At 70.1% G+C, this 41881-nt stretch carries 35 protein-coding genes; 21 read left to right on the forward strand and 14 right to left on the reverse strand.

What is annotated here, in order from left to right; translation table 11 throughout:
• Positions 1-133 precede the first annotated feature (133 nt).
• From ACFWW9_RS29780 to ACFWW9_RS29790, 3 genes are all read right to left on the reverse strand, one after another.
• On the reverse strand, positions 134-1255 hold the full coding sequence (locus ACFWW9_RS29780; RefSeq protein ID WP_390384727.1) for an FAD-dependent oxidoreductase: 1122 nt from the start codon (positions 1253-1255) through the stop codon (positions 134-136).
• 48 nt (positions 1256-1303) lie between these two features.
• Positions 1304-1972: a TetR/AcrR family transcriptional regulator gene (locus ACFWW9_RS29785; protein ID WP_390384729.1), complete on the reverse strand. Its 669-nt coding sequence runs from the start codon at positions 1970-1972 to the stop codon at positions 1304-1306.
• Positions 1973-2035: 63 nt separating this feature from the next.
• Complete coding sequence (locus ACFWW9_RS29790; RefSeq protein WP_390384731.1) at positions 2036-3193, reverse strand: serine hydrolase domain-containing protein; 1158 nt, start codon at positions 3191-3193, stop codon at positions 2036-2038.
• A 133-nt stretch (positions 3194-3326) separates the two neighbouring features.
• Here ACFWW9_RS29790 and ACFWW9_RS29795 point away from each other — a divergent pair, with 133 nt between their 5' ends.
• From ACFWW9_RS29795 to ACFWW9_RS29820, 6 genes are all read left to right on the forward strand, one after another.
• Positions 3327-4430 (forward strand): sensor histidine kinase, encoded by a 1104-nt coding sequence (locus tag ACFWW9_RS29795; protein ID WP_390384733.1) that lies wholly within the window; start codon positions 3327-3329, stop codon positions 4428-4430.
• On the forward strand, positions 4427-5101 hold the full coding sequence (locus ACFWW9_RS29800; protein WP_390384735.1) for a response regulator: 675 nt from the start codon (positions 4427-4429) through the stop codon (positions 5099-5101). Before ACFWW9_RS29795 ends, ACFWW9_RS29800 begins: the two co-directional genes overlap by 4 nt.
• A 9-nt stretch (positions 5102-5110) precedes the next feature.
• Positions 5111-6301 (forward strand): PucR family transcriptional regulator, encoded by a 1191-nt coding sequence (locus tag ACFWW9_RS29805; RefSeq protein ID WP_390384737.1) that lies wholly within the window; start codon positions 5111-5113, stop codon positions 6299-6301.
• Positions 6302-6396: 95 nt separating this feature from the next.
• On the forward strand, positions 6397-7362 hold the full coding sequence (locus ACFWW9_RS29810) for a phosphotriesterase (RefSeq protein ID WP_390384739.1): 966 nt from the start codon (positions 6397-6399) through the stop codon (positions 7360-7362).
• An 80-nt stretch (positions 7363-7442) separates the two neighbouring features.
• The gene (locus ACFWW9_RS29815) at positions 7443-9146 is read left to right on the forward strand and encodes an alpha-glucosidase (protein ID WP_390384741.1); all 1704 of its coding nucleotides are present in this window, start codon (positions 7443-7445) and stop codon (positions 9144-9146) included.
• On the forward strand, positions 9143-10378 hold the full coding sequence (locus ACFWW9_RS29820) for an FAD-binding protein (RefSeq protein WP_390384744.1): 1236 nt from the start codon (positions 9143-9145) through the stop codon (positions 10376-10378). The genes ACFWW9_RS29815 and ACFWW9_RS29820 overlap by 4 nt, the downstream gene beginning before the upstream one ends.
• A 7-nt stretch (positions 10379-10385) precedes the next feature.
• On the opposite strand, the gene ACFWW9_RS29825 is transcribed toward ACFWW9_RS29820, so the two are convergent.
• Complete coding sequence (locus ACFWW9_RS29825; protein ID WP_390384746.1) at positions 10386-11384, reverse strand: aldo/keto reductase; 999 nt, start codon at positions 11382-11384, stop codon at positions 10386-10388.
• A gap of 101 nt (positions 11385-11485) precedes the next feature.
• Here ACFWW9_RS29825 and ACFWW9_RS29830 point away from each other — a divergent pair, with 101 nt between their 5' ends.
• The 3 genes from ACFWW9_RS29830 (at position 11486) to ACFWW9_RS29840 (ending at position 14642) form a co-directional block, all read left to right on the forward strand.
• The gene (locus ACFWW9_RS29830; RefSeq protein ID WP_390384748.1) at positions 11486-12328 is read left to right on the forward strand and encodes a helix-turn-helix transcriptional regulator; all 843 of its coding nucleotides are present in this window, start codon (positions 11486-11488) and stop codon (positions 12326-12328) included.
• A gap of 164 nt (positions 12329-12492) precedes the next feature.
• Positions 12493-14085: a beta-1,3-glucanase family protein gene (locus tag ACFWW9_RS29835; protein WP_390384751.1), complete on the forward strand. Its 1593-nt coding sequence runs from the start codon at positions 12493-12495 to the stop codon at positions 14083-14085.
• 68 nt (positions 14086-14153) lie between these two features.
• The gene (locus ACFWW9_RS29840; protein ID WP_390384753.1) at positions 14154-14642 is read left to right on the forward strand and encodes an aKG-HExxH-type peptide beta-hydroxylase; all 489 of its coding nucleotides are present in this window, start codon (positions 14154-14156) and stop codon (positions 14640-14642) included.
• Positions 14643-14668: 26 nt separating this feature from the next.
• Here the strand turns inward: ACFWW9_RS29840 and fxsT are convergent, their stop codons facing one another.
• The 4 genes from fxsT to ACFWW9_RS29860 all read right to left on the reverse strand — a co-directional run bounded on the left by fxsT (position 14669) and on the right by ACFWW9_RS29860 (position 18819).
• Positions 14669-17155: an FxSxx-COOH system tetratricopeptide repeat protein gene (gene fxsT / locus ACFWW9_RS29845; RefSeq protein ID WP_390384755.1), complete on the reverse strand. Its 2487-nt coding sequence runs from the start codon at positions 17153-17155 to the stop codon at positions 14669-14671.
• 210 nt (positions 17156-17365) lie between these two features.
• Positions 17366-17704, reverse strand: a complete 339-nt coding sequence (locus ACFWW9_RS29850; RefSeq protein ID WP_390384757.1) for a hypothetical protein — start codon at positions 17702-17704, stop codon at positions 17366-17368.
• 417 nt (positions 17705-18121) lie between these two features.
• A complete protein-coding gene (locus ACFWW9_RS29855) occupies positions 18122-18292 on the reverse strand; it encodes a hypothetical protein (RefSeq protein WP_390384759.1) in 171 nt (56 codons plus the stop codon).
• A 155-nt stretch (positions 18293-18447) separates the two neighbouring features.
• Positions 18448-18819, reverse strand: coding sequence for an STAS domain-containing protein (locus ACFWW9_RS29860; RefSeq protein WP_390384762.1), 372 nt, complete (start codon positions 18817-18819; stop codon positions 18448-18450).
• A 175-nt stretch (positions 18820-18994) separates the two neighbouring features.
• Here ACFWW9_RS29860 and ACFWW9_RS29865 point away from each other — a divergent pair, with 175 nt between their 5' ends.
• The 3 genes from ACFWW9_RS29865 to ACFWW9_RS29875 all read left to right on the forward strand — a co-directional run bounded on the left by ACFWW9_RS29865 (position 18995) and on the right by ACFWW9_RS29875 (position 24639).
• On the forward strand, positions 18995-20293 hold the full coding sequence (locus tag ACFWW9_RS29865) for an alpha/beta hydrolase (protein WP_390384764.1): 1299 nt from the start codon (positions 18995-18997) through the stop codon (positions 20291-20293).
• Between the two features lie 104 nt (positions 20294-20397).
• On the forward strand, positions 20398-22740 hold the full coding sequence (locus tag ACFWW9_RS29870; protein ID WP_390384799.1) for a bifunctional lysylphosphatidylglycerol flippase/synthetase MprF: 2343 nt from the start codon (positions 20398-20400) through the stop codon (positions 22738-22740).
• A 72-nt stretch (positions 22741-22812) separates the two neighbouring features.
• Complete coding sequence (locus ACFWW9_RS29875) at positions 22813-24639, forward strand: SpoIIE family protein phosphatase (RefSeq protein ID WP_390384767.1); 1827 nt, start codon at positions 22813-22815, stop codon at positions 24637-24639.
• 3 nt (positions 24640-24642) lie between these two features.
• Here ACFWW9_RS29875 and ACFWW9_RS29880 read toward each other — a convergent pair whose 3' ends face one another.
• Positions 24643-25656: a LacI family DNA-binding transcriptional regulator gene (locus ACFWW9_RS29880; protein WP_390384769.1), complete on the reverse strand. Its 1014-nt coding sequence runs from the start codon at positions 25654-25656 to the stop codon at positions 24643-24645.
• Between the two features lie 301 nt (positions 25657-25957).
• On the opposite strand from ACFWW9_RS29880, the gene ACFWW9_RS29885 reads away from it, so the two are divergent.
• From ACFWW9_RS29885 to ACFWW9_RS29915, 7 genes are all read left to right on the forward strand, one after another.
• Positions 25958-28174, forward strand: coding sequence for a pectinesterase family protein (locus ACFWW9_RS29885; RefSeq protein ID WP_390384771.1), 2217 nt, complete (start codon positions 25958-25960; stop codon positions 28172-28174).
• On the forward strand, positions 28171-29061 hold the full coding sequence (locus ACFWW9_RS29890) for a carbohydrate ABC transporter permease (RefSeq protein ID WP_390384773.1): 891 nt from the start codon (positions 28171-28173) through the stop codon (positions 29059-29061). The genes ACFWW9_RS29885 and ACFWW9_RS29890 overlap by 4 nt, the downstream gene beginning before the upstream one ends.
• Positions 29058-29942: a carbohydrate ABC transporter permease gene (locus tag ACFWW9_RS29895; RefSeq protein ID WP_390384775.1), complete on the forward strand. Its 885-nt coding sequence runs from the start codon at positions 29058-29060 to the stop codon at positions 29940-29942. The genes ACFWW9_RS29890 and ACFWW9_RS29895 overlap by 4 nt, the downstream gene beginning before the upstream one ends.
• Positions 29943-29950: 8 nt before the next feature.
• Positions 29951-31243, forward strand: a complete 1293-nt coding sequence (locus ACFWW9_RS29900) for an ABC transporter substrate-binding protein (protein WP_390384777.1) — start codon at positions 29951-29953, stop codon at positions 31241-31243.
• Positions 31240-32391 carry an enolase C-terminal domain-like protein gene (locus ACFWW9_RS29905; RefSeq protein WP_390384779.1) on the forward strand — a complete coding sequence of 384 codons (1152 nt, stop codon included), beginning with the start codon at positions 31240-31242 and terminating at the stop codon, positions 32389-32391. The genes ACFWW9_RS29900 and ACFWW9_RS29905 overlap by 4 nt, the downstream gene beginning before the upstream one ends.
• A gap of 134 nt (positions 32392-32525) precedes the next feature.
• On the forward strand, positions 32526-33476 hold the full coding sequence (locus ACFWW9_RS29910) for a polysaccharide lyase family 1 protein (RefSeq protein WP_390384781.1): 951 nt from the start codon (positions 32526-32528) through the stop codon (positions 33474-33476).
• Positions 33477-33746: 270 nt separating this feature from the next.
• Positions 33747-34544: a hypothetical protein gene (locus ACFWW9_RS29915; RefSeq protein WP_390384783.1), complete on the forward strand. Its 798-nt coding sequence runs from the start codon at positions 33747-33749 to the stop codon at positions 34542-34544.
• A 73-nt stretch (positions 34545-34617) separates the two neighbouring features.
• Here ACFWW9_RS29915 and yjfF read toward each other — a convergent pair whose 3' ends face one another.
• The 5 genes from yjfF to ACFWW9_RS29940 form a co-directional block, all read right to left on the reverse strand.
• Positions 34618-35595, reverse strand: a complete 978-nt coding sequence (yjfF, locus tag ACFWW9_RS29920) for a galactofuranose ABC transporter, permease protein YjfF (RefSeq protein ID WP_390384785.1) — start codon at positions 35593-35595, stop codon at positions 34618-34620.
• Positions 35592-36593 (reverse strand): ABC transporter permease, encoded by a 1002-nt coding sequence (locus tag ACFWW9_RS29925; RefSeq protein WP_390384787.1) that lies wholly within the window; start codon positions 36591-36593, stop codon positions 35592-35594. The genes yjfF and ACFWW9_RS29925 overlap by 4 nt, the downstream gene beginning before the upstream one ends.
• Positions 36590-38101: a sugar ABC transporter ATP-binding protein gene (locus ACFWW9_RS29930; protein WP_390384789.1), complete on the reverse strand. Its 1512-nt coding sequence runs from the start codon at positions 38099-38101 to the stop codon at positions 36590-36592. The genes ACFWW9_RS29925 and ACFWW9_RS29930 overlap by 4 nt, the downstream gene beginning before the upstream one ends.
• A gap of 21 nt (positions 38102-38122) precedes the next feature.
• Positions 38123-39097: an ABC transporter substrate-binding protein gene (locus ACFWW9_RS29935; protein WP_390384791.1), complete on the reverse strand. Its 975-nt coding sequence runs from the start codon at positions 39095-39097 to the stop codon at positions 38123-38125.
• Positions 39098-39781: 684 nt separating this feature from the next.
• A complete protein-coding gene (locus ACFWW9_RS29940) occupies positions 39782-40198 on the reverse strand; it encodes an ester cyclase (protein ID WP_390384793.1) in 417 nt (138 codons plus the stop codon).
• An 82-nt stretch (positions 40199-40280) separates the two neighbouring features.
• On the opposite strand from ACFWW9_RS29940, the gene ACFWW9_RS29945 reads away from it, so the two are divergent.
• Both ACFWW9_RS29945 and ACFWW9_RS29950 read left to right on the forward strand, forming a co-directional pair.
• The gene (locus ACFWW9_RS29945; RefSeq protein WP_390384795.1) at positions 40281-40835 is read left to right on the forward strand and encodes a TetR/AcrR family transcriptional regulator; all 555 of its coding nucleotides are present in this window, start codon (positions 40281-40283) and stop codon (positions 40833-40835) included.
• Positions 40836-40894: 59 nt separating this feature from the next.
• The gene (locus ACFWW9_RS29950; RefSeq protein ID WP_390384797.1) at positions 40895-41866 is read left to right on the forward strand and encodes a putative zinc-binding metallopeptidase; all 972 of its coding nucleotides are present in this window, start codon (positions 40895-40897) and stop codon (positions 41864-41866) included.
• Positions 41867-41881 lie beyond the last annotated feature (15 nt).

Here is a 41881-nt window from a genome sequence, read left to right on the forward strand (position 1 = left end):
AATTGGAGATCGGGCAGGGCTTTGGGGCACTGCCTTTTGGCCCGATCAAGGGGCAAATCTAGGGGCCCCAAATCAAATCGGACACAGCGGGCTGGGAGCCGAAGCCGCCGACCAGCCAGGCTGGAAGCCGCAGCTACGCACCGAAGGACTTGAACGCCTCGATCAGCCCGTGCGGCGCGTCAGCACGGAAGCACAGGTCGAGGCTCGCCACAGACTGAGCGGCCGAAGCCTCCGCACGCGGGAACATAGCTTCCTCGTGGACGGTCAACGCCTTCTCCACATCACCAGGGTGAGCGAGCAAAGCCGCAGCCAGGTCAGCGGCATCGAGCATCGCCAGGTTTGCCCCCTCCCCCGCGAACGGCGACATCAGGTGCGCCGCGTCGCCCATCAACGTCACACCCGGCACACGATCCCACCGGTGACCGACAGGAAGGCCGTGGATCTGGCGCGGGATCAGGGGGGCGTCGGAGTCGGCCACCAACGCACGCAGGGCGGGGTCCCAGTCGGGGAAGTGGGACAGGAACTCGTCGGCCAAGGTGGCCTGGTCGACCCTGTTCACCCAGTCGACGTCGGTCTTGAGTGCGCCGTACACGTGCAGCCCGCCGTCCGGCTCCCGGTGGGCCAGGAAACCCTTGTCCTCGCCCAAAGCGAAGAAGAAGCCAGGGCCGATCAGGGCCGCACTCTCCGGGTGTCGGGCGTCCGCGTTGTGCAACGCGGACTCCACGAAGGACAGACCCAGGTACTCGGGAACGGCAGGCGACACGAGTGGGCGGATCTTGGACCATGCGCCGTCCGCGCCGATGAGCAGGTCGGTGGTCAAGGTCGTGCCGTCGGCGAGGACTACCTCGTGCCTGCCGTCGGTGAGAGATGCGGCGGAGACGACCTTGGAGCCCCAGCGGATGGTGTTGGTGGGGATGGAGTTCAGCAGGAGGTCGCGGAGGGTTCGGCGGTTGATCTCCGGGCGGTCGCCGGTGCCGTCGTCTTCTCCTTGGACGTGGGTGACGGCGTGCTGGTCCAGGATGCGCATGGCCTGGCCGCCCTCGTGGACGTTGGCGCGGAACTCGTTGTAGAGGCCTGCCGCGCGGAGTGCTGCCTGGCCGGAGTCCTCGTGCAGGTCGAGCATGCCGCCCTGGGAACGGGTGGTGGGTGAGTCGTCGAGGTCGAGGACGGTCGTGTCGATGTCGTGGAGGTGCAGGACGCGGGCCAGCACGAGGCCGCTCAAGCCCGCGCCGACGATGAGGATCGGGTGGTGCATGGTGGTGTGCTCCGTTCGATGGCGTGTGGGTGGTGGCTGCTCGGGGAGCTAGGGCCTGGGGGTGTGGGCGATGCCGTTGATCAGCATTCGCAGGCCCCACGAGAGGCGCGCGGGTGGTGGGCCGGAGAGCAGGTCCTCGCCCAGCGCGGCGATGCGCGGGTAGGTGTCCGGGGTGGCCGCGCGCAAGGCCACGGTGAGGGCGTCCCAGTCCTCTTCGGAGCGGGGGACGACGTGTTCTGCCGCGTTCGCGGTGGCGGTCAGGAGGAGCAGGTCGATTCCCCATGACGCCTGGCCGTCCGGGACGCCGCCTTCGGCGAGCAGTTCCAGGAGGGCCTCGACCAGGGCGAGGTAGTTCGGGCCGGAGGGGCGGGCCACCAGTGCGGACGCGGCCAGTCCTGGATGGGTGAACAGGACTCGCATGTAGGAGCGGAGGACGTCCGCCAGGCGCTCCTGCCACTCCCCTGTGGTGTGGACGGGGGTCAGGTCTACCTCGCCCAGTAGTTCGTCGAGGACGGCCGCGTGGAGTTCGGCGGTGTTGCGGACGTAGACGTAGAGCGAGGCCGGCGCGGTGTCGAGGACGTCGGCCAGGCGTCGCATGGTGACGCGCTTCAAGCCCTCGGAACGCACTAGGTCGACTGACGCGGCGACGATGCCTTGCCGGGTCAGCGCGGGCTTGGCTGGGCGCTCGCGGCGGCTGCGGGTGGGTTCCGAGGTCATGGTGCGACAGTAGCGAACATGTTCGGTCCGAACAAGTACGGACCGAACATGTTCGGGATCTGGCTACCGGGCGCAGAGGGCGTGGTCGATCAGGTCGATCGTCTGGTCCTTGGTCGGGGCGGGGATGCCGGGCTTCGGGACCAGGGAGTCGGTGTTGATCGACACGACGACGCTGCGGGAGCCGTCCGAGGTGACTCCGTCACGGGTCTTGAAGCCGAGGATGTCGCCGCCGTGGGACCACGAACCGCCGCAGGCGTTGGGGGCCCACATCAGGCCGAGGCCGTAGCGGACGCCCGGCCAGGCCAGCTCGAAGCGGGTGGCGGGGACGGTGTCCTGCATGGCCTTGAGCTGCGCCGGGCGCAGCACCTTGCCGGACAGGAGGGCGCGGAGGAACTTGTTCGCGTCGGCCGTGGTGCTGATCATCGCGCCCGCCGCGCCGCCCCACGACGGGTTCAGCTCGGTCACGTCGATGTCCGGGCCGTCGGCGCTGAAGCGCTGGTAGCCGATGGCGTGCGGGCCGGGGATCGTCGGCTCGGTGTCCGGTGCGAAGGTGTCGCGCAGGCCGAGCGGGCGGATGAGGCGCGAGCGCACCTCGTGCTGCCAGGTGTGGCCGGTGACCTTCTCGATGACCATGCCGACGAGGGCGTAGTTGGTGTTGGAGTACTCCCAGTCCGTGCCGGGCTGGAAGGTCGGCGCCTTGCTCACCGCGAGAGCGACGGCCTCCTCGGCCGGGAGCGTGCGGTACCGGTTCTGCTCGAAGCCCTCCTGCGTGAACAGGTAGCCGAGTTCCTCCACGTAGTCGTGCAGGCCGCTGGTGTGCTGCAACAGCTGCCGCACGGTGATGCGGGACCCGTCGTTGCCGTTGCCGGTGACGAGTCCGGGCAGCCAGTGCTCCACGGTGTCGTCCAGCGACAGCCTGCGCTCGCCGACGAGTTGCAGGAGCGTGGCGGCCACGAACGTCTTGGTGTAGCTGGCGACCCGGAAACGCGCGTCCCACGGGACGGGGGTCTTGGCGTCGACGTCGCCGAAGCCGCTGCGCACCTTGGCGTTGCCGCCGGGGGTGACGAGTTCGACGAGGACGCCGGGAGCGCCCTGGTCGAGCAGGGCGTCGGCGTCGCGCTGGAGGGTCGCGGTGTTCGGGCGGTGGGTGGCCGAAGCGGGCACGACGGCCGCGCCGAGCACGGCCGTCGCCACCACGACCGCGGTCAGGGTTCGTTTCATGTCGACGACGGTAGGGACGCCGTGTGCGCTGGTCGTCGCCCTGGAACGGGATCTTGGTCTACCCCGCTGGGGGTAGGCCGCCGTCCGTCCACGGGCTGGCGACACGGCCTCCGCGCGCAGCTACCGTGACCCCGTGCGCGGAATCCTCAAGTCCGAAGTGGTGGACGTGCTGCTGGCGGTGGTGTTCACCGGGCTGACGATCGCGGCGGTGGCGGACGGCCCCGACGCCCGCGCCTGGCCCGCGTACCCGTTGGCCGCGCTCACCGTCGCGCCGATCGCGCTGCGGCAACGCGCGCCGGTGGCGACGATGGCCGTGATCGCGGCCGCACTGGCGACCTACAGCCTGTTCGGCTACTTCGACCACCCGAACTCCGGGATCGGCCTGCTGGTCGCGATGTTCACCGTGGCCACGCTGCGGCCCCGCCGGGTGGCGGCAGTGCTGTTCCTCGGGTCGATGGCCGTGCTGGCGATCGGGTCCGGGACGGGCGAGGTCGCGTCGACCTGGTCCACGATCGTCCAGGCGGTGTTGCAGATCCTCGGCGCGTGGGTGCTCGGCGAGAGCACGCGGCGGTGGGGCGAGCGCACCGAGCGGCTGGCCGAGCGGGCGGCGCGGGCGGTCGCGGACGAGCGGGTGCGGATCGCCAGGGAGCTGCACGACGTCGTCGCCCACCACATGGCGGTCATCTCGCTCCAGGCGGGCGTGGCCCAGTACGTCATCGACTCCGACGTGCCCACCGCCAGGGAGGCGATCACCACCGTCGGCGACACCAGCCGCGAGGCGCTGGCCGAGATGCGCCGCCTGCTGGACGTGCTGCGGCTGGAGGAGGGTGAGGACCTGGCTCCGCAGCCGGGGCTCGCGGCGCTGGACGAACTGGTCGAACGCACTCGCGGCGCGGGCCTGCCGGTCGACGTGGTCGTCACGGGCCGGGCCCGTCCGTTGCCGCCGGGGCCGGACCTGTGCGCGTACCGCGTGGCACAGGAGTCCTTGACCAACGCCCTCAAGCACGCCGGGCGGGCGGCCGTGCGGATCGACCTCGACTACGGCGAGCGGACCCTCACGCTCAAGGTCACCGACGACGGCACGGCGGCGGGTCCGCGGCGGGAATCCCCTACGGCGCACGGGATCCGGGGCATGCGGGAACGCGCCGAGCTGTACGGCGGCGTCCTCACCGCGGGCCCGGCGGACACCGGCGGCTTCGCCGTCGTCGTGCGCCTGCCGGTGAGCGAGGCGCGATGACGGTCCGGGTGCTGGTCGTCGACGACCAGGCGCTGATCCGCGCCGGGCTCGTCGCGCTGTTCACGGCCGCGCCGGGGCTGGAGGTCGTGGGTGAGGCCGCCGACGGCGCGCGGGCCGTGGAACTGGTCGACAGCACGAACCCGGACGTGGTGCTGATGGACGTCCGGATGCCCGTGCTGGACGGGATCGACGCCACCAAGCGGATCCTGGCCACCCCGCGCGAACGGCAGCCGCGCGTGATCGTGCTGACGACGTTCGACGTGGACGAGTACGTGCACACGGCGATGAGCGCGGGTGCGTCGGGCTTCCTGCTCAAGGACGCGCCGCCGGACCGGATCGTCGCGGCCGTCCACACCATCGCGGCGGGTGACGTGCTCCTCGCGCCGGGCATCACGCTGCGGGTCGTCGAGGCCTACACGCAGCACCACCGCACGAGCGCCGCCGCCGGGACGCGGCTGGCGGAGTTGACCGCGCGGGAGACGGAGGTGCTGCGGTTGGTCGGGAGGGGTCTCAGCAACGCCGAGATCGCGGTCCGGCTGGTGCTCAGCGAGGCGACCGTGAAGACGCACGTGAAGCGCGTCATGGGCAAGCTGCGGCTCTCCAGCCGCGCCCAAGCCGTCGTGGTGGCGTACGAGACGGGGCTGGTCGTGCCGACGGGGTCCAGGGGTTAGCCTCGAGCCATGAGCGGCACCCTCCCGGCGGCGACCTCCTCGCTCGACGAGATGGCCGACCTGATCGCGACCTCCATCAGCGAGGAGCTCTTCCCCACGCGGATGTCCGATGTGGACTTCCGGGACGAGGTGACGGAGTACGTGCGCTGCGCGGTGCGGACGATCGCCGCGATCAGCGAGGGCCAGGCCGGGATCGTGCCCGCCGCTCGCGCCCCGCAGTTCGGTCGGTGGCTGGCCGAGCAGGGCAGGCCGGTGAGCGCCGTGCGCGACGCGTACTGGTTGGCGCTGCGGCAGGTGTTGGACCAGTGGGCGGCCCGCCGCTGGACGTGGCCGGACACGACGACCGGGGTGCCGGTCGACGAGGTCACGCAGTTCACCACGGCCGCCTTCGACTTCACCGAACGCGGGATCGCGCTGGCCGTCGCGGCGCACGAGGAGGCCACGGCCGTCCTGCGGCGCAGCGGTGACCTGCGACGCCGTGACCTGGTGGCCGAGATCCTCGCCGACGACGCCTCCGCGTACTCGGCCGACCGCGACACCGCGCTCGGCTACCGGCTGGCGGAGACGCACGTCGCGGTCGTGATCGACACGGCGGACCGCGACCGGGCGGACGAGGTGCTGCGCCGGGCCCAGACCGCGTCCGGCGCGGCGAACCGGCTGCTGGTGCCGCTCGACCCGCCGGGGTGGACGGCGTGGCTGGGCTCCCCCGAGCGGATCGACCTCCGCGCCCTGCGGGACGTGCTCGCCGCGACCGGCCTGCGCACGGCCGTGGGCGGGCCTCGGCGAGGTGTCGACGGGTTCCGCCGCGCTCATGCCGAAGCCCGTCGGGCGGAGGAGTTGCGGCGCCTGCTGGCCGTGTCCGACGACTGCCTGGTGTTCGCCGACTTCGCGCTCGACTCCGTGCTGCTCAAGGACGTCGCCGCGGCGCGCGCGTTCGCCGAGGACCAGTTGGGCGACCTGGCCGCCGACACGGTCCGCGCGGAGCGGATGCGGGAGACGCTGCTCGCGTGGCTGTCCACCGGCTCGCAGACCACCGCCGCGGCCCGGCTCGGCATCCACCTGAACTCGCTGCGGCTCCGGCTGGCGTCGGCGGCCGAGGTGCTGGGCCCGGACTACCCGGAGCACCGGACGGAGCTCCTCGTGGCGCTCCGGATCCGCCGGGCGCTCGGCCGTGGAACTTCCCCAGTGGACGGCTCCTGACCTGTGCGGATCGCACGTTGTTCCACCCCGGCGGTCTTCCTAGCCTGGTGACGCGGGATTCCCCGCGCCACCGGGAAGAGGAGTTGGACCCACAGATGACGCAGGTGCAGACCGTGCGAGGCCCCGTGCCCGTCGAGGACCTCGGGACCGTCCTGATGCACGAGCACGTGTTCGTGCTCGACGAGGAGTACCGCCGCAACCACCCCGAGACGTGGGACGAGGACGCGGCCGTCGCCGACGCCGTCCAGCGGCTGCGGGCGCTCGTCGAACGCGGCGTGACCACCATCGTCGACCCCACGGTGATCGGACTGGGCCGTGATATCGAGCGCGTCGCCCGCGTGAACGCCCTCGTGGACATCAAGATCATCCCCGCGACCGGGCTCTACACCCTGCGCGACATCCCGCTGCACCTGCGCTACCACGGGCCGGGCACCCTGCTGGGCGGCCCGGAGCGCTTGGTCGAGATGTTCGAACAGGACATCACCGTCGGCATCTCCGGCACGGGCATCAAGGCGGCGTTCCTCAAGTGCGCCATCGAGGAGGAGCTGACGCCCGGCGTCGAGCGCGTGCTCGACGCCGTCGCCGAGACGCACGCCAGGACCGGCGCCCCGATCACCGTCCACACCAGCGCGCCGCACCGGACCGGGCTGGTCGCGCAGGAGGTCCTCCGCCGCCGGGGTGTCGACCTCGGCAAGGTCGTGCTCGGCCACAGCGGCGACAGCACGGACCTCGACTACCTGCACGAGCTGATCGACAACGGCTCCTACCTCGGCATGGACCGGTTCGGCCTGGACGTCCTGCTACCGACCGACGAGCGCGTCACCACCGTCGCCAAGCTCGCCGCGGAGGGCCTGGCCGACCGGATGGTGCTCTCGCACGACGCGTCCTGCCACAACGCGTGGTTCCCGCCGGGCGTGCGCGAGGCCGCGCTGCCCAACTGGCACTACACGTACCTGCACGACACGGTGATCCCCGTGCTGCGGGAGGCCGGCGTGACCGAGGACCAGCTGACCACGATGCTGGTGGACAACCCGAGGCGCTACTTCACGCCTTCGGCGTAGTCCTCGCCGCGTGGTCGGCAGTCGGCGAAGATCGGCTCGGCGGGGCATCCTCGGGAGGTGCGCCGAACGAGAGGAACCCGATGACCGACGCCCCGTGGTGGACCTCCGCCGTGGTCTACCAGGTGTACCCGCGCAGCTTCGCCGACTCGACCGGGGACGGGGTCGGCGACCTCGTCGGGATCACCTCCCGCTTGGACCACCTCCAGCGCCTCGGCGTGGACGTCGTGTGGTTGTCGCCGATCTACCGCTCCCCCCAGGCGGACAACGGCTACGACATCTCCGACTACCAGGACGTCGACCCCGTGTTCGGCACCCTGGAGGACTTCGACCGGCTGCTCGCCGAGGTGCACGACCGGGGCATGCGGCTGGTCATGGACCTGGTCGTGAACCACACCTCCGACGAGCACCCGTGGTTCGTGGAGTCGCGGTCGTCGGCGGACAACCCGAAGCGCGACTGGTACTGGTGGCGGCCCGCGCGCGAGCCGTTCACCGCCGGGGAGCCGGGCGCGGAGCCGACGAACTGGGAGTCGTTCTTCTCCGGTCCGGCGTGGACGCTCGACGAGGCCACCGGCGAGTACTACCTGCACCTGTTCGACCGCAAGCAGCCCGACCTGAACTGGGAGAACCCCGAGGTCCGGGCCGCGGTGCACGAGATGATGCGGTGGTGGCTCGACCGCGGGGTCGACGGGTTCCGGATGGACGTCATCAACTTCATCTCCAAGGACCCCGCGCTGCCGGACGGCGCCACGACCGGCACCGGCGGCCTGGGCAACGGGTTCCCGCACTTCGCGACCGGGCCTCGGGTGCACGAGTTCATCCGGGAGATCACCCGCGAGGTGTTCGCCGGCCGTGAGGGGAGCTTCCTCACCGTCGGGGAGATGCCGGGTGTCACGTGGGAGGACGCGCGGCTGTTCACCGACCCGAAGCGCGGCGAGCTGGACATGGTGTTCCAGTTCGAGCACGTGTCGCTCGACCACGGGCCGGGCGGCAAGTTCGACCCGAAGCCGCTGGACCTGCGCGACCTGAAGGCGTCGCTGGGCCGGTGGCAGACGGCGCTGTCCGACGCCGGGTGGAACAGCCTGTACTGGAACAACCACGACCAGCCCCGCGTGGTGTCCCGCTACGGCGACGGCAGCCGCGACTCGGCGACGGCGCTGGCCACGGTGCTGCACCTGCACCGCGGCACGCCGTACGTCTACCAGGGCGAGGAACTGGGCATGACCAACGCGCCGTTCGCGGGCGTGGAGGACCTGCGCGACGTCGAGTCGCTCAACCACTACGACCGCGCCGTCGCGGCGGGCCAGGACCCCGAGGAGGTGCTGCGGGCGCTGCGCGCGATGGGCCGTGACAACGCGCGCACGCCGATGCAGTGGGACGGCGGCGAGCAGGCCGGGTTCACCGACGGCGTCCCGTGGATCGCCGTGAACCCGAACCACACCCGGATCAACGCGGCCGCACAGTACGACGACCCCGACTCGGTGTTCCACCACTACCGCGAGCTGATCGAGCTGCGGCACACGCGGGCGGTCGTGGCGCTCGGCGACTTCACGATGCTGCTCGCCGAGCACCCCCACGTGTACGCCTACGAGCGGTCGTTGGACGGCACGCGGCTCCTGGTCGTGGCGAACCTGCACGGCACGGAGCAGGTCGTCGACGTGGCTCCGGAGTGGACCGGGGCCGATCTCGTACTCTCGAACACCGATGGGCACGAGATCGTCGCGGGCCGCGTGACGCTCCAGCCGTGGGCGGCGCTCGTGCTCGACCTGAGCGAAGGGCCTCGATGAGCGCGAACTGGGCCGGCAACGTCGTCTTCTCCGCCGACCGGCTGGCAGCCCCGACTTCCCTCGACCGGCTGCGGGAGGTCGTGGCGGACTCGGAGAAGGTCCACGTCGTCGGCGCGGGGCACTCGTTCAGCCGGATCGCGGACACCACCGGCACGCTGGTCTCGTTGCGGGACCTGCCCGCGACGGTCGAGATCGGGCCCGACCGGACGTGGGCACGGGTCGGGGCGGGTCTGCGGCTCGCCGAGCTGTCGCTCCTGCTGCACGCCGAGAGCCTGGCGCTGCACAACCTGCCTTCGCTGCCGCACATCACCCTCGTGGGAGCGGTCACGACGGCGACGCACGGCTCCGGCGACGGCAACGGGTCGTTGGCGAGCGCGGTCCGGTCGCTGGACCTGCTCACCGCCGACGGCTCGCTGGTGACGCTGGCGCGGGGCGATGAGCGGTTCGCCGGGGCCGTGGTGTCGTTCGGCGCGCTCGGGGTCGTGACCGCGCTGGAGATCGACGTGGTGCCCGCGTTCGACGTGGAGCAGCGGGTGCACGAGGACCTGCCGTGGGACGTGCTCGCGGCCGAGTCGGACCGGCTGTTCGCGCAGGCGTACAGCGTGAGCGTGTTCACCGACTGGCGGGAGTCGTTCTCCGCGTGGGTCAAGCGCCGCACGACCGACGCGCCCGCGGACCTGTCGTGGACCGGCGCGCGCGAGGCGACCGAGCAGCGGCACCCGATCCCCGGCGTCTCGGCCGAGCACTGCACGCCGCAGCTCGGCGAGCCCGGACCGTGGCACGCCCGGCTGCCGCACTTCCGCGCGGAGTTCACGCCGAGCGCCGGTGCCGAACTCCAGTCGGAGTACCTGGTCGCCCGGCCGTTCGCCGCCCAAGCGCTGCGGGCGCTCAAGGAGCTGGGGCCGGTCATCGCCCCCGTGCTGCTGACGGCGGAGATCCGCACCATGACGGCCGACGACTACTGGCTCAGCCCGTTCCAGGGGCGGGACAGCATGGCGTTCCACTTCACCTGGGTCCCGGACACCGAGGCGGTGCGTCCGGTGCTGGCGCGCATCGAGGAGGCCCTCGCCCCGTGCTCGGTCCGGCCCCACTGGGGAAAGCTGTACGAGCTGGAGCCGAACGACCGGTACGAGCACTGGTCCCGCTTCGCCGGCCTGCTCGCCGACCTCGACCCCGAGGGGAAGTTCCGCAACGAGGTGGTCGACCACCACTTCCCGCGCACGTCGGACTAAGGGCAGCTCACGCGCTGGCCCACGCGTCGACCAGGGCGGCCGGGTAGCGGTCGCCGTAGGAGCCGTGCGGCAGGATCTCGTGGACCAGTGCCAGGTCGGCCGCGGTGAGGACGAGGTCGGCGGCGGCGACGTTCTCGGCGAGCCGGGTCGTGCTGCGGGTGCCGGGGATGGGGACGGTGTGCTCGTCCTGGGCGAGCAGCCACGCGAGGGCGAGCTGCGTCACGGTCGCGCCCCTCGACTCCGCCAACTCGGTCAGCCTGGCGATGGCGGCGACGTTGGCGGTGTAGTTGTCGCCCTGCCACCGGGCGTCCGTGCGGCGCATGTCGCCGTCGGGGTACTCCGCGCCCGGCCGGACCGCCGAGGTCAGGAAGCCGCGGCCCAGCGGCGAGTACGGCACGAAGCCGATGCCCAGGTCGCGCACGAGGGGCAGGATCTCGTCCTCCACCTCGCGTTCGAAGATCGAGTACTCGGTCTGGAGCACCGACACGGGGTGGACGGCGTGGGCGCGGCGGATGGTCTTCGGGCCCGCCTCGGACAGGCCGAAGTAGCGGACCTTGCCCGCGGTCACGAGGTCGCCGACGGCTCCGGCGACGTCCTCGATCGGCACGTCCGGGTCGACGCGGTGCTGGTAGAGGACGTCGATGTGGTCGGTCCGGAGGTGGCGCAGGCTCTGCTCGGCCACCTCGCGGATGTGCTCCGGCCTGCTGTCCAGGGCCGTGCCGATGGCGGCGGGGTCCGACAGGTCGAAGCCGAACTTGGTCGCGAGGACGACCTCGTCGCGGAACGACTCGACCGCTTCGCCGACCAGGGCTTCGTTGGTGCCCGCGCCGAGGCCGTAGAGCTCGGCGGTGTCGAAGAACGTGACGCCCAGCTCGTGGGCGCGGCGGAGGGTGGCGATGCTGTCGGCCGGGTCGCCACCGGGGCCGTACGCCATGGTCATGCCCATCGTGCCCAGGCCCAACGCCGACACGGTCAGGCCCTGCGCACCAAGAGTTCGCTTCTGCATGTCCCCCACCCTGCGCGGCCGTACGACGTCCTGCCAGCTCAGGACGAACCCGGGCACGGCATGACCAGGCAGGGCGGCCGCGGCGTTCGTAGAGTGGAGCCGTGGCACGGGACAGGGCAGAGCTGGGCGCGTTCCTCCGCTCGCGGCGCGACCGGTTGACGCCGGCGCAGGCGGGCATGGAGCCGTTCCCCGGCCCCCGACGCGTTCCGGGGCTGCGCAAGGAGGAGCTCGCGGTGCTCGCGGGCCTGAGCCCGGACTACTACAGCAGGCTCGAACAGGGGCGTCAGTCGACCATCTCGACGGCCGTGCTCGACGGGCTGGCGCGGGCGCTGCGGCTGACCGAGGTCGAGCACGCCCACCTGGTCGACCTGGCCGAGCCGACGGCGCGGCGGCGGGCGACGACCGTGGTGCCGGTGCAGCGGGCCGATCCGGGGCTGCTGCGGCTGATGTCGGCGCTGGACCACCTGCCGGTGCTGCTGCTCGGGCAGCGCACCGACGTGCTGGCGAGCAACGCGCTGTTCAGCGCGGTGCAGAAGGAACTGGAGCCCGGCTCGTCGCTGGCCCGGTTCCTGTTCCTCGACCCAGTGGCGCGCGAGCGGATCGTCAACTGGTCGTACTTCGCCTCGAACACGGTCGCCACGCTGCGCCGCGAGGCCGCTCGCAGGCCGCAGGACGGCAGGCTGACGGCGTTGATCGACGACCTGCGGGCCGCCGATCCGGACGTGGCGCGGTGGTGGGACGACCACCAGGTGCGCGACCACGCGTCGGTGCGGAAGCTGATCAACCACCCCGTCGGCGGCGACCTGGTGTTCGACATCGAGATCGTGTCCGCGCCGCGGGACCCGGACCAGCAGTTGATCGTCTACACGGTCGAGCAGGACTCCCCCACGGCGCGGGTGCTGCCGCTCCTCGCGAGCTGGCATCGAGACGCGCGAGTTTCGTAACCCCTAGTCCACTTGACACCGATCTCGTCGGACCGGACGCTGTGGAAGCGCTCTCACCGATGGCGGTCGGCCCTGGCGCACGTCCTTGTCCGCGCCTCCCGGCGACAGCCCCTCCAGCTCGGTCCGGGAGGCGTCAACCCTGCCCGCGGAACCGAGGAGATCCCTTGCGCACCACAACGAAGTGGTTGAGCGCGCTCTCAGCGCTCGCCGTGGCGACATCCGTCGCCCTGGCCGCCACTCCGGCGGCGGCCATCGGCCCCGACCTGCTCCCGCTCACCGTCACCAACAACACCGGCCGCTCCGACGCGGTGTACCTGTACGTGCTGGGCACCGACATCCGCAACGGCCGTCTCGGCTACGTCAACCAGGGCGGCGGCTTCACGCCGTGGCCCGCCGGCAACATCCCGCCCTCCCCCGCGCCGGACGTGTCCATCGCGGGGCCCGGCAACGGCGGCAACGTCACCGTGCGCGTGCCGCGGTTCATCTCCGGCCGCGTCTACATGTCCTTCGGCGAGAAGCTGAAGCTGTTCCTCACCCCGGACGGCTTCGTCCAGCCCGCGCCGTGGGCCGGTGACGCCAACAAGAACATCCTGTTCGACTGGAGCGAGTTCACCTACAACGACTCCGGCCTCTGGCTCAACAGCTCGCAGGTCGACCAGTTCGCCGTGCCGCACGCGGTCACGGTGACCGGGGCGAACGGCGCCACCAAGCGCACCGGCGACCTGGTGAACAACGGCCGCGACACCGTGATCAACGCCGTCCGCAACCAGCCCGGCTGGGGCAACTCGGTCGTGACCCGCTCCGACGGCACCGTGCTGCGGGTGCTCGCGCCCGGCAAGGCGGCCGGGGCGGGGCTCATGGACGCCAACTACCTGGCGCCCTACATCGACCAGGCGTGGGGCGCGTACGCGAGCAAGACGCTCACCGTCGTGCCGTTCGGCGACCAGCCGAACATCAAGTTCTTCGGCCGCACCTCGGGCAACACGATGAACTTCACCAACACGTCCGGCCAGCAGGTGGCGTCGTTCCAGAAGCCCTCCACGGCCAACGTGTGGGGCTGCGACGGCAACCTCGCCGCACCGAACGACCAGGTGGTCGGCCCCATCGCCCGCACGTTGTGCGCTGCGCTGCACCGCTCCACCCTCGGCCGGATCGACACCCAGCCCGGCGGCGGCCCCGGCGACTTCTACCAGGGTTCGCTGACCGACCACTACTCGCGGATCATCCACCAGAACATGGTGGACGGTAAGGCCTACGGGTTCGCGTTCGACGACGTGCAGGCCCAGGAGTCCCTGGTCCACGACGGCGACCCGCGCGCGGCGGGCATCGTCCTCACCCCGTTCGGCGCGGGCGGCGGCGGCAACCCGCAGCCCACGACGAGCAGCATCGTGAGCGACTGGCACGGCAAGTGCATCGACGTGCCGAACTGGAACTTCAACGACGGCCAACGCCTGATCGTGTGGAACTGCACGGGCGGCACGAACCAGAAGTGGCAGTTCGTCGACGGCACGCTCCGCACGGAGAACAACAAGTGCATGGACGTGGCGTGGGGCTCGACCGCGAACGGCGCGGCCGTCCAGATCGCCACGTGCAGCGGCAACGCCGCCCAGCAGTGGGTGCTGAGCGGCGCGGGCGACCTGGTGAACCCGCAGGCCAACAAGTGCGTCGACATCGCCGACTGGAACCCGAACAACGACGCCGTCCTCCAAACCTGGGAGTGCGGCGGCACAGCCAACCAGAAGTGGCACCGCGCCTGATCCGGTGACCGGTTCGGGGCGGGCAACGCGGCCCGCCCCGAACCCGCCGAATCGCGGATTCCGCAAGAATGCCCACCCGAGGGGCACTGGTGCACGAACTCCAGCACTCGAACCTGAGCGCGTCGATGGACTTCGTGGTCCTGCACCAGGAGCTGGAAGGACCAGTGGTCCTTGCACCTTGGCGCGACGATCCCCGTCCACTGGGCGGGCCACTGCAGGGAACTACGAGTTCAGGAGCGTCGCCGAGTTCTGACACGGCGACACGACATCGCTCCAGCTCCAGTTGGTGGACGGCGACCTCGCCTGCGACCTCCGGGAGATCCAGTTTTCCCGAGCACTCGGTGTCTTGCCGCAGCAGCGAACCGACGGAACTCGGACGCGTGTTCGTGGCCGCCACGTTGGCCCATGTGACCACCTGCTCACCTGCCGGTCGCCGTGGGAGCGGCTCAACAAGCGCTGGTCGCTTGGCGGCAGCGGCGAGGGAACCACGAAATGGATCGGCAGCGACGACGTGGACGGGTCGGGCGCGCGACCCGATCAGCTGGCGGCCTGGTTGAACGGGTCCGCCAGCTGATCGGCGTGGTCAGAGCTGCATCGTGTCCGTGTCGCAGTTGGCCCGCGTGTACTGGCCGGCGGCGATCGTGGCCGGGTGGTCCTCGCCCAGCACCGTCCGCAGACCCGCCACCGCCTTGGTGTGCATGACGGCCGCCGCTGTCTCGTCACCGAGACCCGCAAGGTCGAGCGACAGGTTGAGCGTGACGGCGAGGGTGGACGGGTGGGTGGCGCCCAGAACTCGGGTCGACCGCTCGAGCGTGTCCTCGTCGAGTTCCCTGGCGGCCTGGTGATCACCCAGCGCGGCCAGGTCGCTCGCCAGGTTCGTCGCGCTCACGAGGGCGAACGGGTGGTCGCTGTCGAACACCTGGCGCAGCGCGTCCATGGACATCTCGTTGAGCGCCCGAGCTTCCTCCACCTCCCCGCGCAGGCGGTGCGTGACCGCGAGGTTGGAGGCCGCGATCAAGGTGTACGGATGGCGCTCGCCGCGGATCTCCTGGAACAGCCGGTGGCTGCGAGCCGCGAGCCGCAACGACTCGGCGAGATCACCCGAGTGGCGAAGGTCGGCGGACAGCGTCATCTCCGCGGTGACCGTGTCCAAGTGCTGGGGACCGTGCCTGCGGCGGTAGCGGTCCAGGCAGTCCTCGGCGCGCTTCTTCGCCTCGACGTGGTCACCTGCCTTGCGCAAGGCGACCGCGAGGTTGCGGCTCGCGCCGATGGTGCCGGGGTGGTCCTCGCCGAAGATCTCGATCTGCTGGTTCAACGCGTCGGTCTGCATCCGCGCGGCCTCGATGTACCGGCCGCATTCCCGGAGGTCCATGGAAAGCCCGTTGAGCGAGCTCAGGGTCAGCAGGTGGTCCTCCCCGAGCACCGCCGTCCTCCGCCGGAGGTTGTCCTCGTCGAGGTCGCGAGCGTCGATGAACCGGCCCATCAACCGCAGGCAGCCGGACAGGTTGTGCGCGTATCCCAACGTCGTGGGCTCGTCCGCGCCGAGAACCTGGCGTGCGCGGTCGTACACGACCTGCTGCAACTCCAACTCCTCGGCGAACAGGCCCTGGGAGCGGCGGTCCGCGGCGATGGTGTCCATGATCTTCAGGATGCCCTCGTGGTCTTCTCCGACCACGAGCCTGATCGCCTCGTAGGTCTTCTCGTTGAGCTCGATGGCTTCCTTGATGGACCCCAGCCTGCGCATGGCGGTCGCGTAGAGGCGGGTCATCTCCAGTGTGTCCAGGTCCCGCTCGCCGAGGCTCTTGCGCCACGCGGTCATCGCGTCGAACGCGAAGTCCTTCGCACCTCCGTAGTCGCCGCTGTTGAGCAGGTACGAGACGAGGTTCTGGATGAGGACCCTGACCCACTTCTCGTCGCACTCCACGGCCTGCGACATGGCCGCGTGCGGTAGGAGCTCGGCGTAGCGCGGCCAGTTCGCCGACGCGTCCGGGTCGCCGGGATCGCCCTTCACCAGCAGGATGTGGACGGCATGGCGCATGTTGCGCCACTCGTCCTCGTTCAGGCGGTTCTTCAGGACCGTCTGAACGAGACGGTGCAGCTGGAGGGTGCCGTTGCGGTGGTCGAGCTTGGCCAGGCTGTACCTGCTGATCTCGCGGATGGCGCGGTTGAGCTTGATCGGGTCGCTGAGCGCCTCACTGAGGGCCTCTGGCACGGGTGCCTCGCGGACGCCGCTGAAAAGCCTGCGGGAAATGGGTTCGAGGCCGAAGAACGCGCACACCTGGAGCAGCTGGAGTGCTGCTCGGTGCTCGTTCTTCAGGCGGTTGAGCGGGACGTTCCACGCGGCGGCCACGGGGAGCTGGTAGCCGCTGGCGGTGCCTGTTTCGAGGAGTTCGGTGCGGTTCTGATCCAGCAGCTCCAGGTACTCGGCCACCTCCATGCCCGTCTGGGCGCGCCAAGCCGCGGCCTGCTCGATCGCCAGGGGGAGGTCGCCGAGGGCTTCGGCCAAGCGGTCGGCGTCGGCGTCCTCCAGTGCGCCGCCGCGGCGGTGCAGGAGTTCGACGCTCTCGGCGCGGGTGAAGAGGTCGACCTCGACCGCGCGGGCGAATCCGCCCCATTCGGCGTTGCGGGAGGTCACGATGATGTGGCCGTTGCCCGCCGGGAAGAACGGGCGGACGTCGTTCGGGCGGTCCGCGTTGTCGAAGACCAGTATCCAGCGTGAATAGGGCGTGCCCAATCGCAGCGCTTCGAGCACGGCGGGAACGGCGGTGTCCGCCGACGACGTTCCCTGAATGCCGAGCTTCTTGGCGAGTTCGACGAAACTCGTCTTGATCTGCGACTGGTGTTCGGCCGAAATCCACCACACGACCTGGTACTCGGAAGCGTGCTGGTAGATGTACTCGACGACCGCCTGGGACTTCCCCACACCGCCCATGCCGTGCAGCGCTTCCGGCAGGACGGCTGTGGGTCCTTGCTGCGTCAACCGGACGCGGAGCCGTTCCAGCAGCTCTTGCCGTCCGACGAAGTCGGGATTGCGCAACGGGATGAGCCCCCAGATCTGGGGTTGGCTCATCCCGTTGCATCGCATGTCAGCCGAAAGAGGGATTCCCGATGCGGTCACGTCGTCGACTCCTTCGGGGTGCGACTGAACCTCGGTCGCGTCACTGGATGGCCGAGGATCTGGTTTGGTCAAAACTTTCTCCTGCTCCACACTATGAATCGATACAGAAGCGGGTGCGCTGAACAAACGTGTCAGTGCCCGGCCCAAGTCTTTTAGCACGAGCTAGGCGTGGTCCGCTAAGTGCGGGAACACAGCGGACTGCGCCGCCAAAATGGGAACTTGTCGTCCGTGGGATCGGGATCCGAAGTGTAGTCGGCAGGACGAGCATGGTGTTCGCGTGGTTCCGGTGGTCAAGAGCTCCTCTCGGACGCCGTCGACGAAGTCCTGGGTGGCGACGCAGCGGCCGCCAGAGGCCACCGTGCGACACAGCGGCTCGGCCGGCATCAACTTCGCGAGCACGGACAGGTTCGCGTTGAGCGGCAAGATCCGCTGGACGAGGGAGATGAGCCGCAGGTTGAGCGGCGCCGCCGCCAAGAAGCCCGCCAGCTGGAACACGGACACGGACGCGATCGTGCGGAACTGGCGGACGAGACCCGCGGTGGTGGTCGACGGGCCTGCTCGGCTCGGACCGCCCCTCCATTCGGAGGGCGACGTCCTCCACCTCTGGGCAGATGGGTGTCGCCAGTCACCTCCCGGCCGGGCAGTTCGGCGACGTCCGAGTGGTCTTGGAGCAGCCTTCTTGGGCTTCGATTCCTCACGCGGCGGAATCAGCGGATTCGGTAAGTCACCGGGAACCATCGGCACTCGCAACGTGTTGGAGGGCCGTCGCCATCGCCTAGAGAAGGTTCGCCCATTCGTGATCGAACTGGTAGGCGTCGGGTGACCATTTCGACGGCCAGGTGCACCGCGTCAAGCAACTAGTCGGACGACAGTTCGCCACTTCCACGCCACGCTGCGGGAATTCGGAAATGAGCCAGTTCACGTCGGTCCCATCGAAGTGGGGCGCCACCATGCTGCCAAGCTGCTCGTCGTCGGGCCGCCGAAGTGCGGCCTCAAACAACGCCACAGGAAGGCGGGCGGGAATTCGCGTTCGCCGTTACTGGTCATGTTGGTGATCGGGAATTCCCGGCAGCGGACGACCTCGTCCATCAACAACACCCTCGGCAGGCCGTCGAGCAGCAACGCCGTGCCCCGCGGCTTGGGCACGGCCTGCGGGGACGCCGAGCGGATAGCAAGTGGATCACCGATCCGGGCCCGCACTTTTCGGGGTCATGCCCAGGGTGGTTCGGACGGCGGAAGGTCGGTCAGCCCCCGGCGACGGCCGAGTCGACGTCCGGGTAGAGCTTGATCACCTTGTCGAGCGTGGTGAGGAAGATCGGGGCCGCCACGGCTCGGGTGGGGGCCACTGTGCGGAGTTCGATCTTCTCCGTTTCGCCTCGGCCGTGGAACTCGACCAGCATGGCCAGGCCCACGGAGGCGAAGAAGGTCACGCCGGTCAGGTCCAGCACGACGGCGGGTTGGTCGGCGGTGAACGCCTCCTCCAGCCAGTCGCGTACCTTCGGCGCGGTGTCGACGTCGACCTCGCCCTCCACCGTCACCAGCGCCACCCCGTCGCGCACCTCGTGACGGCCGGTGATGGTCTCGGTCTCGGCCGCTTCGGCCTGCTCAGTCCCCATGGGACGAACCTAGTGCCGGGCAGGGCTGTCCGCACTTCGCGGGGCAGGTTGTCCAACCGGACGATGATCCGGGATCAGACCGGGGAATGACCAGGACCAGCCGATCGACCGATGCGGGAATCACTCGAACGGCGGCAGGCTCGGAGGGACACCACCCGACCGAGACAGGACCGCGATGACCAGCCCGCTCGAGTTGTCCCTGATCAGCGGGCCGGTTCCCGTCGTGGTCGCGGTGTGCGGCGTGGCGGCGGGGGTGTTCCTGCTCGTCGCGCGGCGGCGGACGTGGTGGACGCGGGTGGTCCCGGTCAGCGTCGCTGCCTGCGGGGTGCTCGCCGTCGGGGTCGCGGTGGTCGTCGACCACGTGTGGCGGCCGTTCCCCGAACCCCTGCCGACGATCGTGCCCGCCGCCTTGGGCGTCGGTGTGCTGGGCGTTGTGCTCGCGGTCGCCCGCTGGCGGCACGACCGGTGGCCCTCGCGGGTGCTCGGCGCGGTGTCCGCGCTGGTCCTGGTCGTGAGCGGGCTGTCGGGCGTGAACCAGTACTTCGGCGAGTACTCGACCCTCGGGGCGGCGCTGAAGAGCAACGACACGGTCGCGCTCGACGTGGCCGCGAAGCCCGCGCCGGACGTCCTGCCGGTGCCCGCCGGGAAGAAGCTGGCCGACGTGTGGACGCCTCCGGCCGACCTGCCCACCCGTGGCACGGTCTCCGAGACGCCCATCCCGTCGAGCACCGACTACCGCCCCCGCAAGGCGCTGGTCTACCTGCCACCCGCCTACGTCGCCACGCCCCGGCCGCGCCTGCCCGTGCTCGTGCTGCTGTCCGGCCAGCCCGGTTCGCCGCACGACTGGTTCGACGGCGGTGAGCTGGCCAGGCACCTGGACGCCTACGCCGCGCGCCACCACGGCCTCGCGCCGATCGTGGTCGTGCCGGACCAGCTCGGGGCCACCACGGCCAACCCGATGTGCCTCGACTCGAAGCTGGGCAAGGTCGAGACCTACCTGGCCAAGGACGTGCCCGCGTGGATCAAGACCCGCCTCCAGGTCGACGAGTCGCGGCGTGCGTGGACGATCTCGGGCCTGTCGCAGGGCGGCACGTGTTCGTTCCAGCTCGCCGTGCGCGCGCCGGGGGTCTATGCGCGGTTCATCGACGTCTCCGGCCAGCGGGAACCGACGCTCGGCTCGCGCAAGGACACCGTGAAGGCGGCGTTCGGCGGTGACGAGACGGCCTACCGCGCGGTAAACCCGGTGGACGTCCTGACGAGGACCCGCTTCCCCGACACCGAGGGCATGGTCGTGGCGGGCAAGAACGACTCCCTCTACCGAAAAGACGATCGAGAGGTGTACGAGGCATGTCTTCGGGCGGGGATGGATGTGCGCTGGCGGGAACTGCCCGGCGCGCACGACTGGACGGTCTGGCGACCGGGGCTGGTCGACGCGCTGCCCTGGCTCGGGGAGCGCACGGGCTTGGGCGGCTGATCCGCCGCTACCCGTTCACCTCGGCGGCGCTCGCGGTGCTGTGGGTGGTCGGCGCGGCGACCGGCTCGCTGGTCTCGGGCCCGTCGGACGACCTGCTGGCCGCCGTGGGATTCGGCGCGACCAGCGGCCCGTGGACGCTGCTCACCTCGGCGCTGTGGTGCATGAACCTGCTGGGCTACCTCGGCACGACCTCGCTGCTGGTGCTGTTCGGCCCGATCGCCGAGCGCGAGTTCGGCTCCACCCGTGCCGCGCTGCTGTTCGCGGCCTCGCACGTGCTCGGCTGCCTCGCCGGCGCGCTGGTCGTGCGGGCGGGCGCGGCCACGCAGTGGGAGTGGCTGTCGTACCTGGACGGGGACGTGGCCGTCGTGCCGTCGGTGGGGCTGGTGGGTCTCGCGCTCGCGACGAGCTTCCGGCTGCCCCCGCACTGGCGGCGGCGCGTCCGGTTGCTGCTGATCATCGGTCTGCTCGTGCTGGCGCTGTACTCCGGGTACCTGGAGGACGTCCTGCGGCTCGCGGGCGGGCTCGTGGGGCTGCTGATCGGCGCGGTGGTCGTGCGCCGCACGTCCGCGCCCTCGGCTCCGTCGCACGAGGAGACACGGGTGCTGGTGGCGCTGCTGCTGGCAGCGTCCGCGCTCGGCTCCGTCGTGGCGCTGCTGTCGCCGTACGCGAACGGGCCGCTGGCGTGGTTCGCCGACGTCCTCGCGGTGCCGCAGCCGGACGCGGACACGGTGGCGTCCTACTGCGCCGAACCCGACCTGGTGGAGATGTGCCGCAGCGCCACGGTCCAGGCCTCCTACGGCCGGTTCCCGTCGATGGTCATGTCGGTGCTGCCCGCGCTGGTGCTGCTGGCGCTGGCCGAGGGGCTGCGCCGCGGCAGGCGGTTCGCCTGGTGGGCTGCGCTCGCGGTCAACGTCGCGATGGCCGGGCTGCTGGGCTGGTACGTGGTGGACCTGGTGCGGCTCGCCGACGGGTCGGTCACCGCGGGCATGGTCGTCGAGTACGGCGTGCCGTTCCTGCTGCCGGTGGCGATCGTGGTCGTGCTGCTGCTGACCCGCCGCCAGTTCCCGCTGGTCACGCCGGTGCGCCGGTTCTGGACGCTGACGGTCGGCGGGCTGCTGGCGTTGAGCGCGCTGTACGTCGGCGGCGGCTACCTGGTGCGCGACCAGTTCTCCCCCGCCCCGAGCTTCGCCGACCTGCTCGCGGACCTGCCCGCCCGGTTCCTGCCGCCCGGCTACCTCGGGCTGCTGCCGATGCGGTTCAGCGCCGACGACCTGGTCGCGACCGTGCTGTTCGAGTACACCGGCGTCGTGTTCTGGGTCGTCGTCCTGGCCGCCATCCTGCAAGCCTCGTGGCGGGCCCGGCACACCGACCTGGCGACCGACGCGGCACGGGCCCGCGCGCTGGTGCAGCGGCACGGCGGCTCGTCGCTGTCCTACATGACCACCTGGCGCGGCAACCACTACTGGTTCTCCGAGGACGGCCGCGCGGTGATCGCCTACCGGGTCGTGGCCACGATCGCGCTGACCGTCGGCGACCCGATCGGCGACCCGCAGGCGCGGCGGGACGCGGTGCGCGGCTTCGCCGAGTTCTGCGGCCACCACGGCTGGACCCCGTGCCTCTACAGCATCGGGCAGGAGCTGCGCGACGCCGTGGACGCCCACGGCTGGAGCACCGTCCAGGTCGCCGAGGACACCGTGATCCCGCTGGCGGAGCTGGCCTTCACCGGCAAGAAGTGGCAGGACGTGCGGACCGCCCTGAACAAGGCCGCGAAGGCGGGCGTCACCGCCGAGTGGTGGAGCTACCCCGACGCGCCGCACGCGGTGACGGACCAGGTCAGGGCCATCTCCGAGGAGTGGGTGGCGGACAAGGGGCTGCCGGAGATGGGGTTCACCCTCGGCGGCCTTGAGGAGCTGTCCGGCGACGGGGTGCGGTGCCTGATCGCAGTCGACGCCGACCGCACGGTGCACGGCATCACCAGCTGGCTGCCGGTGTACCGCGACGGCGAGGTCGTGGGGTGGACGCTGGACTTCATGCGGCGGCGGGCGGACGGCTTCCGGGGCTCGATGGAGTTCCTGATCGCGTCGGCCGCGACCACGTTGAAGGAGGAGGGGGCCGGGTTCCTCAGCCTGTCCGGGGCTCCGCTGGCCCGGCTGGACCGCGGTGAACGGCCGCGCGGGCTCCAGAAGCTGCTGGACTTCACCGGCCGGGTGCTGGAGCCGGTGTACGGGTTCCGCTCCCTGTTCGCGTTCAAGGCCAAGTTCCAGCCGGTCTACCACCCGATGTTCATGGCCTACCCGGACTCCGCCGCGCTCCCCCGGATCGCGAACGCGGTGAGCCGGGCGTACCTGCCGGACCTCAGCGCGCGGCAGGGCCTGCGGCTCGCGTCGAAGGTCATCATCGGCTGGGAGGGGAAACGAGACCGACCCGTGGTGGACCAGCCGAGCTGACCGGAGCCGGGCCGAACTATCGTGGGGGTCGTCGCCGGACCCTGCCGGCGCCGGTGGAGCGGGAGACCTCACGTGCTGGATCAGCCCGGCCGTCCCCTGGTGGACGCCGCGTCGGCCGTGCTGTGCGATCCCGCCCGGCTGAAGGCGCTGCGGGACACCGGGTTGTCGACGGCGTCGGACTCGGTGATGGAGCGGTTCGTCGCCATGGTGCGGGTCCAGCTGCGGGTCCCGGTCGCGCTGGTGTCGCTGGTCGAGACGGACCGGCAGGTGTTCCCCGGCATGGCGGGGCTGGCCGAGCCGTGGGCCACCGCCCGGCAGACGCCGATGTCGCACTCGTTCTGCCAGCACGTCGTGACCAGCGGCGAACCGCTGGTGCTCACCGACGCGCGCGAGTCGGAGCGGGTGCGGGGCAACCTCGCCATCCCGGAACTCGGCGTGGTCGCGTACGCGGGGATGCCGTTGACGTCGGTGGACGGGCAGGTGCTCGGCTCGCTGTGCGCGATCGACACCGAGCCGAGGGAGTGGACCGACGAGGAGCTGGCCACGCTGGCCGACCTGGCCGCGATGTGCACGACCGAGCTGCGCCTGCGCCTGGCGACCCGGCACCACCGGCGCGAGTCGGACCGGTCTCGGGAGCTGTCGGCGCGGCTCGACCTGGCCCACGAGCGCACCCAGATCCTGCTCACGGCGGCGCAGGCGCTGGCCAGCGCCCGGACCCTGGAGCAGATCCGGCACCAGGTCAGCGCACTCGTGTCCGGCGACCGCGCCCCGTCCTACGTCGGTCTGGTGGTCACCGACCCGCAGGGCGGCCTGCTCCGCGTCGCCGACCCGGACCTGCCGGCGGACCTCGCCGTGGAGGAGTTCGGCCGGTACTCGCTGGACGCTCCCCTGGTCACGGCGAAGGCCGTGCGGGAACGGCGGCTGGTCTGCTACGCCGATCCCGAGGCGCTGGCGGAGGACTTCCCCGAGGAGACCGTCGCCCTCTACCGGACCATGGGCCTGCACGCGACGGCCTGCGCGCCGCTGGTCGGCCTGCGCGAAGTTCTCGGCGTGCTGGTCTTCGGCTGGGACGCGCCGCACCCGCTGGACGCGGGCGAGCGCGAGGTCATCACCACGTTGGCCGCGTACACGGGTCAGGCGCTCGAACGGGTCCGGCTGCTCGAACGCCGGGTGGACGTGGCGCGGGAGTTGCAGGAGGCGATGCTGTCGCCGCTGCCCGACGTGCCCGGTCTGACGACGGCGGCGGCCTACCTGCCCTCCGACGTCGACGAGGCCGTCGGCGGCGACTGGTACGACGCGTTCCCGCTGCCCGGAAGCCGCACGGTGGCCGTGACGGTCGGCGACATCACCGGCCACGACGTGCACGCCTCGACGATGATGGGGCAGGTCAAGAGCATGTTGCGGCAGGCGGCGTGGTGCCTGCCGACCAGCGGTCCGGCCGCGGCCGTGGAGGCGCTGGAAGCGGCGTTGGCCGGCCTGTCGGTGCGGGCGCACGGCACCCTCGTGCACGTCCACCTCACGCCGCACGAGGACGACTCGGGCCGGTGGACGATGGACTACACCAACGCGGGCCACCCGCAGCCGATCGTGCTGCTGCCCGGCGGGTCGGCACTGCCGCTCGACGGCCACGACATGCTGTTCGGCTTCCCGGACTTCCGCACCCGGCCGCGCGGCGACCACCAGGTCGTGCTGGAACCGGGCAGCACCGTGCTGCTGCACACCGACGGGCTGGTGGAGCGCCGCGACGTGGACTACGACGACGCCGTCACCACCCTGTGCGAGTTCCTCGGCACGGTGGCGGGCCGGACGCCGCAGGAGGTCGTGGACACGGTGATCGCGCGGTTCGTCTCCCCTGGTCAGGCCGACGACGACGTGGCCGTGCTCGCCATCGGGCTCTGAGCCTCAGCGACCGGGCCGTCGCCGGTCGGCGCTGGCCCGGTCGGTCAGCCGGGCGGGCAGCAGGGTCAGCGCCGGGGTCGGCTCGCCGTCGATCTTGCGGCGCAGCAGCGCCACGGCCTCGTGGCCCAGCTCGTCCGCGGGGATGTCGACCGACGTGATCGGCGGGTGCACCCGGTCCGCCAGGTCGTCCGGGCACAGCGCCACGACGGCGATGTCCTCGGGCACGCGGCGGCCGAGCGAGCGCAGCGTGTCGACCACGACGGGCAGCGCGATCTCGTTGTGCACCACCAGTCCCGTGAGCGCCGGGTGGTCGCGGAGCAGGCCAGTGACGAGCCGCCGGACGGACGGCGGGTCGTGCTCGACCGGCGCCGTGGTGACCGCGATCCCGCGGCGCAGCGCCGCCGCGCTGAACCCGGCCGTGGTCCGGTGCGCGAACCCGGTGTCCCTGCGGTAGACCGCCCTCGGCGCGCCCAGCAGCCCGACGTAGCGGTGGCCGAGGTCGGCCAGGTGGTCGACGCCCCGCGCGCCCGCCGCGGCGAAGTCCAGGTCGACGCAGGTCAGCCCGGTGGCGTCGGCCGGAACGCCGATCAGCACCGACGGCTGGTCCAGTTCGAGCAGCACGGGCACGCGCGCGTCGTGCATCTCCACGTCCATCACGATCAGCCCGTCGACCCGGCCGCTGCCCGCGATCCGCCGCACGCCGTCCGCGCCCTCGTCCGCTGTCAGCAGCAGCACGTCCTGGCCGTGCCGCCGGGCCGCGCTCGCCACCGCGATCACGAACTGGGTGACCACGGGCATGGTCATGCCGTCCCGCAGCGGGAGCACCATCGCCAGCACGCCCGCGGCGGCCCCGGTCGGGGTGCGACGGGGGCCGGACGAGCGGTACCCCAGCAGCCGGACGCTGGCCCGCACCCGCTCGCTGGTGGCGGCCGAGATCGACCTGCGGCCCGTGAGGACGTAGGAGACCGTGCTCGGCGCGACACCGGCGTGCCGAGCCACATCGGCGATCGTGACCACGCCCGCCCCTCGACTGCCCGGTGATTGGTCTACCGCAGGCTACGGCCGTCACGGGCGCGACCGTAAGCCCCCATTGGGCAGCGCCGGTGCGTCCGCGAGACGGTTCCGACCCGCTGAACGCGTTCGACGCCATTCGACTCGAATTCCGTCGAATTGTCGTTCGAACCGTCGAACAATGTCGAATCGGGAATCAATTCATTGACGCAAAGCACACACATTCGTAATATCCGATTCACGAGTCTGGACGGCGTTCATATCCATGAATTGCCACCCCGATAACCTCCAGGAAAGGCACACCGCCATGCGGTTGACGAGGTATGCGCTCGTGTTGTCGATGACGAGCGCGCTGGCGGTCGTCGTCCCGACCGCGGCCGCGACCCCGGCCGGTCACGACGTCGGCCGCGAGGTGCTGCGAGCGGGCGACGGCTGGGCGTCGAGCGGCACCGGCACCACGGGCGGGTCGACGGCCACGGCGGAGCACGTGCACACCGTCCGGAACCGGGCGGAACTCGTCGCCGCGCTGGCCGACCCCGCGCCCAAGATCGTCCAGGTCATGGGCGTGATCGACGCCAACACCGACGACGCCGGGAAACCCCTGTCCTGCACCGACTACGCCGTCGACGGATACTCGCTGGACGCGTACCTGGCGGCCTACGACCCGGCCGTGTGGGGCCGTGACCAGGAGCCGTCCGGCCCGCTGGAGGACGCCCGCGCGGCCTCGGCCGCCAAGCAGGGCGCCACGATCGGGCTCGCCGTCACCTCGAACACCACGATCGTCGGCCTCGGTCGAAACGCGGGCATCACCGGCGGCAGCCTGCGGATCCACGGCGTGGACAACGTCATCGTCCGGAACCTGACCTTCCGCGACTCGCACGACTGCTTCCCGCAGTGGGATCCCAACGACAACTCCCCCGGTCAGGCCCCCGGCAACTGGAACTCGCTCTACGACGCCGTGTCCCTGCAACGGGCGACGCACGTGTGGGTCGACGGGAACACGTTCACCGACCAGCCCAACCCCGACAACGCCTCCCCGGTCCACTTCGGACGGCCCTACCAGGCGCACGACGGCCTGCTCGACATCACCACCGCCTCCGACCTGGTCACCGTCTCGCACAACCTCTTCGCCGACCACGACAAGACGATGCTGATCGGTTCGTCGAACAGTTCGACAGTCGACCCCGGCAAACTGCGCGTGTCCGTGCACCACAACGTGTTCCGCAATGTCGAGGAACGCGCGCCCAGGGTCCGGTTCGGTCAGGTGCACGTCTACGACAACCTGTACGAGCCGAAAGCGGGCCACGTCTACAGCTGGGGCGTCGGCGTCAATTCGCAGCTCTACGCGCAGAACAACTACTTCCGCTTCCGCGACTGGGCGAAACCGGAACAGGCCGTCTACAACTGGGGCGGCACCGCGATGACCGAGCGCGGTACGCTCGTCGACGGCAGGCCGACCAGCCTGCTGGCCGCGTTCAACGCCGCCAACCCGGCCACGCCGCTGGGCTCCGACGCCGGGTGGACGCCGACGTTGACCCGTGGTCTGGAGCCCGCGCACCGGGTCGCCCACCTGAGGGCCGGAGTCGATCCCGGCGTCTCCGTCGCCGGGATCGGGACGTTCGCGACGGTGCAGTCGGCGATCGACGCCGCGCCCGTCGGTGGCGTGGTCACGCTCCAGCCGGGCGTGTACCACGAGGTGATCACCGTGCCCGCGAGCAAGCGCGGCCTGACCCTGCGGGGCTCGACCGGGCGGGCGAGCGACGTGGTCATCGACTACGACAACGCCAGCGGCACCAAGAAGCCCGACGGCAGCACGTACGGCACGACCGGCAGCGCCACCGCGACCCTGGCCGCGACCGACTTCACCGCCCGCGACCTGACGTTCCGCAACTCCTTCGACCGCGCGCGGCACCCGGAGATCACCGCGACGCAGGCGGTCGCGGTGAAGGCCATCGGCGACCGGATGCTGTTCGACCGCGTCACGTTCCTGGGCCACCAGGACACCCTCTACGCCGACAGCCCGGCGGCGGGCACCCGTGCCAGGCAGTACTACCGGGACTGCGCGATCAGCGGTGACGTGGACTTCCTGTTCGGCAGGGCCACGGCGGTGTTCGACCGGGCCACCATCACCGCGCTGGACCGGGGCGGCGACCCGAACGGCTACCTCACGGCCGCCAGCACCCGCCGCGACAACCCCTTCGGCTTCCTGATCGTCAACAGCACGGTCTTGAGCACCGCCAAGGCCCGCACCTACTACCTGGGCAGGCCGTGGCACCCCAGCGGCGACCCCGACGCCATCGCCCAGGTCGTCGTCCGCGACACCGTGCTGCCCGCCGCGGTCAAGGCCGCGCCGTGGACCGACATGTCCGGCTTCTCCTGGCGCGACGCGAGGTTCGCCGAGTTCCACAACAGCGGCCCCGGCGCGGGCACCGGCACGGACCGGCCGCAGCTGTCGACCACGGACGCCGCCAAGTACACCGTGCGGGCCTACCTCGCGGGCACCGACGGGTGGAACCCCTCGTGACCGCGGTGCTCCGACGACGGCGCCAGTGGGCGCCCTACGCGCTGATCCTGCCCACGGTGGCCGTGCTGGTGGCGTTCCTGCTCTACCCCATCAGCAGCGTCGTCTACTACAGCCTGCGCAACTACAACGTGACGCAGCCGTGGAAGAACGGCTTCGCCGGGCTGGACAACTTCCGCCGGATGCTCACCGACGACCCGCTGTTCTGGCAGAGCCTCCTGTTCAGCGCCAAGTGGGTGGTCGTGCAGGTCGGGCTGCAACTGCTGCTCGGCCTGGCGCTGGCGCTGATCGTGAACGAGACGTTCATCGGCCGGGGTGTGGCGCGGTCGCTGGTGTTCTCGCCGTGGGCCGTGTCGGGCGTGCTGACGACGGGCATCTGGATCCTGCTCTACAACCCGTCGACCGGGGTGTTCCAGGAGTTGGCGAACCTCGGCGTCGGCGACCACGGGACGTCCGTGCTGGGCGATCCGGCGACGGTGTTCCCGGCGACCGTGGTGGCCGAGCTGTGGCGGGGCGTGCCGTTCTTCGCGATCCTGCTGCTCGCCGACCTCCAGACCATCCCGAAGGACCTGTACGAGGCCGCGGCCGTGGACGGGGCCAACCGGTGGCGGCGGTTCCTCAGCGTCACGCTCCCCCACCTGCGGGACGCGATCGTGCTGTCCACCCTGCTGCGGGCGGTGTGGGAGTTCAACAACGTCGACCTGATCTACACCCTCACCGGCGGCGGGCCGGCCAACCAGACGACCACGCTGCCGCTGTACGTGGCGCGCAAGGCCGTGGACTCGCACGACTTCGGCTACGGCTCGGCGCTCACGGTCGCGGGCTTCGTGGTCCTGCTGTTCTTCTCGATCCTCTACCTGCGGCTGTCCAAGTTCGGGAGTCGGTCATGACCGAGACGCTCATCCGGCCACTCCAGGTCGACCCGCCGCGCCGGGACACCCCGCCACGACGGAGGCGCCGCGACGAACCCGGTCGGAGCTGGCGGCTGCACCTGCCGCTGGCCCTGTACCTGCTGTTCACGCTGGTGCCGTTCTACTGGATGGTCGTCTTCGCCTTCCGGCCCACCGGGTCGACGGCGCTGGTGCCGTGGCCGGTCACGTTCGAGCACTTCGACACGGTGTGGAACGGCCTCGGGTTCGGCGTGTTCTTCACCAACAGCCTGCTGGTGGCCGTCGGCACGCTCGGCGTGGTGAGCGTGCTGGCGCTGATGGGCGGGTACGCGTTGGCGCGCTTCCGGTTCCGCGGCCAGCGGGTGTTCCTGCTGGCGCTGCTGTGCACGCAGTTCATCCCCGGCGCGATGATGCTGATCCCGCTGTTCGTGATCTTCAAGAACGCCGGGCTGCTCAACAGCCTGACCGGGCTGGTCGTCGCCGACACGGCCTTCCAGCTGCCGCTGGCGCTGATCCTGATGAGCGGGTTCGTCCGCAACATCCCGGTGGAGTTGGAAGAGGCCGCGATGGTCGACGGCTGCACGCGGCTGCGGGCGTTCTTCGCGATCACGCTGCCGCTGCTGCGGCCCGCGCTGGTCGCGGTCGGGTCGTTCGCGTTCATCGGCGCGTGGAACAACTTCCTGTTCGCGCTGATGTTCGCGGGCAGGCAGGACAAGTTCACCTTGCCGGTCGGGCTCAGCTACGCCCTCGGCGAGTTCAACACCGACTTCGGCGCGCTCGCCGCCGGTGGCGTGGTCGCCGCCGTGCCGGTCGTGCTCGTGTTCGCGGTCGTCCAGCGGTTCCTGGTGCAGGGCCTGAGTGCGGGGGCGGTCAAGGGATGAGGACAACGATGGGATTCCGACGCGCGGTGGCGGTCGTCCTGGCGCTGGGTATGGCGGTCGCGGGCTGTTCGGACGCGGGCGGCGGTGGTGGCGGCAACGCCACGATCACGTTCTGGGACAACAACGGCGGCCCCGGCCGCACACCGATCTACGAGGAGCTGATCAAGCGGTTCGAGGCCGCCAACCCGACCATCAAGGTCGAGTACGTCGGCGTGCCGAGCGCGTCCGTGCAGCAGAAGTACGACACGGCCATCGCGGGCGGGTCCGTGCCGGACGTCGGCGGCGTGACCACGTCGTACCTGGCGAACCTCGTCGGACAGGACGCGCTCGAACCGCTCGACGACCGGATCGACTCCGGGCCGATGAAGGGGAAGCTGCTGCCGGGCCTGGTCGAGACCGTGCGGCAGACCGCGCCGGACCACAAGCTGTACTCCGCGCCCTCGTCGGGCAACCTCGACGTGATCTGGTACCGCAAGGACTGGTTCGAGGCCGCGAACCTGACGCCGCCGACGACGTGGGACGAACTGGTCGACCGGGCGGTGAAGCTGACCGATCCGGCCCAGAACCGTTACGGCTACACGATCCGCGGCGGCGCGGGCTCGATCTTCCAGCTCCTGACCGAGACCTACGCGTACTCCGGGGTGGAGAAGTTCTTCGAGGGGACGACGAGCACGGTCGCCTCCTCGGGCAACGCGGACCTCGTGCGCAAGGTCGCGGAGCTGTACAAGAAGGCCACGCCCGAGGCCGACGTGAACAACAACTACACGCAGATGGTCGCCCAGTTCACCGGCGGCTCGGTCGCGATGATGCACCACAACCTCGGCTCGTACTCCGACGTCACCAAGGCGCTGGGCACGGACAAGGTCGGCGCGATCTCGCTGCCGGTCGGGCCGTCGGGCAAGAAGACGGTCGTGCCCAACCCCACCGACGGGTTCGCGGTCTTCAAGGGGAGCAAGAACACCGACGCGGCCTGGAAGTTCGTGGAGTTCCTGGTGTCGGCGGAGTCCAACAGCTACTGGAACGAGAAGGTCGGCCAGATCCCGGCGAACACCGACGTGCGGTCGGAGAAGTGGATCGAGGCCAACCAGCCGGTGAGGATGGCGCTCGGCGTGCTGGAGGACCCCGCGACCAAACTGGTCCCCGCGCCCGTCTACCTGCCGCAGTACTCCTCGATCACCAAGACCGACAGCGAACCCGCGTACCAGAAGGTGCTGCTGGGGCAGCTGTCCGCGCAGGAGTTCCTCACCGGCCTCGCGGACAAGCTGTCGGCCGCCCAGAAGGAGTGGGAGGAGCGGAGGTGATCCGGTCGATCGGGGTGCGGGTGTTCACGACCACCGCGCACACCGCCGTGGACGAGGCGGGCCACCGGCACCCCAGCGACCCGCACGACGTCGTCGAGGCTGTCCTGGAGATCACCGACGACGACGGCGTGACCGGGCGCTGCCAAGTCCTGCCGGACCATGTGCGGCCCGCGGTGCTGGACCGGCACGTGCGGCCGGTGCTGCTCGGGCAGGACCCCTGGGACCGCGAGCGGCTGTGGCGCACGTTGGCGCACCGCCAGCGGGGCTCGCACGGCGGGTTCACCGACCGGGCGCTCGGCTACGTCGACCAAGCGCTGTGGGACCTGCTCGGCCACCGCGCCGACCTGCCGCTGTGGAAGCTGCTGGGCGGGGCGCGCGACCGGGTGCCCGCCTACGCCAGCACCATGTGCGGCGACACCACCCCTGGCGGGCTCGCCACGCCGCAGGACTACGCGCTGTTCGCGAAGGGCCTGGTGGAGCAGGGGTACCGGGCCGTCAAGCTGCACACGTGGATGCCGCCGGTGCCCGGTGCGCCGAGCGTGCGGAGGGACGTCGAGGCGTGCGAGGCCGTGCGCGACGCCGTCGGACCGGACGTCGAGCTGATGCTGGACGCCAACCACTGGTACCGCCGGACCGAGGCGCTGGAACTGGGCCGGGCCGTGCAGCGGCTGGGCTTCACCTGGTTCGAGGAGCCGATGGAGGAGGCGTCGGCGAGCTCCTACCGGTGGCTGGCCGACCAGCTCGACATCCCGGTGATCGGCCCGGAGGTGGCGTGGGGCAAGCACCTGACCCGTGCGGAGTGGGTCGTGGGCGGGTCGTGCGACATCCTCCGGGCGGGAGCGAACGGCTGTGGCGGCATCACCCCCGTGCTCAAGGTGCTGCACCTGGCCGAGTCGTTCGGGATGGACTGCGAGATCCACGGCAACGGCTCGGCCAGCCTCGCGCTCCTCGGCGCGTCGGAGGCGAGCCGGTTCTACGAACGGGGCCTGCTGCACCCGCACGTGGACTTCGACCTCGTCCCACCGCACCTGCACTCCATCGTCGACGCGCTCGACGAGGACGGGACCGTCGCCCTGCCGACGCGGCCCGGCCTCGGCGACGACTGGAACCTCGACCACATCTCCACCCACATCGTCGATTCGTGGTGAATCGCGGATCGTCCCTGCCGGGACCCGAGTGAGAACCGCAGTACTGGACCGCCGACAACTGCCGCCAGCACTTGTCCGAAAGCGGTACCGGCCGTCACCGACGACGGTCGCGACAATTCCAGGAGAGGTACTCGATGTTCCCCAAAACCACCAGGAAGTCGTGGCGCGCGGCACTGCTCGCCACGGCCGTCCTCGTGGGCACGGCCACCTCGGCCCTGCCCGCCAACGCCGCCCCGTTCGACCTCGCGGGCTGGGCGACGCAGTGCGGCGGCACGACCGGCGGCGGCAGCACCGCCCCGGTCACCGTGACCACCGCGGACGCGCTGACCGCGGCGGCGAAGTCGACGAGCCCGGCCGTCATCCGCGTCTCCGGCACGATCAACCTGTCGTCCATGACCAAGGTCGCGGCCAACAAGACGATCATCGGGGTCGGCTCGAACGCCACCATCACCGGGAGCGGGCTCAACGTCGCCAACGCCTCCAACGTGATCATCCGCAACCTGAACTTCAGCGGGTGGAACGACGACGCGATCAACGTGCAGTACTCGACGCGGGTGTGGATCGACCACAACTCGCTGTCCAACGGCTACGACGGGGCCATCGACATCAAGCGGGCGTCGGACTGCGTCACGGTGTCGTGGAACAAGGTCTCCAGCCACGACAAGACGATGCTGCTCGGCCACGACGACGGCAACGGCTCCGAGGACACGGGCAAGCTGCGCGTGACCTACCACCACAACTGGTTCAACGGCACCAACCAGCGCCACCCGCGGGTGCGCTTCGGCAACCCCGTGCACGTCTACAACAACTACTACGGCGGCGTCACGTCCTACGGCGTGGCGTCCACCAAGGACGCGGGCGTCCTGGTCGAGGGCAACTACTTCGAGAACACCAAGGACCCGTTCCACCGCGGTGAGGGCAGCTCCCCCGCCGCGAACCTCGTGGCGAAGAACAACTACTTCGTCAACTCCGGCGCGGGCAGCGCGGGCGGCACCGTGAAGGCCATCCCGTACTCCTACACCCTCGACGCGGCCAGCGGCGTCAAGGCGACCGTCATCAGCGGCGCCGGAACCGGCAAGATCTAGTCCCTCCGGCGGGTGTGGGGCCCACTGCGCGGCGGCGGTCCCCACACCCGCTTTCAGTTGTAGCACGTTCACAATGGCCGGTCACGCTTCACCGCTGGTCGCTATTCGACGGGCATTCGACAGGTGGACCGCTCGGTATGCCGGGAACACATTTCTTGGACGTTGAACCCGGCACTTTTTCGCGCCGTACTCCCCAGCGACCGAGAACGATCCGTGCCGACGCCGAAAGTTTCGGTTTCCACGGTCCGCCGACCCCTGCGAGGTGTCCCGATGTCCCACGTCTTCCCCGAGCACAAGAAACGCCGTGTCTTGCTGGTCGGACTGGTCGGAGTCGCCGCCCTCACCACCGCGTTGACCGCAGCCGCGCTGGCCAGCGGTTCCAAGGCGGGCGGTTCCTCCCAGGTCATCGCCTGCCCCGACCCGACAGCCGCCGTCCCGGCCGTGCCCGCGGGCGCGCAGGCCGAGGTCAGCAGGGAGTTGGCCAACTTGGACAAGCAGATCGCCGAGGCCAACAAGCGCCTGGTCGACACCGCGGGACAGGGAGGACCGAACTTCGTGGACAACGCCATCCTCGGACCGTTGGAGGACAAGCGCATCGCCGCTCTCAACCGGATCGAAACGGCCATCGGTCGGCTCGCGCCCAAGCCGGAAGGCCTGGAGCGGTTCGCCACCTGCAAGCTCGGAGCCCCAGGTCAGGCCGCTCCCGCGCCGAGCACGACGATCAGCAGCGCCGTCGCGCAGCAGCCGCCGTCGACGTCCGCCGCGCCCGCGGCGGGCGGGCAGAGCATCGTCTGCCCGAGCCCGGTTGACGCCATCCCGCCCGTGCCCGCGGGAGCGCAGGCCGAGGTCACGAAGGAGCTGGCGAACCTGGACAACCAGATCGCCGAGGCCAACAAGCGCCTGGTCGACACCGCGGGACAAGGCGGCCCCAACTTCGTGGACAACGCCATCCTCGGACCGCTGGAGGACAAGCGCATCGCCGCGTTGAACCGCATCGAAACCGCCATCGGCCGACTCGCCCCCAAGCCAGAAGGCCTGGAGCGATTCGCCACCTGCGCGCTGAAGTAGCGCCCTTTCCACCGTCGGGTCGTCGAGGTGGGAAATTCTCGACGACCCGACGGGGAAACCCGGTTGTGAACGCTCACACCGACCGGCGGGCGATCAGCCGCTGGAGCACGATGAACACGAACAGCAGCCCGCCGATCGCGATCCTGGTCCACCACGAGCTGAGCGTGCCGTCGAAGTCGATGAGGGTCTGGATCATCCCCAGCACCAGCACCCCGAGGACCGTGCCGACGACGTAGCCGGACCCGCCGGACAGGACCGTGCCGCCGATGACGACCGCGGCGATGGCGTCCAACTCCGTGCCGATCGCGCTCAACGGGTCGCCGGAGAGCTTGTAGAACACCAGCAGCAGCCCGCCCAGCGCGGAGCAGAACCCGCTGAGCGCGTAGACGGAGACCTTGGTCCGCGCCACCGGGAGTCCCATCAGGACGGCCGACTGCTCGCTGCCGCCCACCGCGTACACCGTGCGGCCGAACCGGGTGTGGTGCAGGACGTAGGCCGCGACCGCGACCACCGCCAGGGCGATGACGACGCTGACGGACACGTGGGTGTCGCCCAGCAGCGGGATCTGCGTCTGGGCCAACGTGGTGAACAGGCCGTTGTCGATCGACGGGGCCTCGGTGCTGATCGTGAGGCACAGGCCCCTGGCGAAGAACAGGCCCACCAGGGTCGCGATGAACGGCTGGATCCCCAGGTGGTGGATCAGCGCGCCCATGCCCGTGCCGAGCAGCGCGCCCACGACCAGCACCAGCACGATCACCGCGGGCGCGGGCCAGCCGTGCTTCGTCAGCAGTTCCGCCGACAGCACGGTGGAGAGCGCGACCACCGAGCCCACGGACAGGTCGATGCCGCCGGTGAGGATGACGAAGGTCATCCCGACCGCGACCACCAGCAGCCACGAGTAGTTGATGAACAGGTTGAACACGACCTGGCCGGACCCGAACGCCGTGTACTGGGACGCGCCGTAGAGGTAGGCCCCGACCAGCAGCACGAGGGTCGCGAGCATCGGCAGGTGGCGCTGCCGGGGCCGGTAGCCGAGCAGGCGGGCGGTCACGCGGTTACCTCCGTGGCACGGCGGGGTCGGACCTTCGCCCGGAACTCCGGCGACTGCACCAGGCACACCAGCAGCACGACCAGCGCCTTCACCAGCAGCGTCGCCGTGTCGGGGATGCCGAGCGTGTAGACGGTCGTGGTCAAGGTCTGGATGAGCAGCGCGCCGACCACGGTGCCGCCCAGGGAGAAGCGGCCACCGGTGAGGCGGGTGCCGCCGATGGTGAGCGCGAGGATGGCGTCCAACTCGATCCACAGGCCCGCGTGGTTGGCGTCGGCCCCGGAGGTGTTCGCGGCGACCATCAGCCCCGCGACGCCCGCGCACAGCCCGCCGAACACGTAGACCAGCCAGATCAGCCGCCCCGAGCGCACGCCGGAGAGCCTGCCCGCCTCGGGGTTGCCGCCCACCGCCTCGATCAGCAGGCCCAGCGCGGACTTGCGGACCAGCAGGGAACTCGCGGCGAACACGGCCAGCGCGATCAGGATCGACACCGGCACCAGGAGCAGGTAACCGCTGCCGAGCGCGCGGAACGACGTGGACGTGATCGTGATGATCTGGCCGTCGGTGATCAGCTGCGCGATCCCCCGGCCCGCGACCATGAGGATCAGCGTCGCGATGATCGGCTGGATGCCCAGCACCGACACCAGGAACCCGTTCCACGCGCCCAACGCCAGGCACAGGCCCAGTGCCAAGCCCACCGCGACGAGCGTGCCTCCCACGGAGTTCTGGTCGCCGAGGCCGCTCAGGTGCAGGCACGCCAGCGCGCCGCTGATCGCGACGACCGACCCGACGGACAGGTCGATGCCGCGGGTGGCGACCACGAGGGTCATCCCGATGCCCACCAGGATCAGCGGAGCGCCCAGGCGCAGGATGTCGATCAGGCTGCCGTAGAGGTGGCCGTCGCGGAACTCGACCTTGAAGAACGACGGTTTCACCACCAGGTCGACCAGCAGCAGCGCCACCAGCGCGGTGACGGGCCAGAACAAGCGGTGCCCCGTCACGACCCGTTCCCCTCGGCGATGTCGGCCATGACCTCGTCGGCGGTCAGCGCCGTGTTGTCCTTCTGCGCCACCACGTGCCGGTCCCGCAGCACGACCACCCGGTGGCTCAGCCGGAGCACCTCCTCCAGTTCGGCGGAGATGAACAGCACGGCCATCCCGTCGTCGGACAGCCGGGCGACGAGCCGTTGGATCTCCGTCTTCGCGCCGATGTCGATGCCGCGGGTCGGCTCGTCCAGGATCAGCAGCCGCGGCTCGGTGATGAGCCACCGGGCGAGCAGGACCTTCTGCTGGTTGCCGCCGCTGAGGTCGCGAACCGGTGCCTCAGGTGACGCGGGCCGGATGTCGAGCGCGGCGATGTAGCGGGCGGCCAGCTCGTCCTGCTTGCGCCGGGACAGCGGCCGCGCCCAGCCGCGGGCCGCCTGGAGCGCCAGCACGATGTTCTCGCGCACGGTCAGCTCCCCGACCAGCCCCTCGGTCTTGCGGTCCTCGGAGCAGTACGCGATCCGGTGGTCCATGCCGGTGCGCGGGGTCCGCATCGAGACGGGTTTCCCGTCGATCCGCAGTTCGCCGCCGTCGGCGTGGTCCGCGCCGAACAGCAGGCGCGCCAACTCGGTGCGACCCGAGCCGAGCAGCCCGGCGAGGCCGACGACCTCGCCCGCGCGGATCTCCACCGAGAACGGGGCGATGGCTCCCTTCCTGGTGAGCCCGCCGGTTTCGAGGAACACCTCGCCGCCGGAGTGGCGGTGGGTGATGTCCTCGATGTCCTCCAGCGCCGCCAGTTCCTTGCCGATCATCTTCGTGACGAGCTCGACCGGCGAGATGTCCTCCGTGCGGTACTCGCCGACCAGCTTCCCGTTGCGCAGCACGGTCATCCGGTCGGCGACCGCGAACACCTGGTCGATGAAGTGCGACACGAACAGGACCGCCATCCCCTCGTCCCGCACCCGGCGCACGACCGCGAGCAGCCGTTCCACCTCGCCCGCGTCCAGGCTGGACGTCGGCTCGTCGAGCACCAGCACCCGCGCCGACACGTCGAGCGCCCGCGCGATCGCGACCATCTGCCGCACCGCGATCGACTGCGTGCCCAACTCGGCGGACACGTCGAGGCGGAGGTCCAGCCCCTCCAGGAGGACCTCCGCCCGACGCCTCGCGGCGGCCCAGTCGATGCGGCCGAAGCGGCGGGGCTCGCGCCCGATGAAGATGTTCTCCGCCACCGACAGGTTCGGCAGCAGGTTCACCTCCTGGTACACCGTGCTCACGCCCGCGCGTTGCGCCTCGGACGGCCCGGCGAACGCGACCGGCGCGCCGCCGAGCGTGATCGTGCCCGCGTCGATCCCGTGCACGCCGGTCAACGTCTTGATGAGCGTGGACTTCCCGGCCCCGTTCTCGCCCATCAGGGCGTGCACCTCACCGGGGAACATCCGGAAGTCCACGCCGTCCAGGGCGACGACGCCGGGGAACTCCTTCCGGATGCCGGTCATCTCCAGGATCGCTCGCGACTCCGTCATCACTGGCCGTCCTCGCTCGGGTCAGTACTGGCGTTGCGGGAGTGCGGCCTTGGCCTTCGCCTGGTCGAACTCGGTCTCCTGGGTCTCGATGCGCGCCGGGACCTCCTGGCCAGCGGACACCTTCTTCACCAGGTCCATGAGCTGCGGTCCGAGCAGCGGGTTGCACTCGACGATGTAGTTGATCTTCCCGTCGGCGAGCGCCGTCATCCCGTCCTTGACCGCGTCGACCGACACGATCTTGATGTCCGTCCCCGGCTTCTTCCCCGCGGCCTCGATGGCCTCGATCGCGCCGAGCGCCATGTCGTCGTTGTGCGCGTAGAGAACGTCGATCTTGCTCTGCGACTTGAGGAAGGCCTCCATGACCTCCTTGCCCTTGGCGCGGGTGAACTCACCGGTCTGCGACGCGACGACCTTGATCTTCGACGCGGACGCGATGGCGTCGGCGAACCCCTTCTTGCGGTCGTTCGCGGGCGCGGACCCCGTGCTGCCCTGCAACTCGACGACGTTCACGTCCCCGGAAGCCGACGCGGTCTCCTTGACCAGCCACTCCCCGGCCTTCTTGCCCTCGGCCACGAAGTCCGACCCGAGGAAGGTCTTGTAGAGCGACTTGTCCGACGAGTCGACGGACCGGTCGGTGAGGATGACCGGGATGTTCGCCGTCTTCGCCTCCTTGAGCACCGTGTCCCACCCGGACTCGACGACGGGCGAGAACGCGATGACCTTCACCTTCTGCTGGATGAACGACCGGATCGCGGTGATCTGGTTCTCCTGCTTCTGCTGCGCGTCGGAGAACTTCAACTCGATCCCGGCGGACTTGGCCGACTCCTGGATCGACTTCGTGTTCGCCGTCCGCCACCCGCTCTCCGCGCCGACCTGCGAGAACCCGAGCACGATCGACCCGGCGCCACCTGTGCTGTCCGCGGCGTTGCCACACGCGGTTAAGAGCGACAACCCCAGAACCCCGACCGCCACCACGGTCAACTTCTTACCGAACACGACAACTCCTTGATCGCCATTGATCACGTGTTAGCGCTAACAATTGTGCTCGAGCAAGGTCGGGGCGATCTCCGTCGTCAGCCCGACCTTTGAACCCTCGTGACGGGTGGAGTGGGGCCCCGCGCAACGGCGGAACCCCACCTCACCCAACGCCCCACTCGCACGCCACTCGGCACACACCCGTCCCAAGGGCCCCCGGATCGTTTCGTTCCGACCACGGACACCTCCCCTTGGGCCGACCACGGTGGTCAACCGTCACCGCAGCGTGACGAGTGGGAGCAAGTGTTAGCGATAACACAGTGGCGGTCAAGGCTCAGGGCGATAACGATCGGGGGGTGGGGGTGGGGTTTCCAGCCGAGCCCTCCCCGTGGCCACTGGTTCCTGCGTGGTCTGTCAGCGGCTGCGATTTCCAGCGTGGTCTGTCAGCAGCTGCGATTTCCAGCGGGGTCTTTCAGTGGCTGCGATTTCCAGCGTGGTCTTTCAGTGGCTGCGATTTCCAGCGTGCTGTGGCCGATTTGACATGGGGCCCCTCATTTCGGCCTTGGTCGGGCTCAAAAGGCGGTCCGAAGAGAGGCCCGCCCGACAACCAGTTTAAGGCCGAAATCCCCATGTCAAATCGGCCACGTTCCGTGGCCCCCGCCTGGCAGTCCCAGCCCGGTCACCAGTCGATCTTGGGCCCCAACCTCAACCTACCTGCAACTGGGCGAGCAGGACGTGCATGTCGGAGTTCACCCAGTACTCCACCAAGCGGTCCCCATCAGCCCGAAGCAGGTCCGTCCCGGCGAACAAGATAGGTGTGCCGATAGGTGCGGCCGCTCCTGGAAATCCGCCGCCGTAGATCCCGTTGGCAATCCACCGGACGGCAAGATGATCGTTTTGCACGATCGGGCCGACCTCGATTGAGAACGTCAATGATGAGAATGCCGCGCGAACCTGGCTGATCCAGCCCACCAACCCGTCCCGCCCGGAAACCGCAGTTCCGTCTCCTCCGTCCGCCAGCGCCGCGTGTACCCGGATGTCGTCTGACACCAAGCTCTTTGCGACGTCGTAGTCGCCGTTCCACAGGTCTAGCCAAGACCGCGTCACCAGATCGACGTTCACCAGAAGCCTCCTTATATGCCATCACTACAGTTATACCCTATCACTCCTCTAGACTGGGTGTCACCGAGGAGAAGGGGGCGTCGTGGAACAGCTGTCAGGCAGCCCTCGTGCCCGCTACCGCGAACAGGTCCGCAGTGAGGTCCAAGCGCATGCCTGGGAGCAGATCGCCGAAGCCGGTGCTGCCGGGCTGTCGCTCAAGGCCATCGCCAAGCACATGGGTATGACCGCCCCCGCTCTGTACCGCTACTTCGCTGGTCGCGATGAGCTGCTCACCGGCATGATCCTCAGTGCTTACGAGGAACTGGCCGAGGTCGTCGAAGCCGCCGCGAACGAGGGGCGACCGGGTATGGCGATGGCCCTTCGGCGTTGGGCGTTGGCCAATCCGCAACGCTACCTGCTGCTCTACGGCACGCCGGTTCCCGGTTACTCCGCTCCACCCGAAGCCACGGTCCTGGCCAAGAGGATCTTCGCCCCGGTCCTTGCGAGCTTCCCCGCCGACACCACGCAGGAGCGGTCGCTTTCCTTCTGGACCCGCCTGCACGGTGTGCTGAGTTTGGAAATCGCGGGTCACTTCGCCGGTATGGGCTTCGACACCGACGCGTTCTACGACCGTGAGGTCCGGTCCCTCGACGATTGACCGGGCTCCGCGCGGGTATCCGCGAGGGACTCCCGAAGAAATCCAAGAGGGGCACCACCATGCGTTCGTTCACGTGTCCGTCCTGCGGCAACCTCCTGTTCTTCGAGAACTCCACGTGTGTTGTGTGCGGTACGGCGGTCGGGTACTCGCGTGCCGACCGCGCGCTCCTCGCGCTCGACGGTCGCCACCGGTGTGCCAACGCGGTGCTGGCTGGGTGCAACTGGGTGACGGCCAACCCGGACACTCTGTGCGACTGCTGTGCGTTGACCAGGACTCGGCCGGCTGACGGGGATGCGCCCGAGGCGTTCGTTCGGGCCGAGGCGGCGAAGCGGCGGTTGCTGCACCAGCTCGACGATCTCGGGTTGCCGGTTGGTGACGTGGCGTTCGACCTGTTGTCAAGTGAGGCCGAGCACGTGATCACCGGGCACGCCAGCGGGTTGATCACGATCGATTTGGCCGAGGGGGTGGACAGTCACCGCGAGGCGATGCGGGAGCAGATGGCTGAGCCGTACCGGACGTTGCTCGGGCACTTCCGGCACGAGGTGGGGCATTGGTACTGGGAGGTGCTGGTCGATCGGGCTGGTGGGCACGATCGGTTTCGGGAGGTGTTCGGTGATGAGCGCGTCGACTACCAGGAGGCGTTGCGGAAGCACTACGCGGGCACGCCTGAGCTTGGGTGGAACGCCACGCACGTGAGCACCTACGCGACCTCGCACCCGTGGGAGGACTGGGCTGAGACGTTCGCGCACCTGCTGCACATCCGTGACACCGTGCAGACCGCTGCGGCGTACGGCGTACGGGTCACCGGGCGCGACATCCCGCCGCATCCGTTGGCCCCGGTCGACGCCGAACCCCGTGAGCAGGACGAGGAGTTCGACCAGCTGATCGACACGTGGTTGCCGTTGTCGCGTGCGGTGAACCAGCTCAACCGCAGCATGGGCAAGGACGACCTGTACCCGTTCGTGCTGTCGCCAGTGGTCTTGGCGAAACTTCGCCTGGTGGACTCCCTCGTCGTCGGGGCACGTCCCTGACCTGCGCGGTACGGT

The organism is Umezawaea sp. NPDC059074, from assembly GCF_042738955.1.
GTDB lineage: Bacteria > Actinomycetota > Actinomycetes > Mycobacteriales > Pseudonocardiaceae > Umezawaea.

Coding starts and splice junctions, on each gene's coding strand:
- ACFWW9_RS29910 (WP_390384781.1), top strand. CDS start 32,526: ATGTTCCCCAAAACCACCAGGAAGTCGTGGCGCGCGGCACTGCTCGCC.
- ACFWW9_RS29895 (WP_390384775.1), top strand. CDS start 29,058: ATGACCGAGACGCTCATCCGGCCACTCCAGGTCGACCCGCCGCGCCGG.
- ACFWW9_RS29815 (WP_390384741.1), top strand. CDS start 7,443: ATGACCGACGCCCCGTGGTGGACCTCCGCCGTGGTCTACCAGGTGTAC.
- ACFWW9_RS29885 (WP_390384771.1), top strand. CDS start 25,958: ATGCGGTTGACGAGGTATGCGCTCGTGTTGTCGATGACGAGCGCGCTG.
- ACFWW9_RS29915 (WP_390384783.1), top strand. CDS start 33,747: ATGTCCCACGTCTTCCCCGAGCACAAGAAACGCCGTGTCTTGCTGGTC.
- ACFWW9_RS29785 (WP_390384729.1), bottom strand. CDS start 1,972: ATGACCTCGGAACCCACCCGCAGCCGCCGCGAGCGCCCAGCCAAGCCC.
- ACFWW9_RS29780 (WP_390384727.1), bottom strand. CDS start 1,255: ATGCACCACCCGATCCTCATCGTCGGCGCGGGCTTGAGCGGCCTCGTG.
- ACFWW9_RS29825 (WP_390384746.1), bottom strand. CDS start 11,384: ATGCAGAAGCGAACTCTTGGTGCGCAGGGCCTGACCGTGTCGGCGTTG.
- ACFWW9_RS29810 (WP_390384739.1), top strand. CDS start 6,397: ATGACGCAGGTGCAGACCGTGCGAGGCCCCGTGCCCGTCGAGGACCTC.
- ACFWW9_RS29820 (WP_390384744.1), top strand. CDS start 9,143: ATGAGCGCGAACTGGGCCGGCAACGTCGTCTTCTCCGCCGACCGGCTG.
- ACFWW9_RS29840 (WP_390384753.1), top strand. CDS start 14,154: ATGCCCACCCGAGGGGCACTGGTGCACGAACTCCAGCACTCGAACCTG.
- ACFWW9_RS29805 (WP_390384737.1), top strand. CDS start 5,111: ATGAGCGGCACCCTCCCGGCGGCGACCTCCTCGCTCGACGAGATGGCC.
- ACFWW9_RS29800 (WP_390384735.1), top strand. CDS start 4,427: ATGACGGTCCGGGTGCTGGTCGTCGACGACCAGGCGCTGATCCGCGCC.
- ACFWW9_RS29860 (WP_390384762.1), bottom strand. CDS start 18,819: ATGGGGACTGAGCAGGCCGAAGCGGCCGAGACCGAGACCATCACCGGC.
- ACFWW9_RS29900 (WP_390384777.1), top strand. CDS start 29,951: ATGGGATTCCGACGCGCGGTGGCGGTCGTCCTGGCGCTGGGTATGGCG.
- ACFWW9_RS29790 (WP_390384731.1), bottom strand. CDS start 3,193: ATGAAACGAACCCTGACCGCGGTCGTGGTGGCGACGGCCGTGCTCGGC.
- ACFWW9_RS29865 (WP_390384764.1), top strand. CDS start 18,995: ATGACCAGCCCGCTCGAGTTGTCCCTGATCAGCGGGCCGGTTCCCGTC.
- ACFWW9_RS29950 (WP_390384797.1), top strand. CDS start 40,895: ATGCGTTCGTTCACGTGTCCGTCCTGCGGCAACCTCCTGTTCTTCGAG.
- ACFWW9_RS29855 (WP_390384759.1), bottom strand. CDS start 18,292: ATGGACGAGGTCGTCCGCTGCCGGGAATTCCCGATCACCAACATGACC.
- fxsT (WP_390384755.1), bottom strand. CDS start 17,155: ATGAGCCAACCCCAGATCTGGGGGCTCATCCCGTTGCGCAATCCCGAC.
- ACFWW9_RS29930 (WP_390384789.1), bottom strand. CDS start 38,101: ATGACGGAGTCGCGAGCGATCCTGGAGATGACCGGCATCCGGAAGGAG.